Source organism: Dongia sp. (assembly GCF_041906375.1).
Lineage (GTDB): Bacteria > Pseudomonadota > Alphaproteobacteria > Dongiales > Dongiaceae > Dongia.
The window spans coordinates 112,380-167,769 of the sequence record NZ_JAYRJJ010000005.1 but is presented as its reverse complement, the minus strand read 5'-3'; the positions used below and the strand labels follow the sequence as shown (position 1 = coordinate 167,769).

The 55,390-nt window shown below is 61.5% G+C and carries 56 protein-coding genes (2 of these 56 only partly in view); 50 read left to right on the top strand and 6 right to left on the bottom strand.

From position 1 onward, the window contains the following. From ACE3OA_RS16435 to ACE3OA_RS16425, 3 genes are all read left to right on the top strand, one after another. Positions 1 to 142, top strand: partial view of a 5-formyltetrahydrofolate cyclo-ligase gene (locus ACE3OA_RS16435; RefSeq protein ID WP_374312654.1) — the 3' end only. It extends 455 nt beyond the left edge of the window; only the last 142 of its 597 coding nucleotides appear in the window; the start codon falls outside the window, past its left edge; it ends in the stop codon at positions 140 to 142. A 4-nt stretch (positions 143 to 146) separates the two neighbouring features. Further along, complete coding sequence (locus ACE3OA_RS16430; RefSeq protein ID WP_374312652.1) at positions 147 to 977, top strand: TIGR00282 family metallophosphoesterase; 831 nt, start codon at positions 147 to 149, stop codon at positions 975 to 977. Between the two features lie 136 nt (positions 978 to 1,113). Continuing rightward, positions 1,114 to 3,030 (top strand): MHYT domain-containing protein, encoded by a 1,917-nt coding sequence (locus tag ACE3OA_RS16425; RefSeq protein ID WP_374312650.1) that lies wholly within the window; start codon positions 1,114 to 1,116, stop codon positions 3,028 to 3,030. Between the two features lie 19 nt (positions 3,031 to 3,049). On the opposite strand, the gene ACE3OA_RS16420 is transcribed toward ACE3OA_RS16425, so the two are convergent. After that, positions 3,050 to 3,316, bottom strand: coding sequence for a hypothetical protein (locus ACE3OA_RS16420; protein ID WP_374312648.1), 267 nt, complete (start codon positions 3,314 to 3,316; stop codon positions 3,050 to 3,052). A 318-nt stretch (positions 3,317 to 3,634) separates the two neighbouring features. Here ACE3OA_RS16420 and ACE3OA_RS16415 point away from each other — a divergent pair, with 318 nt between their 5' ends. From ACE3OA_RS16415 to ACE3OA_RS16315, 21 genes are all read left to right on the top strand, one after another. Then, positions 3,635 to 4,384: a YebC/PmpR family DNA-binding transcriptional regulator gene (locus tag ACE3OA_RS16415; RefSeq protein ID WP_374312646.1), complete on the top strand. Its 750-nt coding sequence runs from the start codon at positions 3,635 to 3,637 to the stop codon at positions 4,382 to 4,384. 40 nt (positions 4,385 to 4,424) lie between these two features. Continuing rightward, positions 4,425 to 4,940, top strand: coding sequence for a crossover junction endodeoxyribonuclease RuvC (ruvC, locus tag ACE3OA_RS16410; RefSeq protein WP_374312644.1), 516 nt, complete (start codon positions 4,425 to 4,427; stop codon positions 4,938 to 4,940). Continuing rightward, on the top strand, positions 4,904 to 5,557 hold the full coding sequence (gene ruvA / locus ACE3OA_RS16405; protein WP_374312643.1) for a Holliday junction branch migration protein RuvA: 654 nt from the start codon (positions 4,904 to 4,906) through the stop codon (positions 5,555 to 5,557). Before ruvC ends, ruvA begins: the two co-directional genes overlap by 37 nt. Further along, on the top strand, positions 5,554 to 6,624 hold the full coding sequence (gene ruvB / locus ACE3OA_RS16400) for a Holliday junction branch migration DNA helicase RuvB (protein ID WP_374312641.1): 1,071 nt from the start codon (positions 5,554 to 5,556) through the stop codon (positions 6,622 to 6,624). Before ruvA ends, ruvB begins: the two co-directional genes overlap by 4 nt. A gap of 130 nt (positions 6,625 to 6,754) precedes the next feature. Then, complete coding sequence (gene ybgC, locus ACE3OA_RS16395) at positions 6,755 to 7,192, top strand: tol-pal system-associated acyl-CoA thioesterase (RefSeq protein WP_374312639.1); 438 nt, start codon at positions 6,755 to 6,757, stop codon at positions 7,190 to 7,192. A 164-nt stretch (positions 7,193 to 7,356) separates the two neighbouring features. Beyond that, positions 7,357 to 8,010 (top strand): protein TolQ, encoded by a 654-nt coding sequence (gene tolQ, locus ACE3OA_RS16390; protein ID WP_374313043.1) that lies wholly within the window; start codon positions 7,357 to 7,359, stop codon positions 8,008 to 8,010. Continuing rightward, complete coding sequence (locus ACE3OA_RS16385) at positions 8,010 to 8,495, top strand: ExbD/TolR family protein (RefSeq protein WP_374312637.1); 486 nt, start codon at positions 8,010 to 8,012, stop codon at positions 8,493 to 8,495. The genes tolQ and ACE3OA_RS16385 overlap by 1 nt, the downstream gene beginning before the upstream one ends. Before the next feature lie 16 nt (positions 8,496 to 8,511). Then, complete coding sequence (locus ACE3OA_RS16380; protein ID WP_374312635.1) at positions 8,512 to 9,396, top strand: hypothetical protein; 885 nt, start codon at positions 8,512 to 8,514, stop codon at positions 9,394 to 9,396. Positions 9,397 to 9,532: 136 nt separating this feature from the next. Beyond that, positions 9,533 to 10,864, top strand: a complete 1,332-nt coding sequence (gene tolB, locus ACE3OA_RS16375) for a Tol-Pal system beta propeller repeat protein TolB (protein WP_374312633.1) — start codon at positions 9,533 to 9,535, stop codon at positions 10,862 to 10,864. Positions 10,865 to 11,019: 155 nt separating this feature from the next. Then, complete coding sequence (gene pal, locus ACE3OA_RS16370; protein ID WP_374312630.1) at positions 11,020 to 11,526, top strand: peptidoglycan-associated lipoprotein Pal; 507 nt, start codon at positions 11,020 to 11,022, stop codon at positions 11,524 to 11,526. A 179-nt stretch (positions 11,527 to 11,705) separates the two neighbouring features. After that, entirely contained in the window at positions 11,706 to 12,227 is a 522-nt protein-coding gene (gene pal, locus ACE3OA_RS16365) for a peptidoglycan-associated lipoprotein Pal (protein ID WP_374312628.1), read from the top strand. Between the two features lie 204 nt (positions 12,228 to 12,431). Then, positions 12,432 to 13,376, top strand: coding sequence for a tol-pal system protein YbgF (gene ybgF / locus ACE3OA_RS16360; RefSeq protein ID WP_374312626.1), 945 nt, complete (start codon positions 12,432 to 12,434; stop codon positions 13,374 to 13,376). Between the two features lie 48 nt (positions 13,377 to 13,424). Continuing rightward, positions 13,425 to 14,714, top strand: coding sequence for a tRNA lysidine(34) synthetase TilS (tilS, locus tag ACE3OA_RS16355; protein WP_374312624.1), 1,290 nt, complete (start codon positions 13,425 to 13,427; stop codon positions 14,712 to 14,714). Positions 14,715 to 14,805: 91 nt separating this feature from the next. Then, complete coding sequence (ftsH, locus tag ACE3OA_RS16350) at positions 14,806 to 16,743, top strand: ATP-dependent zinc metalloprotease FtsH (protein WP_374312622.1); 1,938 nt, start codon at positions 14,806 to 14,808, stop codon at positions 16,741 to 16,743. Between the two features lie 88 nt (positions 16,744 to 16,831). Next, on the top strand, positions 16,832 to 17,866 hold the full coding sequence (gene folP, locus ACE3OA_RS16345; RefSeq protein ID WP_374312620.1) for a dihydropteroate synthase: 1,035 nt from the start codon (positions 16,832 to 16,834) through the stop codon (positions 17,864 to 17,866). A gap of 72 nt (positions 17,867 to 17,938) precedes the next feature. Beyond that, positions 17,939 to 19,306, top strand: coding sequence for a phosphoglucosamine mutase (glmM, locus tag ACE3OA_RS16340; protein ID WP_374312618.1), 1,368 nt, complete (start codon positions 17,939 to 17,941; stop codon positions 19,304 to 19,306). A gap of 44 nt (positions 19,307 to 19,350) precedes the next feature. After that, positions 19,351 to 19,740, top strand: a complete 390-nt coding sequence (gloA, locus tag ACE3OA_RS16335; protein WP_374312616.1) for a lactoylglutathione lyase — start codon at positions 19,351 to 19,353, stop codon at positions 19,738 to 19,740. A 165-nt stretch (positions 19,741 to 19,905) separates the two neighbouring features. Further along, complete coding sequence (locus ACE3OA_RS16330) at positions 19,906 to 21,516, top strand: methyl-accepting chemotaxis protein (protein WP_374312615.1); 1,611 nt, start codon at positions 19,906 to 19,908, stop codon at positions 21,514 to 21,516. A 118-nt stretch (positions 21,517 to 21,634) separates the two neighbouring features. Continuing rightward, entirely contained in the window at positions 21,635 to 22,291 is a 657-nt protein-coding gene (locus ACE3OA_RS16325; protein ID WP_374312613.1) for a GNAT family N-acetyltransferase, read from the top strand. A 13-nt stretch (positions 22,292 to 22,304) separates the two neighbouring features. Then, a complete protein-coding gene (locus ACE3OA_RS16320; RefSeq protein WP_374312611.1) occupies positions 22,305 to 23,222 on the top strand; it encodes a DMT family transporter in 918 nt (305 codons plus the stop codon). Next, the gene (locus tag ACE3OA_RS16315) at positions 23,219 to 23,671 is read left to right on the top strand and encodes a GNAT family N-acetyltransferase (protein ID WP_374312609.1); all 453 of its coding nucleotides are present in this window, start codon (positions 23,219 to 23,221) and stop codon (positions 23,669 to 23,671) included. Before ACE3OA_RS16320 ends, ACE3OA_RS16315 begins: the two co-directional genes overlap by 4 nt. A 63-nt stretch (positions 23,672 to 23,734) precedes the next feature. Here ACE3OA_RS16315 and gltA read toward each other — a convergent pair whose 3' ends face one another. Beyond that, positions 23,735 to 25,156, bottom strand: a complete 1,422-nt coding sequence (gltA, locus tag ACE3OA_RS16310) for a citrate synthase (RefSeq protein ID WP_374312607.1) — start codon at positions 25,154 to 25,156, stop codon at positions 23,735 to 23,737. A 248-nt stretch (positions 25,157 to 25,404) separates the two neighbouring features. On the opposite strand from gltA, the gene ACE3OA_RS16305 reads away from it, so the two are divergent. From ACE3OA_RS16305 to ACE3OA_RS16245, 13 genes are all read left to right on the top strand, one after another. After that, entirely contained in the window at positions 25,405 to 26,364 is a 960-nt protein-coding gene (locus ACE3OA_RS16305; protein WP_374312605.1) for an ABC transporter ATP-binding protein, read from the top strand. Then, on the top strand, positions 26,361 to 27,758 hold the full coding sequence (locus ACE3OA_RS16300; protein ID WP_374312603.1) for a hypothetical protein: 1,398 nt from the start codon (positions 26,361 to 26,363) through the stop codon (positions 27,756 to 27,758). Before ACE3OA_RS16305 ends, ACE3OA_RS16300 begins: the two co-directional genes overlap by 4 nt. Before the next feature lie 113 nt (positions 27,759 to 27,871). After that, on the top strand, positions 27,872 to 28,735 hold the full coding sequence (locus ACE3OA_RS16295) for an ABC transporter permease (RefSeq protein WP_374312601.1): 864 nt from the start codon (positions 27,872 to 27,874) through the stop codon (positions 28,733 to 28,735). Between the two features lie 20 nt (positions 28,736 to 28,755). Further along, entirely contained in the window at positions 28,756 to 29,550 is a 795-nt protein-coding gene (locus ACE3OA_RS16290) for an ABC transporter permease (protein WP_374312599.1), read from the top strand. Positions 29,551 to 29,608: 58 nt separating this feature from the next. Then, entirely contained in the window at positions 29,609 to 30,772 is a 1,164-nt protein-coding gene (locus ACE3OA_RS16285) for an extracellular solute-binding protein (RefSeq protein ID WP_374312597.1), read from the top strand. Positions 30,773 to 30,847: 75 nt separating this feature from the next. Continuing rightward, positions 30,848 to 31,897, top strand: coding sequence for an ABC transporter ATP-binding protein (locus ACE3OA_RS16280; RefSeq protein ID WP_374312595.1), 1,050 nt, complete (start codon positions 30,848 to 30,850; stop codon positions 31,895 to 31,897). A 74-nt stretch (positions 31,898 to 31,971) separates the two neighbouring features. Beyond that, complete coding sequence (locus ACE3OA_RS16275; RefSeq protein WP_374312593.1) at positions 31,972 to 32,460, top strand: hypothetical protein; 489 nt, start codon at positions 31,972 to 31,974, stop codon at positions 32,458 to 32,460. Positions 32,461 to 32,525: 65 nt separating this feature from the next. Next, entirely contained in the window at positions 32,526 to 33,881 is a 1,356-nt protein-coding gene (gor, locus tag ACE3OA_RS16270) for a glutathione-disulfide reductase (RefSeq protein ID WP_374312591.1), read from the top strand. After that, complete coding sequence (locus tag ACE3OA_RS16265) at positions 33,881 to 34,468, top strand: hypothetical protein (protein WP_374312589.1); 588 nt, start codon at positions 33,881 to 33,883, stop codon at positions 34,466 to 34,468. The genes gor and ACE3OA_RS16265 overlap by 1 nt, the downstream gene beginning before the upstream one ends. A gap of 69 nt (positions 34,469 to 34,537) precedes the next feature. Further along, positions 34,538 to 34,972: an excinuclease ABC subunit A gene (locus tag ACE3OA_RS16260; protein ID WP_374312587.1), complete on the top strand. Its 435-nt coding sequence runs from the start codon at positions 34,538 to 34,540 to the stop codon at positions 34,970 to 34,972. 95 nt (positions 34,973 to 35,067) lie between these two features. Further along, on the top strand, positions 35,068 to 35,712 hold the full coding sequence (locus tag ACE3OA_RS16255; protein WP_374312585.1) for a hypothetical protein: 645 nt from the start codon (positions 35,068 to 35,070) through the stop codon (positions 35,710 to 35,712). Positions 35,713 to 35,823: 111 nt separating this feature from the next. Then, positions 35,824 to 37,203, top strand: coding sequence for a class II 3-deoxy-7-phosphoheptulonate synthase (locus ACE3OA_RS16250; RefSeq protein ID WP_374312582.1), 1,380 nt, complete (start codon positions 35,824 to 35,826; stop codon positions 37,201 to 37,203). Further along, positions 37,175 to 38,353 (top strand): nicotinate phosphoribosyltransferase, encoded by a 1,179-nt coding sequence (locus tag ACE3OA_RS16245; protein ID WP_374312580.1) that lies wholly within the window; start codon positions 37,175 to 37,177, stop codon positions 38,351 to 38,353. Before ACE3OA_RS16250 ends, ACE3OA_RS16245 begins: the two co-directional genes overlap by 29 nt. Here the strand turns inward: ACE3OA_RS16245 and ACE3OA_RS16240 are convergent, their stop codons facing one another. Next, positions 38,354 to 38,653: a hypothetical protein gene (locus tag ACE3OA_RS16240; protein ID WP_374312578.1), complete on the bottom strand. Its 300-nt coding sequence runs from the start codon at positions 38,651 to 38,653 to the stop codon at positions 38,354 to 38,356. 128 nt (positions 38,654 to 38,781) lie between these two features. Between ACE3OA_RS16240 and ACE3OA_RS16235 the strand changes: the two genes are divergently transcribed. The 4 genes from ACE3OA_RS16235 (at position 38,782) to ACE3OA_RS16220 (ending at position 43,925) form a co-directional block, all read left to right on the top strand. Beyond that, entirely contained in the window at positions 38,782 to 40,440 is a 1,659-nt protein-coding gene (locus ACE3OA_RS16235) for an NAD+ synthase (protein WP_374312576.1), read from the top strand. A 47-nt stretch (positions 40,441 to 40,487) separates the two neighbouring features. After that, a complete protein-coding gene (locus ACE3OA_RS16230; protein ID WP_374312574.1) occupies positions 40,488 to 41,810 on the top strand; it encodes a glutamate--tRNA ligase in 1,323 nt (440 codons plus the stop codon). A 37-nt stretch (positions 41,811 to 41,847) separates the two neighbouring features. Next, positions 41,848 to 43,230 carry a cysteine--tRNA ligase gene (gene cysS / locus ACE3OA_RS16225; protein ID WP_374312572.1) on the top strand — a complete coding sequence of 461 codons (1,383 nt, stop codon included), beginning with the start codon at positions 41,848 to 41,850 and terminating at the stop codon, positions 43,228 to 43,230. A gap of 143 nt (positions 43,231 to 43,373) precedes the next feature. After that, complete coding sequence (locus ACE3OA_RS16220) at positions 43,374 to 43,925, top strand: PAS domain-containing protein (RefSeq protein WP_374312570.1); 552 nt, start codon at positions 43,374 to 43,376, stop codon at positions 43,923 to 43,925. Here the strand turns inward: ACE3OA_RS16220 and ACE3OA_RS16215 are convergent. Next, positions 43,858 to 44,490, bottom strand: coding sequence for a LysE family translocator (locus tag ACE3OA_RS16215; protein ID WP_374312568.1), 633 nt, complete (start codon positions 44,488 to 44,490; stop codon positions 43,858 to 43,860). The two genes, ACE3OA_RS16220 and ACE3OA_RS16215, sit on opposite strands and share 68 nt — an antisense overlap. A gap of 131 nt (positions 44,491 to 44,621) precedes the next feature. Between ACE3OA_RS16215 and cimA the strand changes: the two genes are divergently transcribed. The 5 genes from cimA (at position 44,622) to rpsD (ending at position 49,175) form a co-directional block, all read left to right on the top strand. After that, entirely contained in the window at positions 44,622 to 46,223 is a 1,602-nt protein-coding gene (cimA, locus tag ACE3OA_RS16210; protein WP_374312566.1) for a citramalate synthase, read from the top strand. Next, positions 46,220 to 46,960, top strand: a complete 741-nt coding sequence (locus ACE3OA_RS16205) for an RNA methyltransferase (protein ID WP_374312564.1) — start codon at positions 46,220 to 46,222, stop codon at positions 46,958 to 46,960. Before cimA ends, ACE3OA_RS16205 begins: the two co-directional genes overlap by 4 nt. A gap of 45 nt (positions 46,961 to 47,005) precedes the next feature. After that, a complete protein-coding gene (locus ACE3OA_RS16200) occupies positions 47,006 to 47,275 on the top strand; it encodes a MoaD/ThiS family protein (RefSeq protein WP_374312561.1) in 270 nt (89 codons plus the stop codon). A gap of 30 nt (positions 47,276 to 47,305) precedes the next feature. Then, entirely contained in the window at positions 47,306 to 48,373 is a 1,068-nt protein-coding gene (locus ACE3OA_RS16195) for a WD40/YVTN/BNR-like repeat-containing protein (RefSeq protein WP_374312559.1), read from the top strand. A gap of 187 nt (positions 48,374 to 48,560) precedes the next feature. Beyond that, complete coding sequence (gene rpsD, locus ACE3OA_RS16190; RefSeq protein ID WP_374312556.1) at positions 48,561 to 49,175, top strand: 30S ribosomal protein S4; 615 nt, start codon at positions 48,561 to 48,563, stop codon at positions 49,173 to 49,175. Positions 49,176 to 49,253: 78 nt separating this feature from the next. Here rpsD and metC read toward each other — a convergent pair whose 3' ends face one another. Further along, positions 49,254 to 50,423 (bottom strand): cystathionine beta-lyase, encoded by a 1,170-nt coding sequence (gene metC, locus ACE3OA_RS16185; protein WP_374312554.1) that lies wholly within the window; start codon positions 50,421 to 50,423, stop codon positions 49,254 to 49,256. A gap of 224 nt (positions 50,424 to 50,647) precedes the next feature. Between metC and ACE3OA_RS16180 the strand changes: the two genes are divergently transcribed. From ACE3OA_RS16180 to ACE3OA_RS16165, 4 genes are all read left to right on the top strand, one after another. Then, a complete protein-coding gene (locus tag ACE3OA_RS16180) occupies positions 50,648 to 51,685 on the top strand; it encodes an amino acid ABC transporter substrate-binding protein (RefSeq protein ID WP_374312552.1) in 1,038 nt (345 codons plus the stop codon). Positions 51,686 to 51,775: 90 nt separating this feature from the next. Next, a complete protein-coding gene (locus ACE3OA_RS16175; protein WP_374312550.1) occupies positions 51,776 to 52,987 on the top strand; it encodes an amino acid ABC transporter permease in 1,212 nt (403 codons plus the stop codon). A gap of 16 nt (positions 52,988 to 53,003) precedes the next feature. Next, positions 53,004 to 54,167, top strand: coding sequence for an amino acid ABC transporter permease (locus tag ACE3OA_RS16170; RefSeq protein WP_374312548.1), 1,164 nt, complete (start codon positions 53,004 to 53,006; stop codon positions 54,165 to 54,167). 72 nt (positions 54,168 to 54,239) lie between these two features. Next, positions 54,240 to 54,968: an amino acid ABC transporter ATP-binding protein gene (locus ACE3OA_RS16165; protein ID WP_374313040.1), complete on the top strand. Its 729-nt coding sequence runs from the start codon at positions 54,240 to 54,242 to the stop codon at positions 54,966 to 54,968. On the opposite strand, the gene ACE3OA_RS16160 is transcribed toward ACE3OA_RS16165, so the two are convergent. Next, positions 54,965 to 55,390, bottom strand: the 3' portion of a protein-coding gene (locus tag ACE3OA_RS16160; protein ID WP_374312546.1) for a thiamine phosphate synthase. It continues 108 nt past the right edge of the window; only the last 426 of its 534 coding nucleotides appear in the window; the start codon falls outside the window, past its right edge; the stop codon is at positions 54,965 to 54,967. The two genes, ACE3OA_RS16165 and ACE3OA_RS16160, sit on opposite strands and share 4 nt — an antisense overlap.

Below are 55,390 nucleotides of genomic sequence, written 5' to 3'. Positions count from 1 at the left end.
CGACGTGCATGCTGTGGCGGTGGGCGTTGCCTATGCCGTCCAGGAAGTGCCCATGGTTCCGCGTGGCGCGTTTGACCAGCCGCTCGACTACATCGTCACGGAACGGGCTATCTTCAAGTTTGATAAGAGAAATGAGTCTTAACTAAATGAATTTGTTGTTTTTGGGTGATCTAGTTGGTCGCGCTGGCCGCGATGTTGTGGTGGAACGCTTGCCGCAGCTGCGCCGCGATCTGGCGATCGATTTCGTCGTCGCCAATGTCGAAAATGCCGCCGGCGGCTTCGGCATCACCCAGAAGCTTGCGGCCGAGCTCTTCGCCCATGGCGTCGATTGCGCGACGACGGGGAATCATGTCTGGGACCAGAAGGAAACGGTTGGCTTCATTGGTTCCGAACCGCGCCTGCTGAGGCCGCTGAACTTCCCGATGGGGACGCCAGGTAAGGGTGCGGGTGTCTTTCAGACGGCCCGGGGCAAGAAGATCGTTGTCGCCAATCTGATGGGTCGCCTGTTCATGGACCCGTTGGACGACCCCTTCGCCGCCGCCGAGGCTTTGCTCAAGACCTACCGTCTGGGCGGGAATGCCGATGCCATCCTGTTCGACTTCCATGCGGAAGCGACCTCCGAGAAGATGGCATTCGGCCATTTTGTCGATGGCCGTGCCTCCTTCGTCGTGGGAACACATACCCATGTGCCGACGGCGGATCACATGGTCCTCGAAAAAGGCACCGCCTATCAATCCGATGCCGGTATGTGCGGTGATTATGATTCGGTCATCGGCATGGAGAAAGCGAATCCCGTCCTGCGCTTCACCCGCAAGCTGCCAACCGAGCGGCTGGCGCCGGCCAACGGTGCCGGCACCCTGTGCGGGGTTTTTGTCGAGACCGATGATTCAACCGGCCTCGCGCGGCGTATAGCGCCGGTACGCCTGGGTGGAAAGCTCGAGTCAACGCTGCCGAAGACGGCATCTGCCCTGGCCTGACCATTCCTGGCCCGACCATTCCTGGCCTGACTATTGCCGAACGTAACCTGGGTTTCTTTTAGTTAACCTGAGTTTAAGCGCTTTGCGGCACTGATTGGGCCAGAACCGCCCGATTTGGAGCCGCTTGAGAATCGCCATGGTGAACCACCTCCACACGACGCACGATCCGCTGATCGTTCTCTTGTCGCTGCTGGTTGCGGTTGTCTGCTCGCTTGCCTCGCTGGACGTGGCGGAACGGTTGCGCGGGGCGCGGGGGCGCGCCTGGGCGCTATGGCTGGCGGCCGCCAGTTGCACCTTGGGCGGCGGTATCTGGGCGATGCATTTCATCGCCATGCTGGCTTTTACGCCGCCCTTCGAGGTCCGCTACCATGTCGGGCTGACCCTGGCATCGCTGCTGATCGCCATCGCCTCGGCGGCCATCGGCTATGCGATCGTGGCCTGGAACCGGTCCCTGAACTGGCTGAAGCTGTCCCTTGCCGGCCTGTTTGCCGGCACCGGCGTTGCTGCCATGCACTACACCGGCATGGCCGCGATGATCATCCCGGCCGAAATGAGCCATGACCCACTGCTTGTCGTTGTTTCGGTCGCCATCGCGGTGGTCGCGGCGACGGCCGCCTTCTGGCTCAGCCTGAGGCTCGACCGCATCTGGCACAAACTGGCGGCTTCCCTGGTCATGGGTGGCGCCATCGCTGGGATGCACTACACCGGCATGGCGGCGGTCAGCTTTGCCGCTAACATGCATACGGACATTCCGGTCGCCAGCGGCGGGACGCCGGCGCCGATCCTCGCCGCCGCCTTGTCCGTGGCGACCATCCTCATCCTGGCGATCGGTTTCCTGGCAGCGATCAGTGACCGTCGTTTCGACCAGCGCGCGCAGCGCGAGGCGGAGCAGCTGCTCAGGACCGAGCGTCGTTTCGAAACGATCGTCAGCGCCAGTTCAAATGTCGTGCTGCTGCTGGATCGCGATGGGCGCATTACTTATGACTCTCCCTCGACCCGCCGAGTATTGGGCTATGCCGAGAGCGCCCTGATCGGCCGGCCGCTGGGAGAGTTCATCCCGGAAGAAAATAAGCTTCAATACCAATCACTCATGCTCGATCTCTCAGGCAAACCCGGTGCGACCGAGGACATCGAGATGCCGTTCCTCACGGCCTCCGGCCATGTCACCTACACCGACATGTCGATCACCAATCTGCTGGCCGATCCGCACCTCCACGCCTTTGTGGTGAAGCTGCACGACATCACGGAAAAGAGACGCTTCACGGAGGAACTGCGCGCTGCAAAGGAGCGGGCCGAAGCGGGCAATCGAGCCAAATCGACCTTTCTTGCTAACGTAAGCCATGAACTGAGGACGCCACTCAATTCAATTATCGGCTTTTCTGATCTCCTGCTGGCGCAGCCCAACGGGCCTCTGCTGCCGGCCTATTTCGAGTTCGCCCGGGACATCAATGCCAGCGGCAAGGCATTGCTCGACCTGATCAACCGCACCCTGGAATTCTCTCGAGCTGAATCCGGCGCGACGCGGCTGGACAGCGTGCTGCTCAACCCGATGGCCGAGTTGGAGGCGGTGCTGCATGTCTATCAGGGCCAGATCAGTGCCAAGGGAATACAGCTCGATGTCGAAGCTTTCGACAACCGCTTCAAGCTGTTGGCTGACCAGGACAAGTTGCGGCAGATCTTTATCAACCTGCTGTCCAATGCCGTGAAGTTCACGGGCGAGCGTGGCCGCATCAATGTCAGCGCCGAAGTCGACACGACGGGTACCTGTATCATCGCCATCCAGGACAATGGGCGCGGCATGAGCGAGGAGGAGATTGCCCAGGCGCGACAGCCTTTCGGCAAGGGGAACGCGGGTCTCAATCGGGATTTCGACGGCGCCGGTCTGGGATTACCGATCACCAATGCCTGGGTGGCGCTCCATCAAGGTCAGCTGATCATCGAGAGCGCCCGTGGGGTCGGCACCCTCGTCATGGTGAAATTTCCGGCGATGCGCGTGAAATTCGTCGGCGAGGAAGAGCCGGCCGTGTCGCTGGCGGGAACCGCCACGCGTTAACTTCAAAAACTGGATGCCGTCAGGCGCGCTTGCCGCCGGCCACTGCCATGAAGCGGTCGACCTCGTTCTGCATCTGCTCGGCCCGGCCCATGAACTGACGGGCCATCTCATGGACACGGTCGCAGGCGCGGGGTTCACCGTCGGCAGCGATCTTCAGGGCGCCGCTGACACCTTCGATGCCCATCTGGCGGGCGACCTGGGTGACGACCTCCGCCATGCGGCGGATTTCGGCTTCCAGATTGACGCTCCGGCTTTCACTGCCGGGCTCCCGGATCGTTCGGGACATGAAATGACCTCGCATCATCCGAATTTGGTCCGAATCGGAACCAATCGTTAAAAGCTATACGGAGCTTTCCGTAAACGAGTCATGAATTTTGCGGCCCCTCCGCCCGAAACTCCGCAAAGCAACGGATCGGGGTGTGTGGTCCAGCCCGGCAATCGATCTGCGCCGGCCGGGCTTGGCAGCGGGGGGAATTGTGCTAAAAGGCGTCAAAATCCTGCCATATTCACGGTCTAGCGTCGCCCCGAGGATGGCGCCCGATCCCAACATCTGGTCAGGATTTGCCGATAGTCCACACTAGGTTTTGCGTTCAGGAACGGATCGATGGCTGGCCATTCCCAATTTAAGAACATCATGTATCGCAAGGGTGCGCAGGATGCGAAGCGCGCCAAGGTCTTCACCAAGATCATCCGCGAATTGACGGTTTCGGCGAAAATGGGCTCGCCCGACCCGGCGACCAATCCGCGCCTCCGGGCCGCGATCATCTCGGCCCGCGAGGCCAACATGCCCAAGGACACGATGGAACGCGCCATCAAGCGCGGTGCCGGGGGCGATGACAACACAGCCTATGACGAAGTCCGCTATGAGGGCTATGGCCCGGGCGGCGTCGCCATCATTGTCGAGGCGCTGACCGACAACCGGAACCGGACCGCCACGGAGGTCCGCACCGCCTTTGCCAAGGCCGGCGGCAATCTCGGCGAAACGAATTCCGTCAGCTTCATGTTCGAGCGCAAGGGCGTCATCCGCTATCCGGCCAAGGTGGCCAGCGCCGATGCCATGTTCGAGGCCGCCCTTGATGCCGGTGCCGACAACGTCGAATCCGATGCCGAGGCGCACGAGATCACCTGCGCGCCCGAGGATTTCGCCTCCGTCCGCGACGGACTGGAAGCGAAGTTCAAGGAGGCCAAGGAAGCGCGCCTGCAATGGCGGCCGGTGACCACGGCGCCGATCGACGGCGAGACCGCTGAGACACTTTTCAAGCTGATCGACACGCTGGAAGACAATGACGACGTCCAGACGGTCAGTGCCAATTTCGAAGTGTCGGACGAGACCCTGGCCAAGTTGATGGCCTGAGAGGGCAACGAAGGAAGCGCAAATTAGGACCGTTGGCGGCATGCGAATTCTCGGACTGGATCCCGGTCTGCAGCATACCGGCTGGGGCGTCATTGACGCCGTCGGGTCGCGGCTGTCCTTTGTCGGCGCGGGGGTCGTCAATTCGGACGCCAAGCGGGACCTGGCCGAACGCCTGGTGCAGATCCATGACGGCTTGCGGGAGGTGATCGACCTCTATCAGCCCGACGAAGCGGCGGTCGAGGAAACCTTCGTCAACAAGAACCCGAGTTCCACCCTGAAGCTGGGCCTGGCGCGCGGTGTGTCGCTGCTGGTGCCGGCACTCTACAAGCTGCGTGTTGCCGAATACCCGACAAACCTGGTGAAGAAATCGGTCGTGGGGGCGGGGCATGCCGATAAGGAGCAGGTCAAGATGATGGTCGGCGTCCTGCTGCCGGCAGCGCGCGACCAGAAAAGCTCGGATGCCGCCGACGCGCTGGCCGTCGCCATCTGTCATGCCCATCACATGGGCACGCTAGGGAAATGGGGCGCGCAGGACTTCCGCGAGGTTGCCCGTTGATCGGCAAGCTGACAGGAGTCGTGGACAGCGTTGCCGCCGATGCCGCCATCATCGATGTGGGTGGCGTCGGTTATGTCGTGCATGCCAGCGGCAAAACGCTGGGCCGGCTCGGGGCCCGGGGCTCGGCGGTGAGCCTGCTCATCGACACCCATGTGCGCGAGGATGCGATTTCGCTCTTCGGCTTTGCGGAAGGCGTCGAGCGCGATTGGTTCCGGGCTCTCCTGAATATCCAGGGTGTGGGCGCCAAGGTAGCGCTCAGCATCCTCTCCGTCCTGGCGCCCGACGAGCTGGCACGCGCCATCGCGGCACAGGACAAGGCGGCGGTGGCTCGCGCCAACGGCGTTGGCCCCAAGCTCGCCCAGCGCGTCGTTTCGGAAATGAAGGACAAGGCCTCCGGCATCGGCCTCGGTACCGCTCTGGCGGGTGGCGAGGTGCCCGTGGCGGCGCCTTCGGAAGCTGCCGACGGGCCGATGAACGATGCCGTTTCGGCCCTGGTCAATCTTGGCTATCGCCGGGCGGAAGCCTATGGCGCGGTTGCCAAGGTGATGCAGAAGCAGGGCGCCAACGTGGCGCTCAATGAACTCATTGTGCATGGCCTCAAGGAGCTGGCGCAATGAGCACGCCTGTCAATAGCGCGGGCGAGCCGCGCATGATCGCCCCCGAGCGTATCGAGGAAGACAATCCCGAGCAGAGCCTGCGGCCGCTGGCGCTTTCCGAGTTCATCGGCCAGCAGAAGCTGCGCGAGAATCTCGGCATCTTCATCGAAGCAGCCAAGGCGCGTGGCGAGGCGCTCGACCATGCGCTGTTCTATGGCCCGCCGGGCTTGGGCAAGACGACCTTGTCGCAGATCGTGGCCCGTGAGCTCGGCGTCGGTTTCCGCGCCACCTCGGGCCCTGTGATTGCGCGGGCAGGGGATCTGGCGGCGCTGCTCACCAATCTGCAGCCGCGCGATGTCCTGTTCATCGACGAAATCCACCGCCTGTCGCCGGCGGTCGAGGAAATCCTCTATCCGGCGATGGAGGATTTCCAGCTCGACCTCATCATCGGCGAGGGCCCGGCCGCGCGCTCGGTGCGGATCGATCTGCCGAAATTCACGCTGGTCGGCGCCACCACGCGGCTCGGCATGATCACGACACCTTTGCGCGAACGCTTCGGCATTCCGCTGCGCCTCAATTTCTATACGCATGCCGAACTCGAGCTGATCGTGCGCCGTGGTGCGCGCGTGCTGGGCCTCGATCTTGCCGACAGCGGTGCCGCCGAAATTGCGCGCCGCGCCCGTGGCACGCCTCGTGTTGCCGGCCGGTTGCTGCGCCGCGTGCGTGATTTTGCGGCGGTCGCCAACGTGACACGGGTCGAGGCCAAGCTCGCCGACGCGGCACTCACCCGGCTTGAGGTGGACCAGATCGGCCTCGATGCCATGGACCGTCGCTATCTCACCTGCATCGCCGAGAATTACGACGGCGGTCCGGTGGGGGTCGAAACCATGGCCGCGGCCCTCTCGGAGCAGCGCGACACGATCGAGGACGCGATCGAACCCTATCTCATCCAGCAGGGGCTGCTGCAGCGGACCCCGCGTGGCCGCATGCTGACCTTGAACGGCTACAAGCATCTGGGCCTGACACCCTCCAGCCACGCCGCACAGGCGGATCTTCTCGAACCGGCAATCGGGGAGGATGAGCTGTGATGGAAAGACCCGTCGCTCACCCCCTCACCCCAGCCCCTCTCCCGCGAGGGGAGAGGGGCTTCGTGCCGAGCTTGTTGAAAACTCCCTCGCCCCGCTTGCGGGGAGAGGGTCGGGGTGAGGGGGCGCAACGATGACTCTCACCGCGCTCACCACGGCCGCAGCCAATGCACACCACTTCCCGATCCGCGTCTATTACGAGGATACGGATGCGGGCGGCATCGTCTATTACGCCAACTATCTGAAGTTCGCCGAGCGCGCGCGGACCGAGATGCTGCGCGAGGCTGGCTTCCATCACACCGCCATGATGGAAGGCGACGGCATCATGCTGGCGGTGCGGCGGGTGAGCGCCGATTACCTGCGCCCCGCCAAGCTCGACGACGCGCTGGGGGTGACCACCAGCGTTACCGGCCTTGGTGCTGCCACAATCGACCTCGATCAATGTATCCGGCGCGAGGGCCAGGAACTCTGCCGGGTACACGTCACTATTGCCTGCGTTGGGCGGGACGGTCGGCCGGTGCGCCTGCCGACGGAGCTCCGCGCGGTGCTTTCATCGAACATGCAATCTTGAAGAAGAAGTGAAGAAGAACCATGGATCCGCAACAGCCAGCACCTTCCGCAACGCCGGTAGCTCCCGTCTCAGGCAATGTCCTTGATGGGGTCGATGCCGCAGCACAGGGTGTCGCCGGCCTGCCCAGTGCCGTCACCCACGATCTTTCGGTCTGGACCCTGTTCATGCAGGCGGACTGGATCGTCAAAGGCGTGATGCTCTTCCTGCTCGCCGCCTCGATCTGGAGCTGGGCGATCATTTTCGACAAGATCATCCGCATCCGCCGCCTCCGGGAACAGGCTCGCCAGTTCGAGGAAGCGTTCTGGTCCGGTGGTTCGCTCGAGGAGCTTTACGACCGCATCTCCAACCGCCCGGCCGATCCGATGTCGTCGATCTTCGTTGCCGCCATGCGTGAATGGCGCCGGTCGGCCGCGAAGGGCCTGCTCGCCTCCGAGCATCTGCGCGAGAGCCTGCAGGACCGCATCGAGCGTGTCATGAACATCACGCTCGGGCGCGAGATGGACCAGATCGAGCGCTACATGGGCTATCTCGCCTCGGTCGGTTCGGCGGCACCCTTCATCGGCCTTTTCGGCACGGTCTGGGGCATCATGAACAGCTTCGCCGCCATCGCCGGCTCCAAGAATACGACGCTCGCAGTCGTGGCTCCCGGCATCGCCGAAGCCTTGTTCGCCACCGCTCTCGGCCTCGTCGCCGCCATTCCGGCGGTGCTCGCCTATAACAAGCTCTCGGGCGACATCAACCGCTACGGCAACCGCCTGGAAGCCTTTGCCGGCGAGTTCGGCGCCATCCTCTCGCGCCAGCTGGAGGAGAAGCACTAATGGCCGTCAAACTCGGCGCCGGGCATCCGTCGCGCGGGCGGGCGGCACGGCGCAAGTTCTCGCCCATGGCCGACATCAACGTGACGCCGATGGTCGACGTCATGCTGGTGCTGCTCATCATCTTCATGGTGACGGCACCCTTGCTCACGGTCGGCGTCGAGGTCGAACTCCCGAAGACCAGTGCCGAGGCGATGTCCAACCCGGACGAACCGCTGGTGGTGACGGTCAGGAGCGACAACGCGGTATTCCTGCAGGAAACGCAGATCGGCATCGAGGAGGTGGGGCCGCGCCTCAAGGCCATCACGATGAACAAGCCGGATACGATCATTTACGTTCGTGGCGACGCGACGGCGAACTGGGACGGCATTGCCCAAGTTTTGGCGGAATTGCAGGCTAATGGTTTCAACAAGGTCGGCATTGTGACCGACACCAAGGCCAGTGGTTCGGAATCGGGTGGCGAGCCCGAGAAGAAGAAGTCGAATTAGCGTAATGAATTTCGTGATGGAAAAGTTGGGCTTCGATGCGGAACTCAACCGCGGCTTCATCGCCTCGGTCGTCTTCCACATCGCCCTGTTCCTGTTCGCCTGGTTCGGCGTGCCGCATCTCTTTCAGGACGAATTCATTGCCGAGCCGCTCGGCATCGAGGCGGCGATCGTGTCCGACCTCACCGCGGCGCCGAAGGTGGATAAGCCGTCCAAGAAGGTGAGCGAGAAGCCCAAGCAAACGCAGAAGGTCGAGCCGCCGAAGAAGGATACGAAACCGGCGCCCGCCAAGGAAAATCCGAAAGCGGCCTCAGCCCCGCCACCGCCGGAACCCGAGCAGCAGGCCGTCGCTATTCCGGACCAGGCCAAGCCGAAGGAAGAAAAGAAGGTCGAAAAGAAGCCGGAAGAAAAACCGGAAGAGAAGCCGAAGAAGAAGACCGAGGAAAAGAAGAAAGAGAAGAAGAAGGACAAGGCGGAACTCGACAATCTGCTGGCCAGCGTCCTCAACGAGCAGGCAGCCGAACCGACGCCGGAGAAGCCGAAGAAGCAGGCCGCCGCGGAGCCGGAAGAGAGCACAGGCCCGCAGACCGAACTTATTTCCGAGATCCCGATGACGTCCGGCGACGAGGACGGTATCCGCAGCCAGATCGAGCAGAACTGGAACCTCGGCAGTGCCGCGGGCGCGCCCAATCTTGACCAGATCCTGGTCGAGTTGCGGATCGAATTGCAACCCGACGGCACGGTCACGCGCGTGGAATTGCTGAACAATCAGGCCGACCCCTATTTCCGGTCGATTGCCGAGGGTGCCGTGCGCGCCGTCAAGCGGGCCAGCCCGCTGAAACTGCCGCCCGGCAAGTTCTGGCCGACGATCAAATTGCGCTTCCGGCCGTCGGAAATTATTTGACGGCCGGCGGGCGCAGGGCGCCTTTCGAGATCTTCAAGTGTTTGTCAGATGCGTTAATGCGTGAATCACGGTATGAAACCAATTGAACGTTTGCATTGTTGCACACCGGACGGTTGGGCGAGTTAAGCCCTAATATATGAGGCAAGGCATGAAGCAGATTCTGCGCGGCATCCTGATGGTGTCGCTGGTGATTCTCCCCCTGGGGATCGGCGCGGCCAAGGCCGAGCCCACGATCGACATCACGCGCGGCACGGTCGAGCCGATGCCGATTGCAGTGCCGGATTTCTTCGCCGCGGCGCCAAATGACAGCCAGGTGGCGCGCGACATGGCTGGCGTGATCGCCGCCGATCTCGAACGCTCCGGCCTCTTTGCGCCGATCGACAAGAAGGCGTTCATTCAGGATTCAGGCTCGCTGCAGCAGGCACCACGCTTCCAGGACTGGCGTCTTATCAACGCCCAGGCGCTGGTCGCCGGCAACATCACCTCGCAGGCCAACGGGCAGATCGCGGTGCAGTTCCGCCTTTGGGACGTCGTCGGCGAGCAGCAGATGACGGGTTTCCAGTACAATTCGGCGACCAATAACTGGCGTCGCGTCGCCCACAAGATCGCCGATGAGATCTACAAGCGCATCACGGGTGAAGAGGGCTATTTCGACACCCGCGTCGTCTATGTCTCGGAAACAGGCCCCAAGCAGAAGCGCATCAAGCGCCTCGCCATCATGGACCAGGATGGCGAGAACCATAAGAACCTCACCGATGGCGGTGTGCTGGTGCTGACGCCGCGCTTCTCGCCTGCCGCACAGGACATCACCTACATGTCCTATTACGGCAACAAGCCGCGTGTTTACCTGTTCAACATCGACAGCGGGCAGCAGGAAGTGCTGGGCGATTTCCCAGGCATGACCTTCGCGCCGCGCTTCTCGCCGGATGGGTCCAAGGTCATCATGAGCATGGCCCAGGGCGGCAATACGGACATCTACGTGATGGATATCCGTACCCGCCGTACCCAGCGCGTCACCAATACGCCAGGCATCGATACGGCGCCGAGCTATGCGCCGGACGGCCGCCAAATCTCCTTCGAGAGCGATCGTGGCGGTTCCCAGCAGATTTACGTGATGGGCGCCGATGGTTCCGGCCCGCGCCGCATCAGCAAGGGGCAGGGGCGTTATGGCACTCCGGTCTGGTCACCGCGCGGCGACCTCATTGCCTTCACCCGCCAGTATCAGGGCAGCTTCTACATTGGCGTGATGCGCCCCGACGGTTCGGGCGAGCGCATGCTCTCCCAGGGATGGTTGATCGAGGGGCCCACCTGGGCACCTAATGGTCGTGTCCTGGCCTATTTCAAGCAGGAGCCTTCCGGCAAAACTCAACTGCATTCTATCGATCTCACCGGTCACAATGAGCGTGTCATGAAAACGCCACTGGACGGGTCAGATCCGGCATGGTCACCCTTGCTTGGAAATCAATAATGATCTATGTTCCGCCCCGATTCTAGGATCAACTCGTTCCTGGAATACCTTGATTCAGCGCGGAATTTAAGGCTGCGGGTGACTCGGCGATCCACAATCGGGGGGTGGTCGGGGGAGTTGCACGGGCCAAGAACGGAAAAAAGAGGAAACTAAAAATGCGTCTTTCGATCTTGTCGGCCCTGGCTGCGGCCGCTCTTCTGGCAGCCTGTTCGTCGGACGTTCCGGTGAACGACGCCGGCGGCGCCGGTGCGGGTAGCTCGGCTTCGGCAGCGACCGATACCGGCATTGCCGGTGCGGCCGTCCCGGGTTCGCCGGAGGACTTCAACCAGAACGTCGGCAACACCGTCTACTTCGATCTCGACAGCTACAGCCTGAGCTCCGACGCCCAGAGCCAGCTGCAGCGCCAGGCCGCCTGGCTGCAGCAGTACCCGGCTCGCACGCTGACGGTCGAAGGCCATGCCGACGAGCGCGGCACCCGTGAGTACAACCTTGCCCTCGGCGAGCGTCGTGCGAACTCGGTTGCCAACTACCTCGTCGCCCTCGGCGTCGACAAGGCGCGTCTCAGCACCATCTCCTACGGCAAAGAGCGTCCGCTCTGCACCGAGAGCGATGAGTCCTGCTGGTCGCAGAACCGTCGTGGCGTCAGCGCCATCAACCAGTAATCTCGCTCTTTAGCAGATAACTGGCGTCATCAGCGCCGGCCTGGAGCAATCCAGGCCGGCGTTTTTGTTTGTGTGGCGCGGCACATTCCCCGACTTCGCGCGATTTCTGCCGCAATCCAGCCCAACTTGCCGTCGAGTTTACCTCTGTTGTTGTTTTTCAACCTAAAGAGGGGACTCCCATGCAACTCACAAGTGACCGCAGCCGGCAGATGGCCGCGATCATGTTCGCCTCACTGATGCTGCACGCTTGCGGCACCACCGACGCAAACCATCAGGCAGCAAACACCGCGCCCGCAACCACCGGGGGCGATCCGGCCGCGACGGACATGACCGCCTCGCAACTATCGGCAGACGAGATCTTCAACACGCAAATTGGCAATGCGGTGCTGTTCGCGACCGATGCGCATGACCTTTCCTCCGAAGCGCAGGCCGTCCTGCAGCGACAGGCACAGTGGCTGCTGCGGAACCCGGCGCGTACGGCGGTGGTCGAAGGACATGCCGACGAGCGTGGGACACGCGAATACAATCTGGCCCTGGGCGAGCGACGGGCGGAATCCACCCGTGCCTACCTCATTGCGCTAGGCGTGGATGCCGCGCGCCTACAGACGACGTCCTTCGGCAAGGAGCAGCCGCTCTGCGGGGAGGCCACTGAAGACTGCTGGCAGCGGAACCGTCGTGCCGTGACGGCGTTGAATCCTTGATTTCCGCCGTTTCCGGGGCGAATCCAGCCTGGGCAAGCGATTGCCCAGGCTTGCTTTTCACCGAGTCCCTTTGGCATTGTCAGCTCGCAATTTTGTGACCGGGCTGGCCCGGCTGCGCCACAATTCTGCCCGGATCGGCGTTGACCATGGACAATGCCGGCATCGGGGCCGAAACCGGGATGACGAGTGATGAGGATGAGCCGCGTGACATTTGCAAATGGAATGAAGATTGCCGCCGTGGCGGGCCTGCTGGCTTTGGCGCCGATGGCGTCTGTCCAGGCTGACGAGGTCGACGATCTCCGCGCCGAACTGCTGCAATTGAAACAGCAGGTCACCTTCCTCGAGAATCAGATGCCCAAGGGCGGTGGCGCGGTCGCCGGCGGTGGCACGGTCGCCGCGCAGAACGAGGTCCGCTTCCAGCAATACGACCAGCAGATGAGCCAGCTCACCGGGCAGATCGAGCAGCTGGAACTCAAGATCAACGATATCGCCGACAAATTCGACCGCATGCAGAAAGACACCGAGTTCCGCCTGAGCGAGCTGGAGCGCCAGAGCGCCGGTGGCGGCGCGGTGCCGCCAGTCGCGGGCGCCGATACCGACGCGGCAGCCCCCGCCCAGGTCGATCCGGGTGCGCCGCCGCAACCGACCGAGCCCGGGGTCATGGGGACCTTGTCCAACGACCAGATGCAGAACCTGCCGCAGGCGCCCGCAGGTGCTGCCCAGCAGGCTGCGACAAGTGCCGCCGGCTCCGTCGTCCTGCCGGGGAACACCCCGCAGGAACAGTATGATTATGCAACGGGCCTCGTGCAGCGCGGTGCCTATCCCGAGGCTGAGATCGCGCTCAAATCCTTCGTCGCCGAGCATCCGAAGGATCCGCTTGCCGGCAACGCACAGTATTGGCTGGGCGAAACCTATTACGTCCGCAGTGATTTCAAGAACGCGGCCGTGGCCTTTGCCGAGGGCTACCAGAAGTATCCGAAGAGCGCCAAGTCGGCCGACAATCTCCTGAAGCTCGGCATGTCGTTGGGCCAGACCGGGCGCAATCCGGATGCCTGCACGGCCTTCCGCCAGCTCGACAAGCAGTTCCCGGATGCTTCGCAGGCGATCAAGGACCGCGCCGCCCGCGCCAAGCAGCGCTATAAGTGCTGACCAGATCGGCAAAGGATTGCACCGCTTGGGGATAAGCCGGCAGCATCGTTGAACGAACCCGACTTCGCCGGCCTGATGGATGCCTGCGGGCCGTTCGAGCGCAACCCGCATGTTGCCGTTGCGGTGTCGGGCGGGGCTGACAGCCTCGCCCTCATGCACCTCCTCAAAGCCTGGACGGTTGCGCGGCAAGGGCGCCTTACGGCGCTCACCGTGGACCATGGCCTGCGCCCGGATTCCGCTGCCGAGGCGCAGACGGTCGCCGGTTGGGCCAAGGCCGCGGGGATTAAGCACCACATCCTGAATTGGACTGGCGACAAGCCGCAAAGCGGCCTGCAAGCGGCCGCCCGCGATGCGCGTTACGGCCTGCTCGGCGCGTGGTGCCGCGCCGCCCATGTGCTGCATCTGGCGACGGCACATCAACTGGACGATCAGCGGGAAACCGTCGCCATGCGGCAGGCCCGTGGTGGGGGCGATCAGACTGGTCTTGCCGGGATGAGCCTCATCACCAACCGCGAGGGTGTCCGCCTGTTTCGCCCGCTGCTGGGCGTTCCGGCTGCCGATCTGCGCCGATTTTTGACCGCCTTAGGGGCGAACTGGATCGAGGATCCCTCCAACCGGCAGGAGCGCTTTGAGCGTATCCGCTGGCGCCAGGGCCTGGAAGGGCCCTTGCCGACGCCGGCCGAAATCCGCAACTGGGGCAAGCAGCGTGCGCGTGACGAAGAGGCAATGGTCGACCTCCTGATGCGCTCGGCCGATATCCGCCCGGCGGGCCATGTGCTCGTCGATCTTGACGTCTGGCAGGCAGCTCCCGGCCGATTGCTGGCGCCGGCGTTGTGGCGGTTGATGGCAACCGTCTCGGGGCGGGACTATCCGCCGGCCCGTGCGCCCCTGGACCGCGCTTTGAAAAATCTACTTACCGGGGGGAGTGTCGCAAGTCTGGGCGGAACCCTGATAGGCCGCTGGCAGGGAAAAGGGTTGATCTGCCGGGAGGCGGGTGCCGTAACTGAGGCGCTGAGGACCAGCGGTCTTTGGGATTGTCGCTTTCAGGTGGAGTGGACGCGTAGTGAGGCCGGGGGGCTGGTCAGCGCTTTGGGTGAGGTTGGCGTGGCCGAGATCGGGCAAAGTGGCCTTCTCCGTCAATCCAGTGTGGATATTCCGCCGCTGGCGCGACCGGCTTTGCCGGCGGTTCGGGATGCGACAGGTCGTCTCATCTTCGTGCCATATCTGGGTTTCGACCCATATGGGCGAGGACAGGACGCCCAATTCCGCTTTTTGCCCCGAAATTCAGCAACATCAAGCGGCTTTACAGTTGCGTATGGGTGGCCGCACACTATTTAACTACAGATAGAGCGTCTGGTTTAAAGCCGCGGGCAGCGTCCGATTGAGGCAGCCACCCGGGTCCCCAACCGACCTTGCGACCTTATGAGGGATGAAGATTGTGAATTGGGGTAAAAACCTGATGATCTGGGTGGCGATCGGCCTGTTGCTGGTCGTCCTGTTCCATATGTTCGGCGACGCGACCTCGCGGAACGCTCAGACCCAGATGGCCTATTCGTCTTTCCTCGCCAAGGTGAATGAGGGGTCGGTCAGCGACGTCACCATCCGTGGACCCGACATCACCGGTCATACGACTGATGGCCAGGCCTTCTCCACTTACGCGCCGGACGATCCGAAGCTGGTCGAGAACCTGACCGCCAAGGGCGTCGAGATCAAAGCGGCTCCGCAGGATGACGGCATGAGCCCGCTGATGGCGCTCCTTATCAATTGGGCGCCGCTGATCATCATCGTCGGCATCTGGATCTTTTTCATGCGCCAGATGCAAGGCCAGGGCGGCAAGGCCATGGGCTTCGGCAAATCGCGCGCCAAGCTCCTCACCGAGCGCACCGGTCGCGTCACCTTCGACGACGTCGCCGGCATCGAAGAAGCCAAGGGCGAGCTCGAAGAAATCGTCGAATTCCTGAAGGACCCGCAGAAGTTCCAGCGTTTGGGCGGCAAGATTCCGAAGGGTTGCTTGCTCGTCGGCCCTCCGGGTACCGGTAAGACGCTGCTCGCCCGCGCCATCGCCGGCGAAGCCAATGTGCCGTTCTTCACAATTTCCGGTTCGGACTTCGTCGAAATGTTCGTCGGCGTCGGCGCCAGCCGGGTGCGCGACATGTTCGAGCAGGGCAAGAAGAACGCGCCTTGCATCATCTTCATTGACGAAATCGATGCGGTCGGCCGCCATCGCGGCGCTGGCCTCGGCGGCGGCAATGACGAGCGCGAGCAGACCTTGAACCAGATGCTGGTCGAAATGGACGGCTTCGATGCCAATGAAGGCGTCATCATCATCGCCGCCACCAACCGTCCGGACGTGCTCGATCCGGCGTTGCTGCGCCCGGGCCGTTTCGACCGCCAGATCACCGTGCCGAACCCCGACATCAACGGGCGCGACCAGATTCTGAAGGTCCATATGCGGAAAGTGCCGCTGGGGCCGGATGTGGATTCCCGCGTCATCGCCCGTGGCACGCCCGGCTTCTCCGGTGCCGACCTCGCCAACCTCGTCAACGAGGCGGCGCTGATGGCGGCCCGCTTTGGTAAGCGCGTTGTCACCATGGCCGATTTCGAGCAGGCCAAGGACCGCGTCATGATGGGCAGCGAACGCCGCTCGATGGTCATGACGCCGGAAGAGAAACTGGCCACCGCCTATCACGAGGCTGGCCATGCGATCATCAATCTGGAAGTGCCGGAAGCTGATCCGCTGCACAAGGTGACGATCATCCCGCGCGGCCGCGCGCTGGGTTTGACCATGTCGCTGCCGGAGAAGGACCGCTACAGCCTCTCGAAGACCTGGATGGAGAGCCGCATCGCCATCTGCTTCGGCGGCCGAATTGCCGAGCAGTTGATCTATGGCGAAGAGCATCTCAATTCCGGTGCCTCGAATGACATCCTGCAAGCAACCGAAATGGCGCGCCGGATGGTGACTGAGTTCGGCATGAGCGAGAAGCTGGGGCCGCTGCGGTATTCGGAAGGCGAGCAGGAAGTGTTCCTGGGCTATTCGATGGGTCAGCAGCGCAAGAGCATGTCGGATGAGACGACCAAGCTGATCGACCAGGAAGTGCGGCGCATCGTCGAGACGGGCGAGAAGAAGGCGCGCGAATTGCTGACACATCACCTTGAAGGCCTGCACACGGTCGCCAAGGCGTTGGTCGAGTTCGAGACGCTGACCGGCGAGGAAGTCCGTGCCCTGTTGAACGGTGAGACGATCCGCCAGGATACGGGCCAGGGCGGCAGTGCCGCAGCGACCATCAAGCCGCGTTCCTCGATCCCGACCAGTGGCGGCACCATTGCGCGCCCGGGCTTCGAGCCGAAGCCGCAACCTGGTGCCTGAACCGCATCGGTTGGGTGTTGAAGACTGTTCCGAAGCCCCGCCTCGTCAGCGGGGCTTCTGGTATCTGCGAGACTGATTGGGGTTTTCGATGACGGGGTTGTATCTCATTCCCACGGCGATGCTGGCCGGATCGGCGGCTCAGCGCGCCATTGCGGCCGGTATCGCGCTGCCTCTGGCCGGTGGTCCCGTAGCCTTCGCCGCTGCGGAGCAGGCCACCCGCGGCGCCGATGGAACAGGTATCCGGCGACCCCTGCCGCTGGCGGAAGTGCCGGAGGCACAGCTGACCGCCTTCACGACTGCACCACAGCCCTGGGCGGGCTTCGACCTCAAGCGCGCGCTCATCATGGGTATCGTTAATGTGACTCCTGACAGTTTCTCCGACGGCGGCGACTATGCCGAAACCGGTGCTGCCGTGGCGCGCGCTATCGCCCTGGCCGAAACCGGCGCGGATATCCTTGATATAGGCGGTGAATCGACCCGGCCCGGTTCGGCGCCGGTATCCGCCGATGAGGAGATGCGCCGGGTGGTGCCTGTCATTCAGGCTCTTGCGGAACGGGGGCTCTGTGTTTCCGTCGATACGCGGCACGCTGTCGTGATGGCGGCGGCGGTCGCTGCCGGCGCTCGGATCATCAACGATGTTACCGCGCTGACCGGCGATCCTGAGAGCGAGCGCATCGCTGCCAATTCCGGCGCTGCCATCGTCTTGATGCATATGCTGGGCGAACCGCAGACCATGCAGGCCGATCCGGTCTATGCGGACACGACGCTGGATCTAATCGACTATTTCGCCGAACGCCTGGCCCGGCTGGATGCTCTCGGTATCGACCGCGGCCGCATCTCGCTGGATCCCGGGATCGGCTTCGGCAAGAAGGACCCTCACAACCTGCTGCTTCTGAATGAGCTTGCGGCGTTCCACGGTTTTGGTTGCCCGATCACGCTGGGCGTCTCGCGCAAGAGCTTCATCGGACGCCTGTCCCGGGGCGAACCGCCAAAGGAGCGTTTGGCGGGGTCTGTGACGGTGGCAGCCGTGGGGCTCGCCCAGGGCGCACAGATCGTCCGGGTGCATGATGTGCCGGAAACCTTCCAGATGCGGGCCATGATCGAGGCCTTGCGGTACGCCTGAGGGCGCGTTTGCTATAGGGGGAGGAGGGGGTAAAATGCCGGACTCGGCAAGGATTCCAGGATCGGACGGACTATGACCCGCAAATTGTTTGGCACGGATGGGATGCGCGGTTTGGCCAATGCCGAACCCATCACGGCAATGACCGCCCTGCGCCTCGCCCTGGCGGCGGGCGCGCATTTCACCCGTGGCGGGCATCGGCACCGGGTCATCATCGGCAAGGATACACGTTTGTCCGGTTACATGCTGGAAACCGCGCTGACCTCCGGTTTCCTGTCCATGGGGATGGACGTGATGCTGCTGGGGCCGCTGCCGACCCCGGCCGTGGCGATGCTGACGCGCTCGATGCGGGCCGATCTCGGTGTCATGATCTCCGCGTCGCACAATCCATATGAAGACAACGGCATCAAGCTGTTCGGGCCCGATGGTTTCAAGCTATCGGACGATATCGAGGCGGAGATCGAGGGGCGGGTGCTCGGCACGGGGTTTGAGCCTGTACTGCAAGGCAATCTGGCGCCGTCGGCTCAGCTCGGCCGCGCCAAGCGCATCGACGATGCCCAAGGGCGCTACATAGAATTCGTCAAGTCCAGTTTCCCCAAGGGCCTCAGTCTGGAAGGTTTGCGCGTCGTCGTCGATTGCGCCAATGGCGCCGCCTACAAGGTTGCACCCACGGTCTTGTGGGAGCTTGGTGCCGATGTCGTTGCCATCGCCAATGAGCCAGACGGTACCAACATCAATGCCGGCTGCGGCGCCGTTCACACCGAGCGCCTGTGCGAACAGGTGAAAGCCAGCGGCGCGCATCTTGGCATTGCGCTGGACGGCGATGCGGACCGCGTGATCGTCGTCGACGAAACGGGCACCGTCATTGATGGCGACCAGTTGATGGCGTTGATCGCCGAAAGCTGGCAGAGCGCCGGCCGGCTCGCGGGGGAAGGCATTGCTGCAACGGTCATGTCGAATCTGGGCCTGGAGCGGCATCTGCAGAATCTCGGCCTCAAATTGCACCGGACCGCAGTCGGCGATCGATATGTCGTGGAGGCGATGCGCCGCCTCAACATCAATATCGGCGGTGAGCAATCGGGCCATATCATCCTCAGCGATTTTGCGACGACCGGTGACGGCCTCATCGCTGCGCTGCAGATCCTGGCGGTCCTCATTCGCGCCGACCGGCCGGCGAGTGAGGCGGGCAGGGTGTTCACGCCGCTGCCGCAGCTTCTTAAGAACGTCCGCTACCAGCCGGGGCAAACGCCGCCGCTGGAACAGGTCAAGGTGAAGGACGCCATTGCCGCCGGCGAAGCGGCGCTGAACGGCAGCGGTCGGCTGCTCATTCGCAAATCAGGGACCGAGCCGCTCATCCGTGTGATGGCCGAAGGTGAGGACAAGGCGCTTATTGCCCGTGTCGTGGATGACATCGTCGGCGCTGTCGAGGCTGCGACCCGTTAGATACAGAGATTTGAAACCTAGGTTACCAAGGCAGAGGACAAAGCATGTCGAACCGTTTGCTGCACACCATGATCCGCGTCATGGATCTCGATAAGTCGATCGACTTCTACACCCGTCATCTCGGCATGAAGCTGTTGCGGCGCAAGGATTATCCGTCGGGCGAGTTCACGCTGGCCTTTGTCGGGTATGGTGACGAGGATGACCATAGCGTCATTGAACTCACCCACAATTGGGGCCGCAAGGAACCGTATGAGATCGGCACGGCCTTTGGCCATCTCGCCATCGGTGTCGAGGATATTTATGGGACCTGCGACAAGCTGGCCAAGGAAGGCGTGAAAATCCCACGTCCAGCCGGCCCGATGGCGCATGGCGGGTCGGTTATTGCCTTCGTCGAAGACCCCGACGGCTACAAAGTCGAACTCGTGCAGAAGTAATCGATCATTAAGCATAGTTTTGCGGGAGGGCGGCCATCGGCCGCCCTTCTTGCTTTTTGGGGTAGCGCTATTTGATCTAAGTCATGTTTCCTTAATAGCGCAGCGACTACGCTGAGACGGGATTAAGCTGTTCAACTGTATTGAAAAGCGCGGAAACCGAAGCCGATGAAGATTTCGACGAGATTGTTGCTGCACGGGTTGGCCAACATCATCGTGGCGACCGGCCTCATGGCGATAGTTGTTCTTTATGTCGTCTATCAGGGCAGTATGCGCCAGCTGGCACAGGTCAACGAAGCAGCTCGCAACCACATCGAAACCTCGCTGCACGATCTGGAAGGCAAACAGGCGGCGCCGACCGCCGAATGGCTTACGGCGCTCTCACGCGATGTCGGTGGCGATGTCAGTATATGGCGGGATGGCAAGCTCCTCGCCAGCAGCCTCACCGATGCCCGGGTTCGCGAGGATGTCGACCGGGTTGCGACCGCGGCCGAGACAAAGGCGGCCGTCGCTCAATCGCAGATCTACGAGGTGCCACCGGCTCTAGTGCTGCCGCTCTCTGATATCCACCTGACGTCCATCTCCCAGATCGGCGCGGACACCGTCGCGATCTCGCGGCGATCTGATGTTTTTCTGGGCACCTTCATCGATCTTCTGGTCGCATTCTGCCTGCTCGGTGTCGGCGGTGCGGTGCTCTCCGGCGTCGGCCTGTTCTGGTCGGTGCGCCATTCACTGAGTCCTCTATTGCGCCTATCCGACAGCATGACGGCTTTGGCGCAGGATCGCCTCGATGTCGACGTGCCGGCAAAGGACCGGAATGACGAGGTCGGCCTCATGGCCCGGGCTGTCCAAGTGTTCAAGGAAATGGCGTTGAAGCGGCGCGAGTTGGAGACCGAGCAAAGTTCCTTGCGTGAACAGGCATCCAGCGAGCGGCGCAAGGCGATGCTCACCTTGGCCGGCAGGCTGGAAGGTGAAGTGCAGCAGGCGGTGGAAGGGCTGCGGGCGGCGGCCGCCCTGCTTGGAAAGACAGCGGCGACACTTGATCATTCCGCACATGTTGCCGCCGACCAGGCGAAGGAAGCAACCGACGCGGTGGTCGAGGCCGAGGCGGACGCGCACAAGGTTTCATCCTCGGCCGACGAGCTTTCCCATGCCATCAGGGCTATCACGGAAAATGTCGAGTCGGCGCGTGACCGGGTGCAGAAGGCGGTGACGGTTGCCGACCGCACCAACAACACCGTTTCTCAATTGCATGTCGCGGCTCAGCAGATCGGTGAGATTGTGACTCTGATCAGCGAGATCGCCGGCAGCACGAATCTTCTGGCACTCAATGCGACGATCGAGGCAGCGCGGGCGGGTGAGGCCGGAAAGGGCTTCTCCGTGGTGGCGTCCGAGGTCAAAAGCCTCGCGAACCAGACCGCGCGTGCGACGGAAGATATTACGCGGCAGATCGGCGACATCCGACGCTCGGCCGAGGAATCTGCCGAGGCCATCGGTGCCATCCAGGCCAGCATGCACGAGACGAGTGCGGCCACCAGCAGCATCACCGAGGCCGTCGAGCGCCAAGAAGCCTCCACGCAAAGCATGGCCGGCAATATCCGGCACATGGTCGATGGGACCAAACGTGTCAGCGGCAGCATTACCGACGTGCGGGCGATCGTCGGGGAGACCAGCGGCGTTGCGCGGCAGATGCTCGATATGGCCGCCGACATGGAAAAGAAGGTCCAGTCGCTGGACGGTGCGGTGCGGCAGGTCCTGCTGGAGTTGCGGGCCGGCTGAGCTGCGCCCAAGAGGCAGCCGACAAAGTGGTATGCCAAAATATTCGAAAGTGGTACTTTATATAGAACCACTTTGATGGCACATCGCGGCGGTCACATAATCGTCGGGAACTTGCCCAATGGACCTCTCGCAATGGAAGGGCGCACCGCGCCCTGAACGTATTTCTCTCGAAGGCAGCTATGCCTTGCTGGAACCGCTGGATCCGGCACGCTACGGGCCCGATCTCTTCGCCTCGGCGCAGGCGCCGGGGGCAGAGGATCGATTCCGCTATCTCTTCGAAGAAGCGCCCGGCGATGCGGCGGCCTTCAAGACCTGGATCGACAAGGCCGCAGCCGGGACCGATCCTTTCTTCTACGCGGTCATCGACAAGAAGACCGGCCGGGCCGAAGGGCGCCAGTCGTTGATGCGCATCGATACGGTGCATGGAGTGATCGAGATCGGCAACATCCTGTGGGGGCCGGCCATCGCCCACAGCCGTGTCGCGACCGAGGCGCTGTTTCTCTTTGCCCGCCACGCCTTCGACCTCGGCTATCGGCGCTTCGAGTGGAAGTGCAACAATCTCAATGAGCCGTCGAAGCGCGCGGCCGAACGCTTCGGCTTCAGTTTCGAAGGCATCTTCCGCCAGCACATGGTGGTCAAGGGCAAGAACCGCGACACGGCTTGGTTCGCGATCATCGACCGGGATTGGCCGCGCCTCAAGGCCGGCTATGAAGCGTGGCTCAGCCCTGAGAACTTCGACGCAGCCGGCCAGCAGCGCCACAAGCTAACCTTCTGACGGTGGCGGCTTGATGGAGAAGGCGCACGGCGAGCGGGGCGCCCGTGTCACGCTGGCATTGGTGACGCTCATCTGGGGCCTCAACTGGCCGTCGGCGAAGTTCGGCCTGCAGGATTTCTCGCCCTGGACCTTTCGCACGATCTGCTTTGGTGTCGGCACCGCGATCCTGATGGCTGTCGCGCGCCATCGCGGCATCAGCCTGCGGATCGGCTCAGGTGCGGATCGCTGGCATCTGGCGATCGCGGGCTTGCTCAGCATCGGCGGGTTCGGCGTGCTCGCAGCCTTCGCGCAGCTTGCCACCACGACCAGCCGGACGGCCATCTGCGCCTATACGATGCCGATCTGGGCGAGCGTCCTTGCCACTCTCGTGCTGGGCGAAAGGCTCGACCGCCGCCGCGGCGCGGCACTGGTGCTCGGGATTGTCGGGCTCATCATCCTCTTCTGGCCGCTGCTAGAGGATGGCGTGCCGGTGGGAGCCGTCTATGCACTGGGATCGGCCGTCAGTTGGGCCGCCGGGACCGTCTATCTCAAATGGGCGCGGATCGACGCGCATCCGCTGGCGATCACGGCCTGGCAGCTGGTGGTGGGAACGATTGCCGTCGCCGCCGGCTTCTGCCTTACCGGTTTCGAGATCGGCGACATCCGCCATTGGTCGTCGCTTGCCGGGCTCTGTTACAGCACGTTCGTCGGCACGGCGCTGGCCTATCTGCTGTGGTTCCAATCCGTCGCGCGATTGCCGGCGAGCGTCGTGGGGCTCGGCACGTTGCTGGTCCCGGTCATCGGCGTCATCGCCGCCGTGATACTCCTCGGCGACCGGCCGACCGTCGCCGACAGCGTCGGCTTCGTTCTCATCTTCATCGCCGCACTCTGTGCACTCGGTGGCGGCAACAAACCCATCAGCCATTCACTCGCGGAAGGAAATCCGGCATGACAGCTCCCGATATCGCCATTCGACCCTTGCGGCGCGAAGATCACGCGGCCTGGATGCCGCTGTGGCGCGGCTACCAGGAATTCTACAAGGTCGACATCGCGCCGGAAGTCACCGCCGTCACGTTCGACCGGTTGCTCGATCCGGCGGAACCGATGGCGGGGGCGCTCGCCTGGCAGGGGGAACGCGCGGTGGGCATGGTGCACCATATCCGCCATCGCTCCTGCTGGACGGTGGGCGATTATTGCTATCTCCAGGACCTCTTTACGGCCGCCGACATCCGCGGCGCCGGCATCGGGCGCAAGCTCATCGAATATGTCTACGATATCGCCAAGCAGCAGGGTTGTTCGCGCGTCTATTGGCTGACGCATGAATCAAACGAGGTGGCGATGAAGCTCTATGACCGGATCGCGGACAAGTCCGGCTTTATCCAGTACCGCCGCATTCTTTAGGGTGAGACGAAAAAGAAGGGGCGGCGCCTTGCGGTGCCGCCCCTTTGCCTTTTCCGCGCCGTCTTACTTGCGCTTGTTCATCGGCACATAAGGCCGCTCGCCATAGCCGGTGTAGAGCTGGCGCGGGCGGCCGATGCGCTGGGTGGGGTCCTCGATCATTTCCTTCCACTGCGCGACCCAGCCCACCGTGCGGGCGACGGCGAACAGCACGGTGAACATGGAGGTCGGGAAGCCGATCGCCTGCAAGATGATGCCCGAATAAAAATCGACGTTCGGGTAGAGCTTGTGCGAAATGAAATAATCGTCATTGAGGGCGATCTTCTCCAACTCCATTGCCAACTGCAGCAGCGGGTCATTGCGCTTGCCCAGCGCATCCAGCACTTCGTGGCAGGATTTGCGCATCACGGAGGCGCGCGGGTCGTAGTTTTTGTAGACGCGGTGGCCGAAGCCCATCAGGCGCGTATTGTCCTGCTTCGATTTAACCTTGGAGATATAGTCTTTGATATTGGCCGTGGTGCCGATCTCGGCCAGCATTTTCAGCACGGCTTCGTTGGCGCCGCCATGAGCTGGACCCCACAGGCAAGCGATGCCGGCCGCGATGCAGGCAAACGGGTTGGCGCCGGACGAACCGGCCATGCGCACGGTCGAGGTCGACGCATTCTGTTCGTGATCGGCGTGGAGGATGAAGATCTTGTCCATCGCCTTGGCCACCACGGGGTCGATCTTATATTCCTCGGCCGGAACGGCAAAGGTCATGCGCAGGAAGTTCTCGGCATAGGACAGTTCGTTCTTCGGATAAACGAAGGGCTGGCCGACCGAATATTTGTAGGCCATGGCGGCAATCGTCGGCACCTTGGCGATGAGGCGGTGCGAGGCGATCATGCGCTGGCGTGGGTCGTGAATATCGGTGCTGTCGTGATAGAAGGCGGAAAGGGCGCCCACGACGCTGACCATCACGGCCATGGGATGCGCATCGCGGCGGAAGCCCTGATAGAAGCGCGCGATCTGCTCGTGCAGCATGGTGTGATAGGTGATGTTCTTTTCGAACTCCGCCTTCTGCTTGGCGTTGGGGAGTTCGCCCTCGAGCAGCAGGTAGCAGACTTCCATGAAGTCGCTGTTTTCTGCGAGGTCTTCGATTTTGTAGCCGCGATGGGTAAGGACGCCGACGTCGCCGTCAATATAGGTGATCGACGATTGCGTCGAGCCGGTCGAACCATAACCCGGGTCATAGGTGAAGAGACCCTGCTCGCCGTAAAGCTTGCGGATGTCGACCACGTCAGGGCCGACCGTGCCTTTGAGGATCGGCAATTCGAAATTCCTGCCGGTGCGGCTGTCCTTCAGGGCAACCGAAGCATAGGCCTTCGGCGCCGCCGGCTTGATCCCGCTATCGGCCGTCTTCGATCGCGCCGCCGGCTTTGCTGCCGCCTTCGTGACCTTCTTGGCTTTCGCCGCAACGGTTTTGTTCTTGCTCGTCTTGCCAGCCATATTGCTTCCCTTCGTCCTATGCAGGGGCGGGCCGGCGCGGGGAGACGCCGGCGGAGTGCCGCAGGTGTTGCTGCAGATGCTAATGCGGATAAGGTTAACGGATGGTGACGCATCTGTCATCTGGTGTGAAAATACCTGCGCGCTTTTTGGAAGATCGGGCTTCCCATTGATCTGAATAGGAAAACCCACACACCCAGGGGCAGGCGAAGGGCTTTTCAAGAAGCTCAAGAGCCGCGAAACTGGATTTCATGTTGGAAGTCGAAAATCTGGTCTTCGATTATCCGGGCCATCGCGCCCTGGACGACGTGTCTGTGCGCCTCGAGCGGGGGACGATCACGGCCCTGGTCGGGCCGAATGGGGCCGGCAAGTCGACCTTGATGCGCCTTTGCGCCGCTCTCGACCAGCCTTTCTCCGGAACCGTGCGGTTGGATGGCGAGGATGTTCACGCCAATCCGCGCGCAGCGCACCGACGCATGGGGTTCCTGCCCGATTTTTTCGGCCTTTATGATGACCTGACTGTTGCCCAGTGCCTGCAATACCGTGCCGCCGCGCAAGGTGTGCCACGGGCGCAACGCAAAACGGTGGCAGAGACTGTCGCTGAGCGGTTGGAGATCGCCGACCGGCTTGGACAGAAGGCCGGGACGTTGTCACGCGGATTGCGCCAGCGCCTGGCGATCGCCCAGGCCGTACTGCATGAGCCGAGTTTCCTCATGCTGGACGAGCCGGCTTCCGGGCTCGACCCGTCGGCCCGCATCGGCCTTTCCGGTGTGTTGCGCAATCTGGCGCGGGACGGCATGACCATCCTGGTTTCTTCGCATATCCTTGCCGAACTGGAAGATTATTCGACCCACATCCTGATGCTGCGGCAAGGCCAAGTGGTCGACCACGCGCCATTGACGACAATGGGGCAGGTGACCGAGCGCCGGGTCGAGATCCGCCTGGATTTTGCCCGCCCCATCACTGAACTGCGCCGCCGCCTGATTGCCATCGGCAGCATCGAGGTGATCAGCTGCGGCATAGATGAGGCCATTGTCGTCTCCGACCCGGATCCTTCGGCACGGGCGGCCATGCTGGTCTCGGTGATCGAGGCAGGCCTGCCGCTCGCCTCTTTCGCACCCGAGCGGCGCAGCCTGCAGGACATCTATCTGGCCCGCATGAAGGCTGCGGCGGCCGAGCGACCCCCCTTGCGCCTGGTGAAGCCGTCATGAGCCTAGACCTAAATCCGGAGTTCCAGCGGAACTTGTGGTTGCATCTCGGTTGGCAGCGGACCATGTCGGCGGCCATCGTGGGCCTCACCATTGCCTATGCGATATTTCTGGTTAGCGACTTCAACAAGGTCTCCTATGCCGCCAACCTCATCCTCACCATGGTGCTGGGCATGTGGGGACCGCGCCGGGCGGCCGATGCGTTGGCTGAGGAAGTAGCCGGCGGCACCTGGGAATCCCAGCGCATGTCCGGCCTATCTGCCTGGTCTATGGCCTGGGGCAAGTTGATTGGGGGTTGCAGCTTTGTCTGGTATTGCGGCTTCCTCGCTCTGATCGTGTACGTTTTCGCCGGCTTCAGGCTTGGCTTTCCGCCGGGCCGGGCGGGCAATTTCTGGCTCGGCATCTATCTGGTCCTGATCGGTGCCTGCCTCTCCCACGCCGTGGCGCTGGGTGTCGCGCTCATCCGCCTGCGCAAGACGGTGCAGTATCGGCGGCTGACAATCACACTGGCCCAAACTTGCGGTTTTGTCGTTTTCCTGGCCGTGAGCGGGGTCGGGACGGCGCCTGTGCTCAATGAATCGAGCTTCACGCCCGGCACCGCCTTTGTTTATGACAGCGCCTATTCCTGGCCGCTGGTCCGGGCCGTACTCGGGTCGATTTTCGTATTGTGGGCGGTCGCGGCCGTCTTCCGCCTGATGCGCAGCGAGCTGCAATATCGCGCCTGGCCCTGGCTGTGGACGCTCTTCATGGGTTTCTGTGCCACTCTGGCAGCCGGTATTGCGCCCTGGCCTGGCGGCGGGATGGTCGGCGCGGCACTGCCCGTTTTCGCGGCGATGATCATTCTCACATACCTGGCGGCACTGGCCGACCGGCGGGACCCGATCCATTACCGGTCCGGACTGCTGGCCATGCGACGCGGCGATTTCAGCCGGGCCCTGGCCGAACTGCCTTGGTGGTTGATCGGAATCGTGGCCACGCTGCTGGCGGCGACCTTTGCCTTGACGGCCGTGGCCGGGATAGGGAGCGACGACTGGCCGAGCAGCCTCTCAGCGCTGCTGCTGCGGCTCCGGCTCCTCACCTTCGATCACCTCAGTGAGACGCTGGTGCTGGTCCTCTTCTTCATGGCGAGAGACCTTGGCGTCTTGCTGTGGCTGAGCTTCGGGACCTGGCGCAGCCGTTCCGACGTTACCTGGCTCGTCTATCTGGCCCTGGTCTATTGGCCCATCGGCATCATCATGCTTTTCGCCGGCTATGGCGACTACATCACCGTCGTTCTGCCGGTCGCAGGCGACGATGTGGTTTGGAGCTTTGCGCCAATACTGATCCAACTTGTCGTGCTCGGCGTCCTGCTTCGGCAGCGGTGGTATCAGGCCACGCGCGGTGGCGTCGTCGCCTGAGTGCCGGCACAGTAAGCTGGCCCCGATAAAGGGCCATGGACACGTCCGCTTTAACCCTGTCATACTAACGTCAAATAAGAAGAGTTTTTGATTGAACAGGGTGAGGCTCAACCGTGTCACGGGCGTTGGCGCGTCCCTATCTTCTGCTGTCTCCGGCAATCCTGTCGCTGACGCTGCTTATGGTGGCGCCGGTGGTGTTTGTGCTGATCTATTCCTTCTGGTTGCGCACGGCTGAAGGGTTGGATGAACCGGCCTTCCAGTTCGGCAACTGGATCAATTTCTTCACCGACAAGTTCTATTGGCTGGCTCTTTACAGCACCTTCAAGACGGCCTTCGTCACCACCATCGTCTGCATCCTGCTCGGCTATCCGACCGCCTATTTCCTGGCGCGGGCCGAGATCAAGAATCGTGGCCTGCTGCTGTTCCTGATGTTTCTGCCCTTCTGGGTCTCCTACATCATCCGGACCATGTCCTGGATCAACGTGCTGGGTAAGAATGGCTTCGTGAACGCGGTCCTGGTCTGGACCGGCATCACCGACGAGCCGTTGAAGCTGCTCTACAATGATTTCTCAGTGATCATGGGTCTGGTCTATTTCCAGCTCCCCTACATGATCATCAATGTCTATGTCAGCCTCGACGGCATCGACCGGAACCTCGAATCAGCTGCGCGTGTGCTGGGATGCAATCCTTGGCAGAGCTTCCTTGAAGTGACCCTGCCGCTGTCCCTGCCGGGTCTCGGTGCCGGCTCGCTCCTTTGCTTCGTGCTGGCGGCCGGTTCCTATGTGACGCCGCGCCTGCTGGGCGGGACGGACACGCTGTTTTTCCCCGACCTCATTTACGAAGCCATCATTTCGCAGCTCGACTGGCCATTCGGCGCGGTGCTGTCGATCGTCATGCTGGTCGCTCTGGGGATCGTCATAGCCGTCTATAACCGCTTCATGAGCCTTTCCGACGTCTATCGGAGCTTCGCGCGATGAGTTCCGCGGCTGGAAGGCAAATGGGTGAGGACAGGTTGGGCTGGGCGTTGCTGCGCCTGTGCTCCATCGCTGTCTATATCTTCATGTTCGCGCCGATCGTTGTGGTGATCCTGCTCGCTTTCAATTCCTCGCGCAGCGGCGCCTTTCCAATGGAAGGGTTCAGCCTGCAATGGTTCAGCAAGCTCTTTGCCAATGAATCCATTGTCGAGGCCTTCAAGACATCGCTGATCCTGGCCGGCACGTCGGCGGCCCTTTCCACAGTGATCGGGGTAATGGCGGCTTTGGCGCTGGTCCGCTACAGCTTCAATGGCAAGGAGGGCATTCAGACCTTCCTGTCGCTGCCATTGCTGATGCCCGAGGTGGTGATGGGTGTCGCCTTACTGATGTTCCTAAAATTTCTCAGCATGCCGCGCAGTTTTGCGGTGTTGTTGGTTGGTCACACCGTGCTCTCCTTGCCTTATGTCGTGCTGGTGGTGCAGGCGCGGCTGGTCGGCTTGCGGTCGAGCTATGAGGAGGCGGCCTGGACGCTGGGCGCCAATCGCCTGCAGACCTTCTTTGAAGTGACGCTGCCGCTGATCTCGCCGGCCATCGTCGGCGGGTTCCTGTTTGCGGCCACTTTGAGCTTTGACAACATCACGGCAACGCTGTTCTGGAAGAAGCCCGGCATCGAAACCGTCCCGACCAAGATCTTCGCCATGCTGAGGACCTCGGTCAGCCCCGAAATCAATGCGCTGGGGGCCGTCATGATTGTGATCACCATCCTGCTGCCTCTGGTCGGCGGCTACATGGTGCGCCGTTTCGCCAAGGCAAAATAGTGGATGTCCAATTCGTTTGTTTTCTTGACCGTGTTTATCTTAACCCTGGGAGGAAGGCATGAAGAAATTGACGGATCAAAAGCGCTACGAGCGTCTGCTCGCTGCGGTTCAGAGCGGCGATATCGACCGTCGCTCGCTTCTGCGCATCATCGGCGTGACCGCTGCGGCAGTGGGCGTTACCGGCGGCCCATTGGGCCTGCTGCGACGCCAGGCCTTTGCCGAAGGAGTCGAGTCCATCCGCTTTGACGGTTGGGGTGGCATTGTCTCCGAAGCTTTTCATAACAACGCCTTCCCGCAATACACCGAGAAGACCGGTATCAAGGTGGTCGAGGGTGAATTCGGCGATACGGACGAGTTCATCTCGCTGGTCAAGGCCGCTCAGCCCGGAGAATACAATGTGTTCCTGGTGAGCGGCGTCTACGATTACTACCGCTTCGTCAAGATGGGGCTGGCGGACTTCGTCAACGAGAAGAACATTCCCAACCTTGAAAAGCTGCTGCCGGCGACGCTGGCTGCTTTCCGCAACGAAAGCGAAGGTAAGCTGGCTGCCGTACCTTTCGACTACGGCACGACGGGCATCGCCTATAACCGCAAGTATATCTCGGACGAGGAGGCCCAGGCCGGTGCCAAGCTTCTTTGGGACGAGAAGTATAAGGGCAAGATTGGCCTTTATGACGGCTTCCAGACTCGCGCCTGGATGTCGAGCCTGTACACCGGACAGGATCCGCAGGGAGCCACCGACACAGCGGCGATGTGGGATGCCACCCGCAAGCAGCGTGACTTGGTGCTGAAATACTGGGGTTCGGGCCAGGAGTTCATCGATCTCATGTCGAAGGAGGAAATCATCCTCTCCGACGGCTGGTCGGGCCGCGTCGCCTACCTGCAGCAGAACGGCCATGATATCGGCTTCATCGACACCGCCCAGGCGGGTTTTGCCTGGATCGAGGGGCTGATGGTGTTGAAGGGTAGCCCGATGGAAGCAGCCGAGCAGTTGATCAATTTCTGCATCGAACCGGCGGTCGCTATCGCCATCGCCGAAGGGCAGAACTATCCGCCTTCGCTCGATCCCACCAAGGTCGAACTGACCGAGAAGGTGAAGAAGCTGCCCGGCTTCGACCCGACCGGCAAGTTCGACAACTATATTTGGGAAAAGGCAGGCTATTGGTTCGACAACCAGGACGCTTACAAGAAAGAGTGGGACCGCATCTCCAAAGGCGCGTAACCCACGCGGCGCCCGGCTGTCCTGGGACGGCGGCAGCCGGGCGCCCAAATTTCACGGTGATGGACAAGGCAAGCTATGAGCGCGGTTGAACTGAAAGCGATCGAGAAGCATTTTGCCGGCGGCGTGATTGCCGTCGACGCAATCGACCTCGATGTACCGGACGGTGCTTTCGTCACCTTGCTGGGCCCATCCGGCTGCGGCAAGACGACGACCTTGCGCATGGTCGCGGGGCTTGAGCACCCGACCGGCGGCGAGATCCGCATCAAGGGCAAGCGCGTCAACGAGACGCCGATCCATCAGCGCAATCTCGGCATGGTGTTTCAGAACTATGCGCTGTTTCCGCACAAATCGATTTTCGACAATGTCGCCTTCGGTCTCAAATATCGCGGTGTGGTCAAGGCAGATATCGAGACCCGCGTGCGCCGGGCGCTCGACATCGTGCGCCTGCCGGGCGTCGAGCAGCGCTTTCCCCAGCAGCTTTCGGGTGGCCAGCAGCAACGTATCGCGTTGGCGCGGGCCCTGGTTATAGAACCCGACGTTCTTCTCCTCGATGAGCCGCTCTCAGCACTTGATGCTAATCTGCGCGAGGAAATGCGCGGTGAGATCAAGGCCATTCAGCAACGTATTGGCGTGACGGCGATCTTTGTGACCCATGACCAGGGCGAAGCGCTCGCCATGTCCGACTTGGTCGTGGTGATGAACAAGGGCAAGATCGAGCAGCGGGGAGCACCTGCCGAAGTCTACGAGCATCCGAGATCGGCGTTTGTCGCCAACTTCCTCGGCAATGCGAATTTTGTCGCCGGAACGGTTGCGGCTGTCGACGGTAAGAGGGTCAGTGTTGCTCTGGCCGATGGCGCACGTATCGACGTCGCGGACGCTGCACGAGCCGTGCAGTTGGGTGAGGCAGTGAATGTGATTGTGCGGGCAGAAAAGATCGACATTGGCGGCGGCGGCCTCGCTGGCACCATTGCGGCGGTTGACTACCTTGGCTCGACCGCGCGCTACGATGTCATCCTGGCGGGTGGCCAGAAGGTGACCGCCCTGGCGACGATCCGCGACGGCGCAAGACGCGTCGGTGAAGCGGTGTCGCTTTCTATAGCCGCGGAACACTGCCGCATCCTTTAATCTGACCCGTTTCCATTTTGTTTGCATTTGGGCGAATTGTTGGCTACAATTACAACTAATAAGGAATATCCAATGTGGTGACGCTCGTGGCGCATGATGTTGTTTCACTTATTCCCAGCTTCTGCGACGCTTTTAGAGGCGTAAATGCGGGCGTTGAGGGTGGGATGATGGCATGGAGTAAGACCGATCATACGGCCTATGACTATTCCGTCGACTCCCTGATGGAGGTCGACCGCTACCTGGACGCTATTCGCCCCATAAAAGATCAGGTTGATTGGCAGGTTTATACCAACACCGTCCTCGTCACCGGCGCTTATATCGGTGAGGTTTTGCGGCGTCATGGCGACAAGCCTTGGGAATGGATGAATTTCAGCGACTTCTTGCAGCAGCATGGCGATTTGGCGGTAGCGTTGGAAATTTCGGGGGAAGAACTGCACGTTGCTGCGTTCTTGGTCGCGGACAGGTCGGTCACCCTTCCATTCAATAAGGTTATGCGGAATCTTGAAGAGGGGCCGGAGAACAGCATCCATTTCTATGTCACGGCGACGGGGGCAGGTGATTGACAACTGTTGACCTCGACCTTGATTGGCGTGCAATTCTCCCCACGTGAAGTGGCGGAGAAATGCGAATGTCTCGATACGATTACGATCTCTTTGTTATCGGCGGCGGTTCGGGTGGGGTGCGCGCGGCGCGGATCGCCGCTGGGCATGGTGCCAAGGTTGCAGTTGCGGAAGAGAGCCGGTTGGGTGGCACCTGCGTCATTCGCGGCTGCGTGCCGAAGAAGCTGCTCTCTTATGCTGCCCACTTTCATGAAGACTTCGAGGATGCGCGCAACTACGGCTGGACCGTGGGGGAGGTATCCTTTGACTGGCCGACCTTGATCGCCAACAAGGATAAGGAGATCGACCGCCTCAACGGCATCTACAAGAAGCTGCTCATCGGCTCGAAGGTCGACCTCCTGGAAGCTCATGCGGTGTTGGCCGATCCGCATACGGTAGAGGTCGGTGGTAAGCGCGTCACGGCCAAGCAGATCCTGGTCGCGGTGGGTGGTTGGCCGGAACGTCCCGGCATTCCGGGGATCGAGCATTCGATCACCTCGAACGAGGCCTTCCATCTGCCGACGCTGCCCGTGGAAGTGGTCATCGTCGGCGGTGGCTATATCGCGGTTGAGTTTGCCGGCATCTTCAACGGTCTTGGCGCCAAGGTGACGCAGCTCTATCGCGGCGAACAGATCCTGCGCGGCTTCGACGACGACGTTCGTCATTTCCTGGCGGCGGAGATGGGCAAGAAGGGTATCGGCATTCGGACCAAGACAGAGGCCAGTCGGATTGAAAAGGCCGGGAACAGGCTTACCCTGCATCTGAATGACGGATCACAACTCACCTGTGATGCCGTCATGTATGCGACCGGTCGGCGTCCGAAATCCGATGGCATGGGCCTTGTTGAACTGGGTGTTGCCGTGAAGCCGGATGGCGCCATCATCGTCGACGCGGATTCGCGGACGAATGTCGCAAACATCCACGCCATCGGCGATTGCACCAATCGGGTCAATTTAACCCCGGTCGCCATCCGCGAGGGCCACGCCTATGCTGATACGGTGTTCGGCAACAGGCCCTGGCAAGTCGATCATCGCACGATTGCCTCCGCCGTCTTCAGCCATCCGCCGGCCGGCGTCGTTGGCCTCTCCGAAGCCGAGGCACGCAAGGGCGGACATGAACTCGATATCTACAAGGCGGATTTCAAACCCTTGAAGCACACCATTTCGGGCCGTGACGAGCGCACCTTGATGAAAATGGTCGTCGACCGAAAATCGCAGGTGGTGCTGGGGGCGCATATGGTTGGGATGGACGCGCCGGAGATCATCCAGGCGCTCGCCATCGCCGTGAAGATGGGGGCCACCAAGGCCCAGTTCGATGCGGCAATTGCCGTGCATCCGACCGCAGCGGAAGAATTTGTCACGATGCGGACGCCCGTGGCCGGATAATGGCGGCGGCAGACGGAAGGAAGACCGAACGCCGGCAGTCCGTCGTTCACTGGTGGCTGCTGGCCTTTGTCTGGGGCCTTGCGGAAGCGACACTCTTCTTCATTGTCCCCGACGTATTGCTCACCTGGATTTCGGCGCGGGTCGCGCGGCGAACCGCCGTGATCGCCTCTGTGTTTGCGGCTCTGGGGGCGGTGGCGGGGGCTGCCATCCTGCTCTGGTGGATGCGTCATGACGCCGCCGGCGTCGTCAGTGCTGTCCTGGCTCTGCCGGGCATAGATGATGATCTTCTTGCGAATGTGCGCAGTGATGTGGCGCAAGGCTGGTTCCGCGCTCTTGTGGTTGGAGCCTTCTCCGGTGTTCCCTACAAGCTCTTTGCCGTCCAGGCATCCGAGACCGGCTTGACGGCATCGGCCTTCTTGTTCGCGTCGTTTGCGGCACGGCTGCCCAGGTTTTTGCTGACGGCCCTGGCGGCTGATTTTTTGGCAGCCAGGTTGCGGCGATGGGCGCGCGCCGGCTGGATCCGGCCATGCTGGCTGATCTGGTGGCTGGGCTTCTATGCCGTCTATTTCTATGCAATGGGTTGGTGACCAGGCAGAATGGCGGGAATAAATCGCGATGACTTCTGAACTGCGATGGAGCATGACGTGTTGCGCAAGATGAAAATGATCACAATGTCCCTGGCAGCGCTTGCCGTGACGGCGGCACCCGCTGCTGCCCGCGACACGCGCTATGAACTGAAGATCGCCGATGTGCAGGCCGATCCGCGTTACGCACAGAACGTGCCGGCGGGCGTGAAATTCTATTTTGCCAATCAGACGGCACCCGCCGGCCAGAATCTGGGCGAGTTCGTCACCAATCGCAAAACCAACTCCTTCGGGAAGCAGGACGAGGAAGCCTGCACCTGGGCGATGATCTCGGCCATGAAGGAACTGGGCGAGCGGGCTATCGCAGAAGGTGGCAATGCGGTCATCAATATCGTCAGCTACTACAAAAAGAAACCGTTCTCGAGTGACACGCTCTACGAATGCCACGCTGGCGCTATCGTGGCAGGCGTCGCTTTGAAGGGCAGTGTGGTGAAAGTGTCTCCGTGACGGCTTCACGAATTCGTGAGGCGTGAAGGTACACGCTTTAATGGTGTTGCCGCAGCAGGTGCACTAGCTTGGCCCCATCGTCAGGAGGCGAAGCGATGAGGATGTTTCTGGGTGCGTCGGTTCTGAGCCTTTTAGCCGCGCCGGCCTGGGGTGAGGTAGGAACGGTGACGTGTGACTCGGCGCGCGCTGTCGCAATTGTCTATTCGCTCTACACAAATCCAAGCGGCCCCACTGAATTCCCTCTAATGACTGGTGAATTGACAAAGACGGGCGCCGTTTGTCTGCTGAAAGGGCAGGTGCTGGGCATGGAGACGAACGGCTTCACAGTCACCTTTTCGCTTCTGCCGAGCATCAGCCACGCTTGGCAACTGACGATCCATCGATCCTCCTATTTCGGCGGTCAAATGGGAGCACAAAGCTCTACTAGCGAACTGGAAGAGCTGGACCCTGCCGCTGGCGTCGAAATCGATAGCGAAAGCCTGGGTGGCAGGCTGGTCAAAAAGTTGACCGGTAGCGCTCTGGAGGGGACAACGGTGCGCATTCCGCTGGCGCAGCGACACGCCTATGATCGGCAGCAGGATGGGAACTGGCGGTATGTGCCGTTGAGGATCGACTATTGGGGTGATCTAAGGCTAAGGATCGGCAACCCCGATACCGGCGTTCATACGGCAGGGAACTCTAATCTTCCCAGCATCATGCCGATGTCCGGTCAATCCAGTATTTCCAAGCTGGTACAATAGCTTATTGTTCTTTCCGCCATAATTTGCATGCGGCCTTCATAAATCATATATACAGTTCCGCTGTTATCCACAGTGGGACAGTCCCGCGGGCGCGTAGCGTAGAGGCAGAAGATGAGCACGAAATGGTCGCCGGAGAGCTGGCGCGAGAAGCCGATCTCCCAGGTTCCGCAATATCCCGATGCCGCCAAATTGGCCGCGGTCGAGGATCGCCTTCGGACCTATCCGCCGCTCGTTTTTGCCGGTGAAGCGCGCCGCCTGACCGAGGCGCTGGGCCAGGTGGCGGAAGGCAAGGCCTTCCTGCTGCAGGGTGGCGATTGCGCCGAGAGCTTTGCCGAATTTTCGGCCAACAACATCCGTGACACGTTCCGTGTGCTGCTGCAGATGGCGGTCGTGTTGACCTATGGCGCTGCCATGCCGATCGTGAAGATCGGCCGCATGGCCGGCCAGTTTGCCAAGCCCCGGTCGGCGCCGACTGAGGTGATCGACGGCGTTGAACTGCCGAGCTATCGCGGTGACAATATCAACGGCATCGACTTCACGCCGGCCGCCCGCGTGCCGGATCCGGAGCGCCTGCTGCAGGCCTATAACCAGTCGGCTGCGACGCTCAATCTGCTGCGCGCCTTCGCCCAGGGTGGTTTTGCCGACCTTCACAAGGTCCATCGCTGGAACCTTGATTTCGTGGCCGACAGTCCCTTGGGCCATCGTTACAAGGAACTGGCCGATCGCCTCTCGGAAACGCTCGAATTCATGGCAGCCTGCGGCCTCACTTCCGAAACGGTGCCGCAGATCCGCGAGACAGAGTTCTTCACCAGCCATGAGGCCCTGCTGCTCAATTTCGAGCAGACGCTGACCCGTACCGACAGCCTCACCGGCAAATGGTATGCCTGCTCCGCGCATATGCTCTGGATCGGCGACCGCACCCGCCAGCCGGACGGCGCCCATGTCGAGTTCATGCGCGGCATCCAGAACCCGATCGGCCTCAAATGCGGCCCGACCATGGATCCGGATGAGCTGTTGCGTCTGATCGACATTCTCAACCCGCAGAACATTCCAGGTCGCCTCACGCTTATCGCCCGCATGGCGCATGACAAGGTCGAAGCCAAGCTGCCACCACTGGTCCGCGCGGTGAAGCGCCACGGCGCCAAGGCGGTCTGGTCCTGCGACCCGATGCATGGCAACACGATCAAATCGTCGAACGGCTACAAGACGCGCCCCTTCGATCGCATTCTGGGCGAGGTGCGCGGCTTCTTCGACGTGCATCGCGCCGAAGGCACCCATGCCGGCGGCGTTCATTTCGAGATGACGGGCCAGGATGTCACCGAATGCATCGGCGGCGCCAAGGCCGTCACCGAAGAAGCATTGGCCGACCGCTACCATACCCATTGCGATCCGCGTCTCAACGCCACGCAGGCGTTGGAACTTGCCTTCCTCATTGCCGAGCAATTGAAAGCGGAGCGCGCCGGTGGACAACGCATCGCCGAAGCCTCGTAACGACAAGCCGGGGAAGGAATCCGGGCCGGTCAGCGGGCCGGATTCCGCCCAGGTTGCCGATTGGTCCGACCAGTATTTCCTGAAGACGAAGGCGACCGTCGCCCAGTTCGGTGACGTCACGGTCACCTATGCGATCTTCATGCGCCGGCCGGTCATCTCTGCGCCGCGTCTGGCGCTCGATTGGCTGCGGCGCATAGCCGCCGAACGCGACACCGAGTTCCAGATCGACCTCCAGTATGACGAGGGCAGGTGGGTCGGTGCCGGCGAGCCGATCATGTATGTGACTGGTTCCTTCGAGCATCTGGCGGATCTCGAGACCTTGCTGTTGATGAAGCTGGGGCCGGCTTGTGTCGCCGCCTTCAATGCCTTCACCATGTGCGCCGATCTCCCCAATGTCGCCTTTCTCGCCATGGATGCACGCCATTGCGCCGGCCTCGAAATGGCCGAGATGATGGCCTATGCCGCTTCCGTCGGTTCCGCCCGCGCACACCGTAAGGTGAAGGCGACGGGCTTCATCGGGAACGCGACCCAGGCGACGGCCCATTATTTTGGCCGCGAGAAAGCACTCGGCACGATGCCGCATGCGCTGATCGGTTATGCCGGCTCGACGCTGCGTGCCGCCGAAATGTTCCACGAGACATTACCGGACGAGCCGATGACGGTCCTGGTCGACTATTTTGGCCGGGAAGTGACCGACGCACTCACTGTGGCGAGGCGCTTTGCCGCCATGGCGTCGTCGGGGCAGTTGTCGGTCCGCATCGACACGCCGGGCAGCCGCTTCATCGAAGGGCTCGACCCGCCGGCTTCTTATGCCGTGCTGGACCGGCATGTGCCGAAGGTCATTCGCGGCTATCGATCCGAAAGCGAACTGCGGCATTTGGTCGGCGCGGGCGTTTCGGCGGCCGCCATCTGGCATTTGCGCGACGCGCTAAATCGCGAAGGCTTCCACAAGGTCAGGATCGTCGCCTCATCCGGCTTCGATCCGGCCAAGTGCAAGGTGATGGCGGAAGCCCAGGCGCCGATCGACGTGGTCGGCACCGGCTCGTTCCTGCCGCAGCGCTGGACCGAGACCTACGCCACTGCGGATATTATCGAGTATAACGGCGTCAAGCGCGTGAAGGTCGGCCGCGAGTTCCTGTTCCGGAAATAGTCACTTCGGTGCCGGATTGAACGGCACCTCGGACCAGACATAGCCGTTCTCGTTGCTGTGGTTCTTGACGCCGAATTCCAGGATCCAGGTCTTGCCCGTCTTGGTGTCTAGCAGCATGTTGACCTTGCTGCGGCCCTTGGTGAGGTCGCGGTCCGGCTGGTCGAGCACCATCAGGATGTAGCGGTTGCCGGCCGGTTCGATGACCGGGGTCGGCGTCAGGATTTCGGCATTCTGCGCCAGGGCGGGGCTTGCAAAGGCCGAGAGGGCCAACAGCCCCAGTGTCATCAGAGATCTGCGCATTATCGGAATCCTTTCAATCGCCGCTGCCCCAGAGCCTATCACAAGCAAAAAGCGGGCCCAAAATGCCCGCATGCCGGGCTTGTGCGCTGCGCAATTGACATCACCCGGACGGCGGTTAAGTTCCCTTCATGACTGACAAAATCAAAATTGCCCTGGCCCAGATCAACCCCAAGCTCGGTGACGTTGCCGGCAATGTGGCGCGGGTCCTTGCCGCGAGGGACGAGGCTGCTGCCGGCGGTGCCGATCTCATCTTGGCGCCGGAACTGGTCGTTTCCGGTTATCCGCCCGAGGACCTTGTGCTGAAGCCGGCTTTCCAGGATGCCTGCCGTCAGGGTGTCGAGCGCCTGGCCAAGGAAACGGCGGATGGCGGCCCCGCTCTCATCGTTGGGTCGCCTTGGGTCGAGAACGGCAAGCTGCATAACGGCACCTTTCTGTTGGGCGAGGGCAAGATCCTCGCCAAGCGTTTTAAGTACGAACTGCCGAACTATGGCGTATTCGACGAAAAACGCGTCTTCGTGCCCGGGCCTCTGCCTGAACCGGTCGAGTTCAACGGTCTTAAGCTTGGCCTGCCGATCTGTGAGGATCTGTGGTTCGCGTCGACCAGCGCATACCTGAAGGGGAAGGGGGCTGAAATACTGCTCGTCCCCAATGGCAGCCCCTATGATCACGACAAGCCCAACCAGCGTATCGAGATTGCCGGCGCGCGCCAGGACGAAACAGGTTTGCCCATCGTCTACGTGAACCAGGTGGGCGGGCAGGATGAACTGGTCTTCGATGGCGATTCCTTCGTGCTGGATCGCGGCAAGGCGATCAAGGCGCGCTTGCCGGCCTTCGTGGAAAAGATCGCCATCACCGAATGGCAGCGCGGCAATGACGGCTGGTTATGCCTGCCGGGCGATGTCGCACCCGTTCTTACATCGAAGGAATCGATCTACCGGGCGATGGTTCTTGGCCTCAGGGATTACGTCCAGAAGAATGGTTTTCCCGGCGTGCTGTTAGGGCTTTCGGGTGGTATCGATTCCGCTTTGTCGGCAGCGGTTGCGGTCGATGCTCTAGGGCCAGACAAAGTCCGTGCCGTCATGATGCCGTCGCCCTATACCAGCCGCGAAAGCCTGGAAGATGCAGCAGCCTGTGCCAAGCTGCTCGGTATTCGCTACGATTTGGTCTCGATCGAGCCGGCCATGAAGGCGTTCGAGGGGATGCTCGAAGGCGTTTTCGCCGGCAAGGGCAGGGACACGACCGAAGAGAATATTCAGAGCCGCGCCCGTGGCGTCACGTTGATGGCCATGTCCAACAAGCTCGGCCACATGCTGCTCACGACCGGCAACAAATCGGAAATGTCGGTCGGCTACGCGACCCTTTACGGCGACATGTGCGGTGGTTATTCGGTCCTGAAGGACATCTACAAGATGACCGTTTTCGCCCTCTGCCGGTGGCGCAACGCCCATTTCCCGGCCGGACTTGCCGGGCCCAAAGGCGCCGTCATGCCGGAGCGGGTCATCACCAAGCCGCCCTCGGCCGAATTGAAGCCTGACCAGACCGACCAGGACACTTTGCCGCCCTATGACGTGCTGGACGGCATTCTCTCCTGTCTGGTGGAGGAGGAGATGGCCGTGGACCAGATCGTCGCCAAAGGTTATGACAGGGCCACGGTTCTCCGGGTCTGGCGCATGCTGGATCTGGCTGAATACAAGCGCCGCCAAGCCCCTCCGGGGGTCAAAATCTCGCGGCGCGCCTTCGGCAAGGACCGGCGTTATCCGATCACCAACGGCTTCCGGCCCCAATAGGTCGTGGCTCCGCGGATAGGTCAGTTTGATGGAAATCGAGTGTTGTGATGTCGGTTCGCGTTCGCTTCGCACCCAGCCCCACGGGCCGGCTGCATGTCGGCAATATCTATATTGCCCTGAATAACTGGCTGTTTGCGCGTCAGCGCAATGGCAGCTTTCTGCTGCGCCTCGACGACACCGATATCGAACGCTCCACGCCCGAGTTCGCTGCCGGGATCGAGGCCGATCTCACCTGGCTGGGCCTCACCTGGGACAGCTTTACCCGCCAGGTCGAGCGGATTCCCACCTATGACGCGGCGGCTGCCAGGCTGAAGGCCAGCGGGCGACTTTACCCCTGCTATGAAAGTGCCGAAGAACTGGCGCTGAAGCGCAAGATCCATCGGGTCTATGACCGCTCAGCGCTGAAACTCACCCCCGAGGATCGCGCCAGGCTGGAGGCTGAAGGGAAGCGCCCCTATTGGCGCTTCAAGTTGGAACATCGCCAAGTGGGCTGGACCGACCTCGTGCGCGGGCCGGAACATATCGACACTTCGAGCCAGTCGGACCCGGTCCTGATACGTGCTGATGGCAGCTATCTCTATACATTCACGTCAGTCGTGGATGATATCGATCTCGCCATGACGCATATCATCCGCGGCGCCGATCACGTCACCAACACGGGGACGCAGATCCAGATCTTCGAGGCCCTTGGCGCGAGCGCGCCCGACTTTGCACATCTGCCGCTGCTGGTGGATGCGGCGGGCGAGGGGCTGTCGAAACGACTTGGCTCCCTTTCCATTTCCGACCTGCGAGGGCAGGGCCTGGAGCCGATGGCGCTCAACACCTACCTTGCCTATATCGGCACTGGCGTGCCGCTGGTCGTGGTGCCGCATTTGGGCGATCTGGTCAAATCGCATGACCTGAGCAAGTTCGGCAAATCGAGCCCGCGTTTCGATCCGGCAGAGTTGCTGCATCTGAATGCGCGCCTGCTGCATCTGCTGCCCTTTGAGGAAGCCAAGACGCATCTGGCCGGCGTGGGCCTCGGCGAAGTTGACGCGGCTCTTTGGGATGTCGCGCGCGCCAATGTTGAAAAGATCGAGGAGATTGGGGAATGGCAACGTATCTGCCGCGGCAGTATTGCGCCGAAAATCGTCGATCTGGCTTTTGCTGGGCAAGCGGCCGATGTTCTGCCGCCTGCGCCCTGGGATGAGGGCAGTTGGAAGATATGGACCGAAGCAGTGAAGTCGGCCACGGGCCGCAAGGGCAAAGATCTTTTCATGCCTCTGCGCCTGGCGCTGACCGGGCTGGAGCACGGCCCGGAAATGCGTCTGCTGCTGCCGTTGATCGGTCGCGACAAGACATTGCGCCGCTTGCGAGGCGAGACCGCCTGAGCGGTCAGCCCCTGCGCGCCAAATGGGAACAAATGAAATGACGATCCATCTCTACAATACGCTCCGCCGCGAGAAGCAGATCTTCGAGCCGATCGACGCCGGCAACGTGCGCATGTATGTCTGCGGCCCGACCGTGTCGGACTATGCCCATATCGGCAACGCCCGCCCCGTGGTGTGCTTCGACGTACTCTACCGCCTGTTGCGCCATGTCTATGGTGCCGACCATGTGACCTATGTCCGGAATATCACCGATATCGACGACAAGATCATGGCGGCTGCCGAGAAGAACGGCGAAAGCATCGAAAGCGTTACAACGCGCACGACCGGTTGGTATCACCAGGACATGGCGGCGGTAGGTGCCTTGCCGCCCAGCCGCGAGCCGCGGGCGACCGAATTCGTGCCGCAGATGGTGACACTGATAGAGCAGCTGGTCGCCAGGGGTCACGCCTACGCGGCCGAAGGCCATGTGCTGTTCAATGTGCCGTCGATGCCGGATTACGGCGGACTATCGGGGCGCAGTCTCGAGGATATGATTGCCGGTGCCCGCGTCGAAGTGGCGCCTTACAAGAAGCACCCGGCTGATTTCGTGCTTTGGAAGCCGTCCGAAGCCAATCAGCCGGGCTGGCCGAGCCCCTGGGGTCGTGGTCGTCCAGGCTGGCATATCGAATGCTCCGCCATGTCGGGCGAGTTGCTGGGCGAGGTCTTTGATATCCATGCCGGCGGCATCGATCTTATTTTCCCGCATCATGAGAACGAAATCGCGCAAAGCCGCTGCGCCCATGGCACCGAGGTCATGGCGAAGTTCTGGCTGCACAATGGCTTTGTGCAGGTAAACGGCCAGAAAATGTCGAAGTCGCTCGGCAATTTCTTTACCGTCCATCAGCTTCTCGACGAAGGCTATCGGGGCGAGGCGATCCGCTTGGCGCTGCTGTCGGCGCATTACCGTCAACCGATCGACATCACGCGCGACGGCATCCTTGAGGCGAAGACCCAGCTCGATCGCTTCTACAGCGCGCTCGCCAAGGTGAGCGACATTGAGGTCGAACCGAAAGCCACCGATGCCATCCTTGCGGCACTTGCTGACGACCTCAATACACCTCTGGCGGTGAGCGAGGTTCATGAATTGGTGACTGAGCTCAACAAGGCGACGACACCGGCCAAGAAGGCCGCCGCGAAGGCGGCTGTCCTGGGGGCCGCCCAGCTCCTCGGCATCCTTTGGCAGGATCCGGTTGCCTGGCTGCAGCAGGATGACCGGGGCGAGGGGCGCAGCGCCGCTGAGATTGAGGAGCTGATCGCCGCCCGCATTGCAGCCCGGAAAGGCAAGGATTTTGCTGAAGCCGACCGCATCCGCGATATGCTGGCGTCAGAGGGTATCCTCCTCGAGGACAGCCCCACCGGTACCAGCTGGAAGCGCAGCTAACACTTCTGGTAGGGCGGCGGATCCTACTGGTTAAGATACGCCGCTAAATTATTGACCGTCTTGCGGAAGACCGCCGCTTGACCGATGATGTTCCCGGGGACGACGTCTTGCCGGGCGTAAACGCGGCTATGCAGGAGGCTGGTATGACTTATCAGCGCCTGGTGTCGTCAGATTTTCTCAAAGTCTGCTCCATTCGCACAGCGGCTCTCTACCGCTATTGGGAAGCCAGGAAGCGCGGCAGCAATTTGCCGAGCCGAGCCGACATCGATCCTGCCGAAATGAAGCCCTGGCTGCCTGGGCTCGTCCTTGTGGACGTGTCGGAACTATCGTCCGAACGCCGTATCACTTACCGGGTGGTCGGTACCGCCGTCTGCATGCATCGCGGCTTCGATCCAACCGGGCGTCCGGTGCAGGAAGGGCTCTATGGCAAGGTGCGTGACGAAGTGCTGGAGAACTACCGTATCGCCATTGAGGAGAGGTCGATCGTCTTTGACTACGATCCGACGCCCTCGCGTTCCGGCTGCGCGCGGGAAATTGGAACTCTCTTCCTGCCGTTGTCTGGCGACGGGAAGAGGGTCGACAAAATCCTCATTTACCAGGATATCGAGCCGATCCTGGCAGCTGAACTCAATGCCGTTCTGCCAGGGCTAGGCGAATGGCAAGGCCCACGAAAACGAGCGCCGATAGCCGGTTGAGCCAGCGTCCGATGCCGGCCGACCCGCGCAGCAGGCCAGCCGCCGCCGCGGTCGAGAAGGTCACGATGCAATTCACCGTCGTGCCGCTGATATTGAACAACATGCCCAGGAACAATATCTGCAGCCAGACCGGTCCCGCCGTCGGATCAACGAATTGCGGCAGGAAGGCGAGGATGAACAGGGCCACTTTCGGGTTTAGAATGTTGGTGAGCATGCCCTCAGCAAAGAGGCGCCACAGCGATACCGGCGGCAGAATCCGCGGGGCGGCGCTGCGTGCGGCGCCATTCACCAGCGCCTTCCACGCAAGATAGAGCAGATAGGCAGCGCCCACAGCTTTCACCGTGATGAAGGCTGCCTCCGAATGGGCGAGGATGGCCGAAACGCCAAACGCGGCCAGTGCGGTATGCACGAAGCTGCCGCCGGCAATGCCGAAACTCGCCGCAACCCCGGCTGCCCGACCCTGGGTCGCCGTGCGGGCGATGACATAGGTCATGTCGGCGCCTGGCGTCAGATTGAGTGCGAGCGCCGCCACAAGGAAGGGCCAAAGAGTGGCGAGATCAGGCATTTTGGCCTCATTTCAAGGGGTTGGTAATATTGTGTCGCCCGGTCTGCTTGACGGGCAGAGTCCCATGTGCTGAATACCCCGTCAATCAGGCAAACGCCTGGAAAAGCCAGCAAAATCACGGCCGCAGAACCATGACCGACGATAAGCGCGTATATCTTTTCGACAGCACGCTACGCGATGGAGCGCAGACGCAAGGGGTCGATTTCAGCGTCAATGACAAGCTGGCGATCGCCCATGCGCTGGACCGCATTGGCGTGGACTATGTCGAAGGCGGCTGGCCAGGTGCCAACCCAACGGATGACGCATTTTTCGGCGCCCCGCCGAGTTTCAAGCGCGCGAAGTTCGTGGCTTTCGGCATGACGCGCCGCCCAGGCCGTTCCGCGGCCAACGACCCCGGCCTCAACGCCCTCCTGAACGCTAAGACAGCTGCCGTGTGCATGGTAGGCAAGAGCTGGGATTTTCATGTCGATGTAGCGCTGGGCATCAGTCGTAGCGAGAATGTCGATATGATTGCCGAGAGTGTTGAGCACGCGAAACAACGCTGCAGCGAGGTTATGTTCGATGCCGAGCATTTCTTCGACGGATACAAGGCTAATCCGCAATATGCGCTCGATTGTGCGCTCGCGGCCTACAAGGCTGGCGCCCGCTGGGTGGTGCTGTGTGACACCAACGGCGGCACCCTGCCGCACGAGGTCGAACGTATTGTGGGCGAAGTGAGCGCCAGGATCCCCGGCAGCAATCTCGGCATCCACTGCCACAATGACACCGAGAATGCCGTCGCCAACTCGCTGGCGGCAATCCGTGCCGGCGTGCGCCAGGTGCAGGGGACCCTGAACGGCCTCGGCGAGCGCTGTGGCAATGCCAATCTTGTCTCGCTAATCCCGTCGCTGATGCTGAAGACCGATTTCACGGTGGGTTTGAGCTCTCAGGAGCTGACGCAGCTTACCCATCTTTCACGTTTGCTCGACGAACGGCTCAACCGGGCGCCGACAAGAAGCGCCGCCTATGTCGGTGATAGTGCCTTCGCGCATAAAGGCGGCCTGCACGTTTCGGCCGTCGAAAAGGACCCGCGCACATACGAGCATATCGAGCCCTCTCTGGTCGGCAATCGCCGCCACATCGTGGTTTCCGATCAATCCGGTCGTGCCAATATCCTGGCGCGTTTCCGTGAGATCGGCCTCGATGTCGACGCCGATGATGGCAAAGTGGGTGCGCTGGTTGAAACGGTGAAGCTTCGTGAATACGAAGGCTATGCCTATGACGGGGCCGAGGCTTCCTTTGAATTGCTGGCGCGTCGTGCGTTGGGATCGGTGCCGACCTTCTTCCGCCTTGCGCGCTTCCGGGTCATGGACGAACGGCGCTGGAACGTGCGCGGCGATCTGGTGACGGAATCCGAAGCTACCGTGACGCTCGATATCGAAGGCGAGCAATTGATGACGGTGGCCAGCGGCAACGGCCCGGTGAATGCGCTCGATAGCGCCTTGCGCAAGGCTTTGCTGCCGGCCTATCCGGCGCTTGCCGATATGCGCCTGGTGGATTTCAAGGTTCGCATCCTCACCCCTCAGGCGGGTACCGAGGCGATCACGCGTGTGATGATCGAAAGTGCCGACGATGCGGGCGAGCGTTGGACGACGGTCGGCGTGTCCCCGAACATCATCGATGCCTCTTTTGAGGCACTCAACGACGCCATCACCTGGAAGCTGCTGAAATCGTGCGCTCGCCAAAGCCAATGACGACGCACAAACCGGCCATCATCCTGATCACCCCGCAGATGGGCGAGAATATCGGCACGGCCGCCCGCGCCATGCTGAATTGCGGCCTCACCGATCTGCGCCTGGTCGGTCCCCGCGACGGCTGGCCGAATGTGAAGGCCGAGCGCGCTGCCGTCGGCGCTTTCGAGATGATGGAGCCGGTCAAGCTCTTCGAACGAACTGAAGATGCGCTGGAGGACCTCACCTATGTCTACGCCACGTCGGCGCGGGACCGGAAGATGGTGAAGCCGGTCGTAACCGCGCGCTATGCCGCCGGCGAGGCGCGTGAGAAGATCGCCGCGGGTGGCAAGATCGGTTTCATGTTCGGCGCCGAGCGGATGGGCCTTCTCAACGACGATGTCGCATTGGCCGACGCACTCCTCACCGTGCCGCTCAATCCGGAGTTCACCAGTCTCAACCTCGCTCAGGCGGTGTTGCTGGTCGGCTATGAATGGTTCCAGGCGGGTGACAGCACGCCGCCGGCCCAGGTCGACATGAACGGCACGGAACTTGCGACCAAGGAACAGGTTTATGCCTTCTTTGCTCATTTCGAGCGTGAGCTTGATGCTTGCGGCTTTCTGCGCAACGAGGCTGCACGCCCCAACATGGTGCGTAATCTCCGAAACATGTGGTCGCGCGCGCATCTGACTGAGCAGGAGGTGCGGACATTGCATGGCGTCGTCAAGGAATTGACAACGTTGCGTGTTCCCCGAAAATAGCGTCCGATAGCTCCTCGATTTCGGCGCATTGCCAAGCGAGGTCATTTGGCGAAAATCTCTTTCACGGCGCATCTGCGCAAGGTGGCACCTGCCGGCGCGACAGAGGTTGCGGCGGCGTCGCTGGGCGATGCGCTCGACCAGGTTTTTGCACGGGCACCGCGGTTGCGTAGCTATGTGGTCGATGAGCAGAACCGGCTACGCTGCCACGTGGTGATTTTCATCAACGGCATCAAGTTGCCTCCCGAGAACTGGTCGGCGCAACGCCTCGGCGCGGATGATGATGTCTATGTGATGCAGGCACTTTCAGGCGGTTAACGCTATTGGGCGGTTAAAGAGGAGGCGGCGATGGCGCGCAAATTGGCGATTGGCTCGCGCAAGGGCCTGATTCTCTATGTCGCCGATGGCGAGGGGTGGCGCTATGACGGGGTGCGGTTTCGCGGCACGCCGATCAGCATGGTCATGCAGGACCCGCGCGACGGTACCTTGTATGCGGCGCTCGACTACGGTCATTTCGGCCCGAAGCTGCAGCGCTCTGACGATGGCGGGAACCACTGGCAGGAAGTGACTCCGCCGGCTTTCCCCAAATCGGACGCGGCGGACGCTCCGGCGGTGCTCAACATCTGGGCGCTGGAACCAGCCGGCAAGGACATGCCCGGAACGATCTGGGCCGGCACCGTGCCGGCCGGCATTTTCCGTTCGGATGACAAGGGCGTTACCTGGACGATGAATGAGCCGTTCATGGCGCTGGCGGAGCGCGGGCAATGGGGCGGCGCCGGCAATGACACGCCGGCACTCAATTCAATCTCGATCCATCCCGATGATGGCCGGGTCATGGCGGTGGCGATTTCGGCAGGCGGGGTGTGGCAGACGGCTGATGGTGGAAAATCCTGGGCCAACACCTCGAAAGGGCTTTGGGCTGCCTACATGCCGCCGGACCAGGCCGAGAACCCTAATATTCAGGACGTGCATCAGATGCGGCGCGCGCCCTCGGAGCCTGATCGCCTCTATGTTCAGCATCACAATGCGGTCTTCACCTCTGCCGATGGCGGCAAGAACTGGCAGGAGATTTCCAAGGCTTTCGGCTTTGCCGTTGCCGTGCACCCCAAGAATCCGCTCACGGCCTGGTTTGTCCCGGCCGAAAAGGACGAATACCGTCTGCCCAAGGACGAGACCTTCTGCGTCGCCAAGACCGAGGATGGGGGCAAGAGCTTCCGCCATATCACCCGCGGCCTGCCGGCCAAGCCGGCTTTCGATCTGGTGCTGCGGCACGCCCTCGACGTCGACCGCAGCGGCAACCGCCTCGCTTTCGGCTCCACCACCGGCAATCTGTGGATAAGTTCCGACGGTGGCGAGGGCTGGCATTTGCTCTCCAGCCATCTGCCGCCGATCTACTGCGTGCGGATGCTTGAATAAATGATAATCATATCAATGTGTTAAATTGTAAAATTAGCGCCTTATCGTTGCTTGACTGTCAGGATTTAGCCGCTATATTCCGCCCGCTCCCGCGCCGGACTGCCTAAAGGCATGCCCAGCCGCCGGTTTTTCACCGGGTCGGACAGCCGGGACATGAACAACGTCGTGAAAAAACGAGAAGGTAACCATGTCTAAGCGTATTGAAGCCAAGCACAAAATCGACCGCCGTTTGGGTGTCAACCTCTGGGGCCGCCCCAAGAGCCCGATCAATGACCGCGAATATGGTCCGGGCCAGCACGGTCAGCGCCGCAAGAAGCCGACCGATTACGGCATCCAGTTGATGGCGAAGCAGCGCCTGAAGGGCTATTACGGCTCGATCGGCGAGCGCCAGTTCCGCAAGCTCTACCAGGAAGCCGTGCGCCGTCGTGGCGACACTTCCGAGAACTTGATCGGCCTCCTGGAGCGCCGTCTGGAGACGGTGGTTTACCGCGCCAAGTTCGTCCCGACCGTTTTCGCCGCCCGCCAGTTCGTCAACCATGGCCATGTCCTGGTGAACGGCAAGCGCGTGAACATCGGTTCCTACAAGCTTTCCGATGGCGATGTCGTCGAGGTGCGTGAGCGCGCCAAGCAGATGACCCTCGTCGTCGGCGCCGCGCAGTCGCAGGAGCGCGACACGCCGGATTATCTGGAAGTCGACCATAAGAAGATGACCGCGAAGTTCGTGCGCGTCCCGGCCCTCGGCGATGTGCCGTATCCGGTCAGCATGGAACCGCACCTCGTGGTCGAATACTACTCGCGCTAATCGACGCGAGATCATTCGCCAGAATGCGAAAGGGCCGGTCCATTGGACCGGCCCTTTTCCGTTGCGTCGACGTTGTCGTCAGTTGCCCCGCAAGCGGTCCAGGCCGCGCGCGAGATCCTCAATGAGATCCTGTGGATCCTCGAGACCTGCGTGGATGCGCACCGTCGGTCCGGCGGCATTCCACTTGGTCGCGGTGCGCGCCGTGCCGAGGGAAGACGGCACCATCAGGCTTTCATAGCCGCCCCAGGAGAATCCGAGACCGAACAGTTCCATGCCATCGATCATGGCATTGACGCGTTCTTCTGCCGCCGGCTTCAGCACCACGCCAAAGAGCCCGCTGGAGCCCAGGAAATCACGTTTCCACAACGGGTGACCCGGATGGTCGGGAAGGGCGGGGTGCAGCACGCGCTCGACCTCCGGACGACCCTTGAGCCACTTCGCCAGGGCAACCGCCGTTTCCTGGTGCTGTGCCAGCCGTGCTGACAAGGTCCGGATGCCGCGCAGCGCCAGGTAGCAATCGTCACCGCCGACGGCGAAGCCCATGCCGTGCACCTGGGTCTTCACTTGATTGTAGAATTCCCCGCGCATGGTGATGATGCCCATCATCACGTCCGAATGGCCGACCAGATATTTGGTCGCGGCATGCACGACCAGATCGACACCGTGGCGATAGGGTTTGAAATAGAGCGGGCTCGCCCAGGTATTGTCCATGACGACGATACAGTTCTTGGCATGCGCCGCAGCCGCGATCGCCGGCACATCCTGAATCTCGAAAGTGTGAGAGCCCGGACTCTCGAGATAGACGACCTTGGTGTTGGGTCGGATGAGATCAGTGATCCCGGCGCCGATCAACGGATCGTAATACGTGGTCTCGACGCCGAATTTCTTCAACTGCGTGTCGCAGAAGAAGCGCGTCGGTTCGTACACGGTATCGACCATCAGCACATGATCGCCGGCTCCAACGAAGCTCATTAAAGCACCGGCGATAGCACCCATGCCGGAGGGGACGGCGACCGCCTTGTCGGCCTCTTCGAGGCACGCCACAGTCTCTTCCAAAGCGAAGGTCGTCGGGGTGCCGTAGCGGCCGTAATAGACATTGTTGAACTTGTCCCGGCCGCGCGCGCGCATATCGGCGACATTGTCAAAGAGCACGGTGGATGCGTGATAGACGGGAGGGTTAACGATGCCCTTGTTGGCCCGCGGGTTGTTGCCTGCATGTGTAATAAGGGTGCGGTCGCGCCGTTTCATAACCGGTTCCAATTTGTTTAGTTCATTGATCTTTATCACCGCCCGGCACGGGTTCCTAGCTGCACTGCGGTGGGCTTTAGCGCCCGGGCCAGAAGGCTTGTGAGGGAAAAGTGCATGTGTTACAGAAAATTCAAGCTTGTTTCGCCTCTGGGAACTGCACCCGAAATCGGGGCAATGGTGGAACGGGTGAAAGGGAATAAAAACTCCAGGGAAGGACTGCAAAAATGAAGCATTTGAAATACGCCGTTGCAAGTGTCGCTTTGCTGGCTGGCATGGCCACGGCCGCGCAAGCCGGGACGCTCGATGACGTCAAAGCGCGCGGCAAGCTGCTGTGCGGCGTCACCACGGGCCTCGCCGGTTTCGGCGCGCCGAACGACAAGGGCGAATGGGCCGGCCTCGATATCGATCTCTGCAAGGGCATTGCCGCCGCCGTTTTCGGCGATGCGAGCAAGGTTGAATACAAGCCGCTTTCCGCTGAGCAGCGCTTCACCGCCCTGCAATCCGGCGAAGTGGATGTTCTGGCGCGCAACTCGACCTGGACCCTGTCGCGCGACAGCCAGCTGGCGCTCGATTTCGTGCAGGTTAACTATTATGACGGCCAGGGCTTCATGGTGCACAAGGATCTCGGCGTGAAAAGCGCGCTCGAGCTGAAGGGCGCCACCGTTTGTGTGCAGGAAGGCACCACGACCGAAAAGAACATGGGCGACTTCGACAAGGCCAATGGCCTTGGTTTCCAGCCCGTGAAGTTCAAGGAAAACGATCAGGCCCGTGCGGCCTATGACGAAGGCCGCTGCGATGCCTACACGACCGATGCATCCGGCCTTGCCGGCGAGCGCACGGCCCTGAAGGATCCGGCAAACAATATCATCCTGCCGGAAATCATCTCCAAGGAACCGCTGGGCCCGGTCGTTCGCCATGGCGACAACCAGTGGGGTGACATCGTTCGTTGGACGCATAACGCGACCCTGGTGGCCGAAGAAAAGGGCATCACCCAGGCGAATGTCGACGAAGTGAAGGCGGCGAATGCTGCAGACAACGCCTCGGCCGATGCCGAAGTGCAGCGTCTCCTCGGCGTTACCGACAAGATGGGCGAAGGTCTCGGTCTCGGGAATGACTGGGCCTACAACATCATCAAGGCTGTCGGCAATTACGGCGAGATCTTCGACCGCAACATCGGCCCGAAGACGCCGATCGGCCTGGAGCGCGGCTTGAACGCGCTGTGGAACAAGGGCGGCCTGCAATACTCGCCGCCGGTTCGCTAAACCAGTAAATCGCTGATATTCTACGCCCGGCTCTTAACAAGCCGGGCGTAGATGTCTTATCTGCACGCAACCCGTTGGGGAGGCGTTGACATGGCGTCAGCAAAAACGGCGGCAGCTGCGGGTGCCGCTGCGAACACTATTTCGCAAAGCAAACCGGCATTCTGGCGCGACGAGCGCGTGCGCGGGATTATCGCGCAAATCGCCGTCCTCCTCCTCCTGGTCGCCGCCTTTGCGTTTCTGATCTACAACTTTCTTGAGAAGCAGTCGAAGGCCGCTGGCCCCGCCATCAGCTTTGACTTCCTCACCAATATCGCCGGCTTCCAGCTCAGCTTCTCGATCATCGATGTGACGCTGGATTCCCAGATCGGCCACATGATCCTGGCCGGCATGATAAATACCTTGTTGGCGGCTGCGATTGCCGGCTTTTTCGCCACCATCCTGGGCCTTCTGGTCGGCATAGCGCGGTTGTCCAAGAACTGGCTCGTTTCGCGGATCGCCGCGACCTATATCGAGATCATTCGCAACATTCCACTTCTGTTGCAGCTTGTCTTCTGGTTCAGCGCCATGATCGCGATGCTTCCCCTGGTGAAGGAGAGCTTCAGCATCGCAGACGTGATCTTCCTCAATAAGAAGGGACTGTTTCTGCCCAAGCCGATGTTCGAGGGCAGCATCATCGTCTTCATCCTGGCGGTTCTGTTTGCGATCGGCCTGGCGTTGGGCATTGCCCGGTGGGCGACGAAGCGACAGCTTGATACCGGCCAGCAATTCCCAGTGATTATCGTCAACACGGCGCTGGTCATCCTGCTGCCGCTCATCACCTACATCGCGGTCGACCCGATCATCTGGGAAGTTCCGCAACAGGGTGGCTTCAATTTCAAGGGCGGTCTCACCGTCCAGCCGGAAATGACGGCGCTCATCATCGGCCTTTCGATCAGTACTTCGGCCTATATCGCTGAGATCGTCCGCGCCGGTATTATCTCAGTCAGCCACGGTCAGACCGAAGCCTCATTGGCGCTCGGCCTCAAATCCAGTTGGACTCTGCGGCTCGTCATTCTGCCGCAGGCGCTTCGTGTCATCATTCCGCCGCTGATCAGCCAATATCTCAACGTGGTCAAGAATTCGACGCTCGCGGGTTTCATCGGATACGCCGACTTGTTTGCCGTCATCGGCACGTCACAGAACCAGACCGGTCGGGCCATCGAATGCATCATCATCCTGATGGGCTTCTACCTCGCCGTCAGCCTGATCATATCGTCGATCATGAACGTCTATAACAAGCGCGCCGCGCTGGTTGAAAGGTGAGGGCGCAATGACGGACATGACCGATACTCCGATCGTTCCCGGCAACCGCCCGAGCCTGCCGCCGCCCGTCACCGAAGCCGGTGTTATTGGCTGGCTGCGGCATAATCTGTTTGCCAGCTGGTGGGATACGCTGCTCACGCTTGCGGCAGTGGTGCTGCTTTACATCCTTGTCCCGCCCATTCTGCGGTGGGTTTTCATCGACGCCGATTGGAATTATCTGCCCTCCGTGATCGCGGGCGAGAAGGCGCCTCAGTTTGCCGATTGCACTGCGGGCGGCGCTTGCTGGATCTTCGTCAAGGCCCGGTTCGGCCAATTCGTCTATGGCTTCTATCCCGACACGCCGATCGCCGACTGGTTGCCGCTCAGCAATCGCTGGCGCGTTGACCTGACCTTCGTCATGCTGGTCGTTTCTGTCTATGGACTGCTCGCCGAGAGGGTGCAGCACAAGAAACTCTTCGCCTGGTTCTTCTTCGCGATTTTTCCTTTCCTCGCTTTCTTCCTGCTGCATGGCGGCTTTGGCCTCGAGACGGTGCCGACGTCGAAATGGGGCGGCTTGATGCTGACCCTGATCATCGCCGGCATCGGCATTCTGTTCTCGCTGCCTATCGGCATCCTGCTGGCACTCGGCCGCCGCTCCCAGCTGCCGGTCGTGCATATGCTCAGTGTGATTTTCATCGAATTCGCGCGCGGTGTGCCGCTGGTCACGATCCTCTTCATGTCGAACATCATGCTGCCGCTGTTTCTGCCCCCGACCTTCGAGCCGGATATCCTGCTGCGTATCCTGGTAGGTGTGACGCTCTTTGCCTCGGCCTATATGGCCGAAGTGATCCGCGGCGGGCTGCAGGCCCTGCCCAAGGGGCAGTATGAAGGTGCCATGGCCATGGGCCTCGGCTACTGGTCCATGATGCGTCTCATCATCATGCCGCAGGCCCTGCGCATTGCCATTCCGGGTATCGTCAATAATTTCATCAGCCTCACCCAGGATACGACGCTGGTAGCCATCGTCGGCCTCTATGATTTCCTCGGTATCGTCCGGGCAGGCTCACGCGATTCAAATTGGATCGGCACGGAGATCGAAGGCTACGTTTTCTGTGCGGCGGTCTACTGGGTCTTCTGCTTCTCCATGTCGCGCTACAGCATGCGGATCGAGCGCAAACTTCACACCGGCCATAAGCGCTAAGAGGGGTTCATCATGAGCACACAAGCACAAGTCAATCCGGCCGCGAGCGAAATGGCGATCAGCGACGAGGTCATGATCGGCCTCTCCGGCGTGAATAAATGGTATGGCCAGTTCCATGTCTTGAAGGACATCGACCTCACTGTGCTGAAAGGTGAGCGCATCGTCATCTGCGGACCTTCCGGTTCCGGCAAATCAACACTCATCCGCTGCATCAATCGCCTGGAAGAGCATCAGCGCGGCAAGATCGTCGTCGACGGCATCGAACTCACGCATGACCTCAAGAACATTGAAAAAGTGCGACGTGAAGTCGGCATGGTTTTCCAGCACTTCAATCTGTTTCCGCACCTGACCGTGCTGGAAAATCTCACCCTGGCGCCGATCTGGGTAAAAAAGGTGCCGAAGAAGGAGGCCGAGGAGGTAGCCATGCACTACCTTAAGCGCGTCAAGATTCCCGAGCAGGCGGGAAAGTTCCCGGGCCAGCTTTCGGGCGGACAGCAGCAGCGCGTGGCCATCGCCCGCTCGCTCTGCATGAGCCCTAAGGTCATGCTGTTCGATGAGCCCACATCGGCACTCGACCCGGAAATGATCAAGGAAGTGCTCGACGTGATGATCGAGCTTGCCCGATCAGGCATGACCATGATCTGCGTCACCCATGAAATGGGCTTCGCCCGCACCGTGGCCAACCGCGTCATCTTCATGGACAAAGGCGAGATCATCGAGCAGAACGAGCCGGAAGAATTCTTCCATCACCCGAAGTCGGAACGCACCAAGTTGTTCCTCAGCCAGATCCTGCACCACTAAGAGAGCAGGGCGGCAATCGCCTTCACCGGATCGGGCGCTGACCAGATAGTGGGGCTGGGCGCCAGGAAGTCGACGCCGGCCGCGACGAAGGCCTTGGCCGTCTCAGGTGTGAACACAGCGGCGACGACACTAGGCACCGTCATCATCTCAGTCCACCAAGCGATGAGGTCGAGAGCCTCGGCCTCGGTTTCCGTCGTCACGGAGAACTGAACGTAATCGGCGCCGGCCTCGCTCACTTCCATGGCGGTGTGCCGCTCCAGCGGGCAGGCAACGCCGACGATTCCCTCGGCGCCGACGCTGCGTCGCGCTTTGGCATAGAGCGTTGGATCGCTGAGATGCACGCCATCGGCCTGCAGTTTTACGGTTAGATCGGTATCATCGAGCAAGACTGCGATATCGCGTTCCTGCGCCAGCGGTAACAG

What these genes read in the sequence shown, in the direction of transcription:
- ACE3OA_RS16430 (WP_374312652.1), top strand. Translation starts at nt 147, where the DNA reads ATGAATTTGTTGTTTTTGGGTGATCTAGTTGGTCGCGCTGGCCGCGAT.
- ACE3OA_RS16425 (WP_374312650.1), top strand. Translation starts at nt 1,114, where the DNA reads ATGGTGAACCACCTCCACACGACGCACGATCCGCTGATCGTTCTCTTG.
- ACE3OA_RS16420 (WP_374312648.1), bottom strand. Translation starts at nt 3,316, where the DNA reads ATGTCCCGAACGATCCGGGAGCCCGGCAGTGAAAGCCGGAGCGTCAAT.
- ACE3OA_RS16415 (WP_374312646.1), top strand. Translation starts at nt 3,635, where the DNA reads ATGGCTGGCCATTCCCAATTTAAGAACATCATGTATCGCAAGGGTGCG.
- ruvC (WP_374312644.1), top strand. Translation starts at nt 4,425, where the DNA reads ATGCGAATTCTCGGACTGGATCCCGGTCTGCAGCATACCGGCTGGGGC.
- ruvA (WP_374312643.1), top strand. Translation starts at nt 4,904, where the DNA reads ATGGGGCGCGCAGGACTTCCGCGAGGTTGCCCGTTGATCGGCAAGCTG.
- ruvB (WP_374312641.1), top strand. Translation starts at nt 5,554, where the DNA reads ATGAGCACGCCTGTCAATAGCGCGGGCGAGCCGCGCATGATCGCCCCC.
- ybgC (WP_374312639.1), top strand. Translation starts at nt 6,755, where the DNA reads ATGACTCTCACCGCGCTCACCACGGCCGCAGCCAATGCACACCACTTC.
- tolQ (WP_374313043.1), top strand. Translation starts at nt 7,357, where the DNA reads ATGCAGGCGGACTGGATCGTCAAAGGCGTGATGCTCTTCCTGCTCGCC.
- ACE3OA_RS16385 (WP_374312637.1), top strand. Translation starts at nt 8,010, where the DNA reads ATGGCCGTCAAACTCGGCGCCGGGCATCCGTCGCGCGGGCGGGCGGCA.
- ACE3OA_RS16380 (WP_374312635.1), top strand. Translation starts at nt 8,512, where the DNA reads ATGGAAAAGTTGGGCTTCGATGCGGAACTCAACCGCGGCTTCATCGCC.
- tolB (WP_374312633.1), top strand. Translation starts at nt 9,533, where the DNA reads ATGAGGCAAGGCATGAAGCAGATTCTGCGCGGCATCCTGATGGTGTCG.
- pal (WP_374312630.1), top strand. Translation starts at nt 11,020, where the DNA reads ATGCGTCTTTCGATCTTGTCGGCCCTGGCTGCGGCCGCTCTTCTGGCA.
- pal (WP_374312628.1), top strand. Translation starts at nt 11,706, where the DNA reads ATGCAACTCACAAGTGACCGCAGCCGGCAGATGGCCGCGATCATGTTC.
- ftsH (WP_374312622.1), top strand. Translation starts at nt 14,806, where the DNA reads ATGAAGATTGTGAATTGGGGTAAAAACCTGATGATCTGGGTGGCGATC.
- folP (WP_374312620.1), top strand. Translation starts at nt 16,832, where the DNA reads ATGACGGGGTTGTATCTCATTCCCACGGCGATGCTGGCCGGATCGGCG.
- glmM (WP_374312618.1), top strand. Translation starts at nt 17,939, where the DNA reads ATGACCCGCAAATTGTTTGGCACGGATGGGATGCGCGGTTTGGCCAAT.
- gloA (WP_374312616.1), top strand. Translation starts at nt 19,351, where the DNA reads ATGTCGAACCGTTTGCTGCACACCATGATCCGCGTCATGGATCTCGAT.
- ACE3OA_RS16330 (WP_374312615.1), top strand. Translation starts at nt 19,906, where the DNA reads ATGAAGATTTCGACGAGATTGTTGCTGCACGGGTTGGCCAACATCATC.
- ACE3OA_RS16325 (WP_374312613.1), top strand. Translation starts at nt 21,635, where the DNA reads ATGGACCTCTCGCAATGGAAGGGCGCACCGCGCCCTGAACGTATTTCT.
- ACE3OA_RS16320 (WP_374312611.1), top strand. Translation starts at nt 22,305, where the DNA reads ATGGAGAAGGCGCACGGCGAGCGGGGCGCCCGTGTCACGCTGGCATTG.
- ACE3OA_RS16315 (WP_374312609.1), top strand. Translation starts at nt 23,219, where the DNA reads ATGACAGCTCCCGATATCGCCATTCGACCCTTGCGGCGCGAAGATCAC.
- gltA (WP_374312607.1), bottom strand. Translation starts at nt 25,156, where the DNA reads ATGGCTGGCAAGACGAGCAAGAACAAAACCGTTGCGGCGAAAGCCAAG.
- ACE3OA_RS16305 (WP_374312605.1), top strand. Translation starts at nt 25,405, where the DNA reads ATGTTGGAAGTCGAAAATCTGGTCTTCGATTATCCGGGCCATCGCGCC.
- ACE3OA_RS16300 (WP_374312603.1), top strand. Translation starts at nt 26,361, where the DNA reads ATGAGCCTAGACCTAAATCCGGAGTTCCAGCGGAACTTGTGGTTGCAT.
- ACE3OA_RS16290 (WP_374312599.1), top strand. Translation starts at nt 28,756, where the DNA reads ATGGGTGAGGACAGGTTGGGCTGGGCGTTGCTGCGCCTGTGCTCCATC.
- ACE3OA_RS16285 (WP_374312597.1), top strand. Translation starts at nt 29,609, where the DNA reads ATGAAGAAATTGACGGATCAAAAGCGCTACGAGCGTCTGCTCGCTGCG.
- ACE3OA_RS16280 (WP_374312595.1), top strand. Translation starts at nt 30,848, where the DNA reads ATGAGCGCGGTTGAACTGAAAGCGATCGAGAAGCATTTTGCCGGCGGC.
- gor (WP_374312591.1), top strand. Translation starts at nt 32,526, where the DNA reads ATGTCTCGATACGATTACGATCTCTTTGTTATCGGCGGCGGTTCGGGT.
- ACE3OA_RS16265 (WP_374312589.1), top strand. Translation starts at nt 33,881, where the DNA reads ATGGCGGCGGCAGACGGAAGGAAGACCGAACGCCGGCAGTCCGTCGTT.
- ACE3OA_RS16260 (WP_374312587.1), top strand. Translation starts at nt 34,538, where the DNA reads ATGAAAATGATCACAATGTCCCTGGCAGCGCTTGCCGTGACGGCGGCA.
- ACE3OA_RS16255 (WP_374312585.1), top strand. Translation starts at nt 35,068, where the DNA reads ATGAGGATGTTTCTGGGTGCGTCGGTTCTGAGCCTTTTAGCCGCGCCG.
- ACE3OA_RS16250 (WP_374312582.1), top strand. Translation starts at nt 35,824, where the DNA reads ATGAGCACGAAATGGTCGCCGGAGAGCTGGCGCGAGAAGCCGATCTCC.
- ACE3OA_RS16240 (WP_374312578.1), bottom strand. Translation starts at nt 38,653, where the DNA reads ATGCGCAGATCTCTGATGACACTGGGGCTGTTGGCCCTCTCGGCCTTT.
- ACE3OA_RS16235 (WP_374312576.1), top strand. Translation starts at nt 38,782, where the DNA reads ATGACTGACAAAATCAAAATTGCCCTGGCCCAGATCAACCCCAAGCTC.
- ACE3OA_RS16230 (WP_374312574.1), top strand. Translation starts at nt 40,488, where the DNA reads ATGTCGGTTCGCGTTCGCTTCGCACCCAGCCCCACGGGCCGGCTGCAT.
- cysS (WP_374312572.1), top strand. Translation starts at nt 41,848, where the DNA reads ATGACGATCCATCTCTACAATACGCTCCGCCGCGAGAAGCAGATCTTC.
- ACE3OA_RS16220 (WP_374312570.1), top strand. Translation starts at nt 43,374, where the DNA reads ATGACTTATCAGCGCCTGGTGTCGTCAGATTTTCTCAAAGTCTGCTCC.
- ACE3OA_RS16215 (WP_374312568.1), bottom strand. Translation starts at nt 44,490, where the DNA reads ATGCCTGATCTCGCCACTCTTTGGCCCTTCCTTGTGGCGGCGCTCGCA.
- cimA (WP_374312566.1), top strand. Translation starts at nt 44,622, where the DNA reads ATGACCGACGATAAGCGCGTATATCTTTTCGACAGCACGCTACGCGAT.
- ACE3OA_RS16205 (WP_374312564.1), top strand. Translation starts at nt 46,220, where the DNA reads ATGACGACGCACAAACCGGCCATCATCCTGATCACCCCGCAGATGGGC.
- ACE3OA_RS16195 (WP_374312559.1), top strand. Translation starts at nt 47,306, where the DNA reads ATGGCGCGCAAATTGGCGATTGGCTCGCGCAAGGGCCTGATTCTCTAT.
- rpsD (WP_374312556.1), top strand. Translation starts at nt 48,561, where the DNA reads ATGTCTAAGCGTATTGAAGCCAAGCACAAAATCGACCGCCGTTTGGGT.
- metC (WP_374312554.1), bottom strand. Translation starts at nt 50,423, where the DNA reads ATGAAACGGCGCGACCGCACCCTTATTACACATGCAGGCAACAACCCG.
- ACE3OA_RS16180 (WP_374312552.1), top strand. Translation starts at nt 50,648, where the DNA reads ATGAAGCATTTGAAATACGCCGTTGCAAGTGTCGCTTTGCTGGCTGGC.
- ACE3OA_RS16175 (WP_374312550.1), top strand. Translation starts at nt 51,776, where the DNA reads ATGGCGTCAGCAAAAACGGCGGCAGCTGCGGGTGCCGCTGCGAACACT.
- ACE3OA_RS16170 (WP_374312548.1), top strand. Translation starts at nt 53,004, where the DNA reads ATGACCGATACTCCGATCGTTCCCGGCAACCGCCCGAGCCTGCCGCCG.
- ACE3OA_RS16165 (WP_374313040.1), top strand. Translation starts at nt 54,240, where the DNA reads ATGATCGGCCTCTCCGGCGTGAATAAATGGTATGGCCAGTTCCATGTC.